At 68.8% G+C, this 55,291-nt stretch carries 61 protein-coding genes, 2 pseudogenes and 1 CRISPR repeat array (1 of these 64 cut by a window edge); of the genes and pseudogenes, 37 read left to right on the plus strand and 26 right to left on the minus strand.

The genetic code is table 11. The annotated features are described in order from the left end of the window. Window positions 1–93: 93 nt before the first annotated feature. Window positions 94–1,828: direct repeats of the CRISPR family, unit length 29 nt; unit sequence GTGCTCCCCGCGCACGCGGGGATGGTCCC. Between the two features lie 197 nt (window positions 1,829–2,025). Together ACWENQ_RS43525 and ACWENQ_RS43530 are read right to left on the minus strand one after the other, a co-directional pair. Then, window positions 2,026–3,060, minus strand: a complete 1,035-nt coding sequence (locus ACWENQ_RS43525; RefSeq protein ID WP_452419468.1) for a hypothetical protein — start codon at window positions 3,058–3,060, stop codon at window positions 2,026–2,028. Between the two features lie 90 nt (window positions 3,061–3,150). After that, a complete protein-coding gene (locus ACWENQ_RS43530) occupies window positions 3,151–3,648 on the minus strand; it encodes a hypothetical protein (RefSeq protein WP_452419469.1) in 498 nt (165 codons plus the stop codon). Window positions 3,649–3,872: 224 nt separating this feature from the next. Here ACWENQ_RS43530 and ACWENQ_RS43535 point away from each other — a divergent pair, with 224 nt between their 5' ends. From ACWENQ_RS43535 to ACWENQ_RS43560, 6 genes are all read left to right on the plus strand, one after another. After that, a complete protein-coding gene (locus ACWENQ_RS43535) occupies window positions 3,873–4,058 on the plus strand; it encodes a hypothetical protein (protein ID WP_452419470.1) in 186 nt (61 codons plus the stop codon). Further along, window positions 4,059–4,274 (plus strand): hypothetical protein, encoded by a 216-nt coding sequence (locus ACWENQ_RS43540; protein WP_452419471.1) that lies wholly within the window; start codon window positions 4,059–4,061, stop codon window positions 4,272–4,274. A 188-nt stretch (window positions 4,275–4,462) separates the two neighbouring features. Beyond that, window positions 4,463–4,651 (plus strand): hypothetical protein, encoded by a 189-nt coding sequence (locus ACWENQ_RS43545; protein WP_452419472.1) that lies wholly within the window; start codon window positions 4,463–4,465, stop codon window positions 4,649–4,651. 31 nt (window positions 4,652–4,682) lie between these two features. After that, a complete protein-coding gene (locus tag ACWENQ_RS43550) occupies window positions 4,683–5,033 on the plus strand; it encodes a hypothetical protein (protein WP_452419473.1) in 351 nt (116 codons plus the stop codon). Window positions 5,034–5,059: 26 nt separating this feature from the next. Further along, complete coding sequence (locus tag ACWENQ_RS43555) at window positions 5,060–6,133, plus strand: hypothetical protein (RefSeq protein ID WP_452419474.1); 1,074 nt, start codon at window positions 5,060–5,062, stop codon at window positions 6,131–6,133. A 56-nt stretch (window positions 6,134–6,189) separates the two neighbouring features. Then, window positions 6,190–7,258, plus strand: a protein-coding gene (locus ACWENQ_RS43560) for an IS630 family transposase (RefSeq protein WP_452419475.1) whose coding sequence is annotated in 2 segments (ribosomal slippage) — window positions 6,190–6,405 and window positions 6,407–7,258 — 1,068 coding nt in all. Because the reading frame shifts where the segments join, the coding sequence is not laid out codon by codon here. Window positions 7,259–7,413: 155 nt separating this feature from the next. Here the strand turns inward: ACWENQ_RS43560 and ACWENQ_RS43565 are convergent. Together ACWENQ_RS43565 and ACWENQ_RS43570 are read right to left on the minus strand one after the other, a co-directional pair. Then, window positions 7,414–7,773 carry a hypothetical protein gene (locus tag ACWENQ_RS43565; RefSeq protein WP_452419476.1) on the minus strand — a complete coding sequence of 120 codons (360 nt, stop codon included), beginning with the start codon at window positions 7,771–7,773 and terminating at the stop codon, window positions 7,414–7,416. Between the two features lie 21 nt (window positions 7,774–7,794). Continuing rightward, complete coding sequence (locus ACWENQ_RS43570) at window positions 7,795–8,580, minus strand: SDR family oxidoreductase (protein ID WP_379575548.1); 786 nt, start codon at window positions 8,578–8,580, stop codon at window positions 7,795–7,797. A gap of 107 nt (window positions 8,581–8,687) precedes the next feature. On the opposite strand from ACWENQ_RS43570, the gene ACWENQ_RS43575 reads away from it, so the two are divergent. From ACWENQ_RS43575 to ACWENQ_RS43590, 4 genes are all read left to right on the plus strand, one after another. After that, window positions 8,688–9,197 carry a winged helix-turn-helix transcriptional regulator gene (locus ACWENQ_RS43575; RefSeq protein WP_452419477.1) on the plus strand — a complete coding sequence of 170 codons (510 nt, stop codon included), beginning with the start codon at window positions 8,688–8,690 and terminating at the stop codon, window positions 9,195–9,197. Window positions 9,198–10,082: 885 nt separating this feature from the next. Then, window positions 10,083–10,301 (plus strand): hypothetical protein, encoded by a 219-nt coding sequence (locus tag ACWENQ_RS43580; RefSeq protein ID WP_452419478.1) that lies wholly within the window; start codon window positions 10,083–10,085, stop codon window positions 10,299–10,301. Between the two features lie 739 nt (window positions 10,302–11,040). Further along, entirely contained in the window at window positions 11,041–11,697 is a 657-nt protein-coding gene (locus ACWENQ_RS43585; RefSeq protein ID WP_449929863.1) for a C39 family peptidase, read from the plus strand. Window positions 11,698–11,714: 17 nt separating this feature from the next. Continuing rightward, window positions 11,715–12,299, plus strand: coding sequence for a hypothetical protein (locus ACWENQ_RS43590; protein ID WP_449929865.1), 585 nt, complete (start codon window positions 11,715–11,717; stop codon window positions 12,297–12,299). Window positions 12,300–12,358: 59 nt separating this feature from the next. Here the strand turns inward: ACWENQ_RS43590 and ACWENQ_RS43595 are convergent, their stop codons facing one another. The 3 genes from ACWENQ_RS43595 to ACWENQ_RS43605 form a co-directional block, all read right to left on the minus strand. Beyond that, window positions 12,359–12,637, minus strand: coding sequence for a hemopexin repeat-containing protein (locus ACWENQ_RS43595; RefSeq protein WP_452419516.1), 279 nt, complete (start codon window positions 12,635–12,637; stop codon window positions 12,359–12,361). Next, window positions 12,535–13,161 (minus strand): SRPBCC domain-containing protein, encoded by a 627-nt coding sequence (locus ACWENQ_RS43600; protein WP_449929867.1) that lies wholly within the window; start codon window positions 13,159–13,161, stop codon window positions 12,535–12,537. Before ACWENQ_RS43600 ends, ACWENQ_RS43595 begins: the two co-directional genes overlap by 103 nt. Window positions 13,162–13,260: 99 nt before the next feature. After that, a complete protein-coding gene (locus ACWENQ_RS43605; RefSeq protein WP_449929960.1) occupies window positions 13,261–13,776 on the minus strand; it encodes a DUF3237 domain-containing protein in 516 nt (171 codons plus the stop codon). Window positions 13,777–14,022: 246 nt separating this feature from the next. Here ACWENQ_RS43605 and ACWENQ_RS43610 point away from each other — a divergent pair, with 246 nt between their 5' ends. Both ACWENQ_RS43610 and ACWENQ_RS43615 read left to right on the plus strand, forming a co-directional pair. Then, entirely contained in the window at window positions 14,023–14,391 is a 369-nt protein-coding gene (locus ACWENQ_RS43610; protein ID WP_449929962.1) for a TniB family NTP-binding protein, read from the plus strand. Then, window positions 14,388–14,558, plus strand: a complete 171-nt coding sequence (locus ACWENQ_RS43615) for a hypothetical protein (protein ID WP_449929869.1) — start codon at window positions 14,388–14,390, stop codon at window positions 14,556–14,558. The genes ACWENQ_RS43610 and ACWENQ_RS43615 overlap by 4 nt, the downstream gene beginning before the upstream one ends. Window positions 14,559–14,757: 199 nt before the next feature. Here ACWENQ_RS43615 and ACWENQ_RS43620 read toward each other — a convergent pair whose 3' ends face one another. Beyond that, complete coding sequence (locus ACWENQ_RS43620) at window positions 14,758–15,030, minus strand: hypothetical protein (protein ID WP_449929871.1); 273 nt, start codon at window positions 15,028–15,030, stop codon at window positions 14,758–14,760. A gap of 108 nt (window positions 15,031–15,138) precedes the next feature. Between ACWENQ_RS43620 and ACWENQ_RS43625 the strand changes: the two genes are divergently transcribed. The 4 genes from ACWENQ_RS43625 (at window position 15,139) to ACWENQ_RS43640 (ending at window position 18,864) form a co-directional block, all read left to right on the plus strand. Continuing rightward, window positions 15,139–16,371, plus strand: a complete 1,233-nt coding sequence (locus ACWENQ_RS43625) for a sensor histidine kinase (RefSeq protein ID WP_449929873.1) — start codon at window positions 15,139–15,141, stop codon at window positions 16,369–16,371. Beyond that, window positions 16,359–16,997, plus strand: a complete 639-nt coding sequence (locus tag ACWENQ_RS43630) for a response regulator transcription factor (RefSeq protein ID WP_449929875.1) — start codon at window positions 16,359–16,361, stop codon at window positions 16,995–16,997. The genes ACWENQ_RS43625 and ACWENQ_RS43630 overlap by 13 nt, the downstream gene beginning before the upstream one ends. Window positions 16,998–17,165: 168 nt before the next feature. Then, on the plus strand, window positions 17,166–18,518 hold the full coding sequence (locus ACWENQ_RS43635) for an erythromycin esterase family protein (RefSeq protein WP_452419479.1): 1,353 nt from the start codon (window positions 17,166–17,168) through the stop codon (window positions 18,516–18,518). A 148-nt stretch (window positions 18,519–18,666) separates the two neighbouring features. Continuing rightward, window positions 18,667–18,864 carry a hypothetical protein gene (locus ACWENQ_RS43640; RefSeq protein WP_452419480.1) on the plus strand — a complete coding sequence of 66 codons (198 nt, stop codon included), beginning with the start codon at window positions 18,667–18,669 and terminating at the stop codon, window positions 18,862–18,864. 587 nt (window positions 18,865–19,451) lie between these two features. On the opposite strand, the gene ACWENQ_RS43645 is transcribed toward ACWENQ_RS43640, so the two are convergent. Together ACWENQ_RS43645 and ACWENQ_RS43650 are read right to left on the minus strand one after the other, a co-directional pair. After that, window positions 19,452–19,748: a putative quinol monooxygenase gene (locus ACWENQ_RS43645; protein ID WP_452419481.1), complete on the minus strand. Its 297-nt coding sequence runs from the start codon at window positions 19,746–19,748 to the stop codon at window positions 19,452–19,454. 14 nt (window positions 19,749–19,762) lie between these two features. Next, window positions 19,763–20,803 (minus strand): aldo/keto reductase, encoded by a 1,041-nt coding sequence (locus tag ACWENQ_RS43650; RefSeq protein WP_452419482.1) that lies wholly within the window; start codon window positions 20,801–20,803, stop codon window positions 19,763–19,765. 149 nt (window positions 20,804–20,952) lie between these two features. Here ACWENQ_RS43650 and ACWENQ_RS43655 point away from each other — a divergent pair, with 149 nt between their 5' ends. Then, window positions 20,953–21,837 (plus strand): helix-turn-helix transcriptional regulator, encoded by an 885-nt coding sequence (locus tag ACWENQ_RS43655; protein ID WP_452419483.1) that lies wholly within the window; start codon window positions 20,953–20,955, stop codon window positions 21,835–21,837. On the opposite strand, the gene ACWENQ_RS43660 is transcribed toward ACWENQ_RS43655, so the two are convergent. From ACWENQ_RS43660 to ACWENQ_RS43675, 4 genes are all read right to left on the minus strand, one after another. Beyond that, window positions 21,810–22,415, minus strand: a complete 606-nt coding sequence (locus ACWENQ_RS43660) for a hypothetical protein (protein ID WP_452419484.1) — start codon at window positions 22,413–22,415, stop codon at window positions 21,810–21,812. The two genes, ACWENQ_RS43655 and ACWENQ_RS43660, sit on opposite strands and share 28 nt — an antisense overlap. Then, window positions 22,412–22,705: a hypothetical protein gene (locus ACWENQ_RS43665; protein ID WP_452419485.1), complete on the minus strand. Its 294-nt coding sequence runs from the start codon at window positions 22,703–22,705 to the stop codon at window positions 22,412–22,414. Before ACWENQ_RS43665 ends, ACWENQ_RS43660 begins: the two co-directional genes overlap by 4 nt. A gap of 4 nt (window positions 22,706–22,709) precedes the next feature. Continuing rightward, window positions 22,710–23,081: a DUF2267 domain-containing protein gene (locus ACWENQ_RS43670; protein ID WP_449929887.1), complete on the minus strand. Its 372-nt coding sequence runs from the start codon at window positions 23,079–23,081 to the stop codon at window positions 22,710–22,712. Between the two features lie 182 nt (window positions 23,082–23,263). Next, window positions 23,264–23,683 (minus strand): hypothetical protein, encoded by a 420-nt coding sequence (locus tag ACWENQ_RS43675; protein ID WP_452419486.1) that lies wholly within the window; start codon window positions 23,681–23,683, stop codon window positions 23,264–23,266. 26 nt (window positions 23,684–23,709) lie between these two features. Between ACWENQ_RS43675 and ACWENQ_RS43680 the strand changes: the two genes are divergently transcribed. The 5 genes and pseudogenes from ACWENQ_RS43680 to ACWENQ_RS43700 all read left to right on the plus strand — a co-directional run bounded on the left by ACWENQ_RS43680 (window position 23,710) and on the right by ACWENQ_RS43700 (window position 27,027). Beyond that, window positions 23,710–24,399 carry a hypothetical protein gene (locus tag ACWENQ_RS43680; protein WP_452419487.1) on the plus strand — a complete coding sequence of 230 codons (690 nt, stop codon included), beginning with the start codon at window positions 23,710–23,712 and terminating at the stop codon, window positions 24,397–24,399. A 64-nt stretch (window positions 24,400–24,463) separates the two neighbouring features. Further along, window positions 24,464–25,576, plus strand: coding sequence for a sensor histidine kinase (locus tag ACWENQ_RS43685; protein ID WP_452419488.1), 1,113 nt, complete (start codon window positions 24,464–24,466; stop codon window positions 25,574–25,576). A gap of 19 nt (window positions 25,577–25,595) precedes the next feature. Next, window positions 25,596–26,207, plus strand: coding sequence for a response regulator transcription factor (locus tag ACWENQ_RS43690; protein ID WP_449929895.1), 612 nt, complete (start codon window positions 25,596–25,598; stop codon window positions 26,205–26,207). A gap of 70 nt (window positions 26,208–26,277) precedes the next feature. After that, window positions 26,278–26,601 (plus strand): hypothetical protein, encoded by a 324-nt coding sequence (locus ACWENQ_RS43695; protein WP_449929966.1) that lies wholly within the window; start codon window positions 26,278–26,280, stop codon window positions 26,599–26,601. Continuing rightward, window positions 26,601–27,027 (plus strand): annotated as a pseudogene (locus tag ACWENQ_RS43700) (Tn3 family transposase). Before ACWENQ_RS43695 ends, ACWENQ_RS43700 begins: the two are co-directional and overlap by 1 nt. A gap of 486 nt (window positions 27,028–27,513) precedes the next feature. Here the strand turns inward: ACWENQ_RS43700 and ACWENQ_RS43705 are convergent. Beyond that, the gene (locus ACWENQ_RS43705; RefSeq protein ID WP_449929897.1) at window positions 27,514–27,858 is read right to left on the minus strand and encodes a hypothetical protein; all 345 of its coding nucleotides are present in this window, start codon (window positions 27,856–27,858) and stop codon (window positions 27,514–27,516) included. A gap of 258 nt (window positions 27,859–28,116) precedes the next feature. On the opposite strand from ACWENQ_RS43705, the gene ACWENQ_RS43710 reads away from it, so the two are divergent. Together ACWENQ_RS43710 and ACWENQ_RS43715 are read left to right on the plus strand one after the other, a co-directional pair. Then, window positions 28,117–29,220 (plus strand): hypothetical protein, encoded by a 1,104-nt coding sequence (locus tag ACWENQ_RS43710; RefSeq protein WP_452419489.1) that lies wholly within the window; start codon window positions 28,117–28,119, stop codon window positions 29,218–29,220. 307 nt (window positions 29,221–29,527) lie between these two features. Further along, entirely contained in the window at window positions 29,528–29,839 is a 312-nt protein-coding gene (locus ACWENQ_RS43715) for a hypothetical protein (RefSeq protein WP_452419490.1), read from the plus strand. Between the two features lie 107 nt (window positions 29,840–29,946). On the opposite strand, the gene ACWENQ_RS43720 is transcribed toward ACWENQ_RS43715, so the two are convergent. Then, entirely contained in the window at window positions 29,947–30,231 is a 285-nt protein-coding gene (locus tag ACWENQ_RS43720) for a hypothetical protein (protein ID WP_452419491.1), read from the minus strand. A gap of 404 nt (window positions 30,232–30,635) precedes the next feature. After that, entirely contained in the window at window positions 30,636–30,875 is a 240-nt protein-coding gene (locus ACWENQ_RS43725; protein WP_452419492.1) for a hypothetical protein, read from the minus strand. A 14-nt stretch (window positions 30,876–30,889) separates the two neighbouring features. On the opposite strand from ACWENQ_RS43725, the gene ACWENQ_RS43730 reads away from it, so the two are divergent. From ACWENQ_RS43730 to ACWENQ_RS43750, 5 genes are all read left to right on the plus strand, one after another. After that, window positions 30,890–31,192, plus strand: coding sequence for a hypothetical protein (locus ACWENQ_RS43730; RefSeq protein ID WP_452419493.1), 303 nt, complete (start codon window positions 30,890–30,892; stop codon window positions 31,190–31,192). 157 nt (window positions 31,193–31,349) lie between these two features. Continuing rightward, entirely contained in the window at window positions 31,350–31,958 is a 609-nt protein-coding gene (locus ACWENQ_RS43735) for a TetR family transcriptional regulator (RefSeq protein ID WP_449929909.1), read from the plus strand. Between the two features lie 50 nt (window positions 31,959–32,008). Next, complete coding sequence (locus ACWENQ_RS43740) at window positions 32,009–32,896, plus strand: NmrA family NAD(P)-binding protein (protein WP_452419494.1); 888 nt, start codon at window positions 32,009–32,011, stop codon at window positions 32,894–32,896. Window positions 32,897–33,462: 566 nt separating this feature from the next. Next, window positions 33,463–34,314 carry a hypothetical protein gene (locus ACWENQ_RS43745; RefSeq protein ID WP_452419495.1) on the plus strand — a complete coding sequence of 284 codons (852 nt, stop codon included), beginning with the start codon at window positions 33,463–33,465 and terminating at the stop codon, window positions 34,312–34,314. Between the two features lie 250 nt (window positions 34,315–34,564). After that, entirely contained in the window at window positions 34,565–35,158 is a 594-nt protein-coding gene (locus tag ACWENQ_RS43750) for an MFS transporter (RefSeq protein ID WP_452419496.1), read from the plus strand. Window positions 35,159–35,229: 71 nt separating this feature from the next. Here ACWENQ_RS43750 and ACWENQ_RS43755 read toward each other — a convergent pair whose 3' ends face one another. Continuing rightward, the gene (locus ACWENQ_RS43755; RefSeq protein WP_452419497.1) at window positions 35,230–35,505 is read right to left on the minus strand and encodes a hypothetical protein; all 276 of its coding nucleotides are present in this window, start codon (window positions 35,503–35,505) and stop codon (window positions 35,230–35,232) included. A gap of 51 nt (window positions 35,506–35,556) precedes the next feature. After that, the gene (locus ACWENQ_RS43760; protein ID WP_449929915.1) at window positions 35,557–36,126 is read right to left on the minus strand and encodes a TetR/AcrR family transcriptional regulator; all 570 of its coding nucleotides are present in this window, start codon (window positions 36,124–36,126) and stop codon (window positions 35,557–35,559) included. Between the two features lie 90 nt (window positions 36,127–36,216). Between ACWENQ_RS43760 and ACWENQ_RS43765 the strand changes: the two genes are divergently transcribed. Next, window positions 36,217–37,650 carry an MFS transporter gene (locus ACWENQ_RS43765; RefSeq protein WP_452419498.1) on the plus strand — a complete coding sequence of 478 codons (1,434 nt, stop codon included), beginning with the start codon at window positions 36,217–36,219 and terminating at the stop codon, window positions 37,648–37,650. A 206-nt stretch (window positions 37,651–37,856) separates the two neighbouring features. On the opposite strand, the gene ACWENQ_RS43770 is transcribed toward ACWENQ_RS43765, so the two are convergent. The 5 genes and pseudogenes from ACWENQ_RS43770 to ACWENQ_RS43790 form a co-directional block, all read right to left on the minus strand. After that, entirely contained in the window at window positions 37,857–38,039 is a 183-nt protein-coding gene (locus ACWENQ_RS43770) for a ferredoxin (RefSeq protein WP_449929919.1), read from the minus strand. Beyond that, window positions 38,033–39,184, minus strand: a complete 1,152-nt coding sequence (locus tag ACWENQ_RS43775) for a cytochrome P450 (protein WP_452419499.1) — start codon at window positions 39,182–39,184, stop codon at window positions 38,033–38,035. The genes ACWENQ_RS43770 and ACWENQ_RS43775 overlap by 7 nt, the downstream gene beginning before the upstream one ends. A gap of 72 nt (window positions 39,185–39,256) precedes the next feature. Further along, window positions 39,257–40,339, minus strand: coding sequence for a DUF2867 domain-containing protein (locus tag ACWENQ_RS43780; RefSeq protein WP_452419500.1), 1,083 nt, complete (start codon window positions 40,337–40,339; stop codon window positions 39,257–39,259). A gap of 888 nt (window positions 40,340–41,227) precedes the next feature. Continuing rightward, a pseudogene (locus ACWENQ_RS43785) lies at window positions 41,228–41,458 on the minus strand (transferase); the annotation flags it as partial. 318 nt (window positions 41,459–41,776) lie between these two features. Next, window positions 41,777–43,057, minus strand: coding sequence for a hypothetical protein (locus tag ACWENQ_RS43790; protein WP_452419501.1), 1,281 nt, complete (start codon window positions 43,055–43,057; stop codon window positions 41,777–41,779). 117 nt (window positions 43,058–43,174) lie between these two features. On the opposite strand from ACWENQ_RS43790, the gene ACWENQ_RS43795 reads away from it, so the two are divergent. From ACWENQ_RS43795 to ACWENQ_RS43810, 4 genes are all read left to right on the plus strand, one after another. Further along, window positions 43,175–43,897, plus strand: coding sequence for a TetR/AcrR family transcriptional regulator (locus ACWENQ_RS43795; RefSeq protein ID WP_452419502.1), 723 nt, complete (start codon window positions 43,175–43,177; stop codon window positions 43,895–43,897). 441 nt (window positions 43,898–44,338) lie between these two features. Further along, on the plus strand, window positions 44,339–45,196 hold the full coding sequence (locus tag ACWENQ_RS43800) for an NAD(P)H-binding protein (protein ID WP_452419503.1): 858 nt from the start codon (window positions 44,339–44,341) through the stop codon (window positions 45,194–45,196). Between the two features lie 808 nt (window positions 45,197–46,004). Beyond that, on the plus strand, window positions 46,005–47,321 hold the full coding sequence (locus ACWENQ_RS43805; RefSeq protein WP_452419504.1) for a hypothetical protein: 1,317 nt from the start codon (window positions 46,005–46,007) through the stop codon (window positions 47,319–47,321). A 435-nt stretch (window positions 47,322–47,756) separates the two neighbouring features. Next, window positions 47,757–48,992 (plus strand): cytochrome P450 family protein, encoded by a 1,236-nt coding sequence (locus ACWENQ_RS43810; RefSeq protein WP_452419505.1) that lies wholly within the window; start codon window positions 47,757–47,759, stop codon window positions 48,990–48,992. Window positions 48,993–49,274: 282 nt separating this feature from the next. Here the strand turns inward: ACWENQ_RS43810 and ACWENQ_RS43815 are convergent, their stop codons facing one another. Next, on the minus strand, window positions 49,275–50,309 hold the full coding sequence (locus ACWENQ_RS43815) for an Lrp/AsnC family transcriptional regulator (protein ID WP_452419506.1): 1,035 nt from the start codon (window positions 50,307–50,309) through the stop codon (window positions 49,275–49,277). A gap of 138 nt (window positions 50,310–50,447) precedes the next feature. Between ACWENQ_RS43815 and ACWENQ_RS43820 the strand changes: the two genes are divergently transcribed. Further along, window positions 50,448–51,860 (plus strand): diaminopimelate decarboxylase family protein, encoded by a 1,413-nt coding sequence (locus ACWENQ_RS43820; RefSeq protein ID WP_452419507.1) that lies wholly within the window; start codon window positions 50,448–50,450, stop codon window positions 51,858–51,860. Next, window positions 51,857–52,309 (plus strand): VOC family protein, encoded by a 453-nt coding sequence (locus ACWENQ_RS43825; protein ID WP_449929941.1) that lies wholly within the window; start codon window positions 51,857–51,859, stop codon window positions 52,307–52,309. The genes ACWENQ_RS43820 and ACWENQ_RS43825 overlap by 4 nt, the downstream gene beginning before the upstream one ends. A 184-nt stretch (window positions 52,310–52,493) precedes the next feature. On the opposite strand, the gene ACWENQ_RS43830 is transcribed toward ACWENQ_RS43825, so the two are convergent. Continuing rightward, window positions 52,494–54,959 (minus strand): cellulase family glycosylhydrolase, encoded by a 2,466-nt coding sequence (locus ACWENQ_RS43830; protein WP_452419508.1) that lies wholly within the window; start codon window positions 54,957–54,959, stop codon window positions 52,494–52,496. 221 nt (window positions 54,960–55,180) lie between these two features. Between ACWENQ_RS43830 and ACWENQ_RS43835 the strand changes: the two genes are divergently transcribed. Next, on the plus strand, window positions 55,181–55,291 hold the beginning of the coding sequence (locus tag ACWENQ_RS43835) for an NUDIX domain-containing protein (RefSeq protein ID WP_452419517.1). It continues 327 nt past the right edge of the window; only the first 111 of its 438 coding nucleotides appear in the window; it begins with the start codon at window positions 55,181–55,183; its stop codon lies off the right edge, out of view.

The raw sequence follows: 55,291 nt of genomic DNA on the forward strand, positions 1-55,291 counted from the left end.
CGCTACGACAAACGCGCCTACATGTTCCTGGGAACCGTCACGGTCGCAGCCTTGGTCATCTGGCTCCGCACGTGATCCAGGAAACAGCTCCTAGTGCTCCCCGCGCACGCGGGGATGGTCCCGTGATGACCTGGCGGGTGTAGGACCGGACCCGGTGCTCCCCGCGCACGCGGGGATGGTCCCGTCTGCGCGGTGATAGTGACCGCGGACTCCAAGTGCTCCCCGCGCACGCGGGGATGGTCCCCCAGTCGAGTACGAGTAGACGCGGCCCGCCAGGTGCTCCCCGCGCACGCGGGGATGGTCCCGCAGGATGACGGCTCGGATCTCGAGCTCAGCGGTGCTCCCCGCGCACGCGGGGATGGTCCCAGATCACTGACCGACTCCGGGCCGGCATCGTCGTGCTCCCCGCGCACGCGGGGATGGTCCCACGGTGCCGTGGTCGGCGCGGACTGAGTTCTTGTGCTCCCCGCGCACGCGGGGATGGTCCCGCGCGGGACAAACGGTTGTCCGTGGTCAGGCAGTGCTCCCCGCGCACGCGGGGATGGTCCCGAGCCGGACACCGCCACCCAAGGCGGCAACATGTGCTCCCCGCGCACGCGGGGATGGTCCCCGTCAGCAAGCAGAGCAAAGCCCTCTCCCTCCGTGCTCCCCGCGCACGCGGGGATGGTCCCGACTCACCCTCGGGCAGGCTCCAGGGCAGGTAGTGCTCCCCGCGCACGCGGGGATGGTCCCCTTTCGGGTTGCGGCCTTCACCGGCTTCTTGTGTGCTCCCCGCGCACGCGGGGATGGTCCCTTCGCCGTAGCATCCTCGAGACCGCCCACGACGTGCTCCCCGCGCACGCGGGGATGGTCCCGGCCACACCATCGCCACCCGGCAGGCCAAGAAGTGCTCCCCGCGCACGCGGGGATGGTCCCCAGCCATCGACCTGGGGGCAGGCTTGGTGTCGTGCTCCCCGCGCACGCGGGGATGGTCCCCCGGGCACGACGCTGCGGCGCATCGAGACCCTGTGCTCCCCGCGCACGCGGGGATGGTCCCTGCACCGACCCGGGGTGGAGCAGGATGGCGTCGTGCTCCCCGCGCACGCGGGGATGGTCCCAGCGGGATCAGCGGCAGCCACGCCTGCGTCAGGTGCTCCCCGCGCACGCGGGGATGGTCCCCACTCCCATGTGCCCCTTGGGCCCGCCTCGCTGTGCTCCCCGCGCACGCGGGGATGGTCCCGCGAAAGCGGCCCTCCTTCGTCACCCGGAGAGGTGCTCCCCGCGCACGCGGGGATGGTCCCGTCTACGACCGCGACCCTCACGGAGACGGCAAGTGCTCCCCGCGCACGCGGGGATGGTCCCGGGACGAAGAAGGCCGAGCAGGCAGACCGGACGTGCTCCCCGCGCACGCGGGGATGGTCCCGACCTCCGCACCGGCACCTACGTCCGCACCGGGTGCTCCCCGCGCACGCGGGGATGGTCCCGCCCGGCACCTCAGAAAGATGCGCGGCTGGTCGTGCTCCCCGCGCACGCGGGGATGGTCCCAACCAGAAGGCGCTCCGCCCCGAGGACCGCGCGTGCTCCCCGCGCACGCGGGGATGGTCCCGCTTGGGGAGCGAGACGGGTAGCAGCCGAGCCGTGGTCCCCGCGCACGAGGGGATGGTCCCTACTACAAATCGGCCCCATGGGTGGCCAACGAGTGCTCCCCGCGCACGCGGGGATGGCCCCTTCGCGCCCACGCCTATGGGTTCGTGCCGATGTGCTTCCCGCGCACGCGGGGATGGTCCCGGAACACGGTGGTGTGCTCGCGCATCCGCTCCGTGCTCCCCGCGCACGCGGGGATGGGTCCACGACTAAGAGGTCACGATGACCGCGAAGCGCTGTGCTCCTCGCGCAGCGGGGGGATCGAGCCTGCGCCCTTAGCGGGGTCAGGGCTTTTCGTCTCGGTAAGGCCGGCTTCGCTGTACATGGAACAGGACGGACGCCTTATCTGTGGCGGCGCGTGGCATCGCATTCCTCCGGGCGTGGGCGAATATTCGAGTGGAATCAGCGAGGAGCCGAGGAGAACTGACGCTTGGTTGTGATCAGCTCTTCGAGGAACGCGCGTACAGGCGGCTGTGTCTTCCATCTCCTCAGCGACTCCGCGAGGACTTCGAAGCGTGGCAACCAGATGGCTGATTCGGTCTCCCGGATGATCGCTAGACCATCCTTGGCTGCCTTTGCGGCTTCAGCGATGGAACCGTGGACGATGTGCGCTGTAGCGATGTCGCCAAGGATGATCCCGGCCCTCTTGCGATCAACTTCGGGCAGACGTGCGATGATCGCATGCGCCAGTTCCTCCGCCTCCTCCAACCTGCCGATCCTGGAATAGGTGGCGATGCGGAAGGAGTCGAACCGATCCTGATCGAGGAATCTGGTCCATACTCGATCTTCTTCGGGGTCTGCGACGTTGAAGGCCTCCGTGGCGTGTGTCCATGATCGGAGGGCGTTCTCTTTGTCTCCTAGTGCGGCGCTTTCTTCTGCATGCCTTGCCGCGAGCCACGTCGTCGTGCCGGGAGAGATTGATTTGGGCAGGAGTTCGAGAGCGCTGCCCAAGAGCGCGCGCGCCCGTCCATGAGCGCCTTTGGCGCTTGGGATGTAGCTGCGGTAGCCGTAAGTGCAGGCAATGATGCTTGGATCGTTGACCTCTTTGGCAGCCTTTTCGGCGGTGTCATAGAAGTTGCGGGCGGTGGACGGACTACCGAGGTCGCTCGCCATCCAGCCAGCCAGAACACTGCTTTCGCCCACGATGGTGATGAGTCGGTTGCGCAGCTCGTCCTTCGGGTCGTGAACTGTTCCGTTCAGGATGATTCCGAGCTCGCGAAGATGGGCAGCGAGGCCTTTGAAAATCGCATTGGCAGGCAGCATTTCCTCTAGGCGAGGGAAGCCGGCTGATCGTGCTTCCATTTCGCGCACGATAGCTTCGTCGATTGCGTGCGGTCTGGTGAGCGCGAACGAAACGCGTTCCCAGACCTCGCTCTGCGCGATGGTCGTTGCCGCCCCAAGGCGCGCGACCATACCCAGGAGTTCGCGGCGCTTCAAAGCCTCGAGCCGTCAGCGCTCATCGAGAGCGTTCGTTCCCACGGCTCTGCCGGGGCTTTTACATTCTGCGGTATCCGCTGAACCCGAGCGTCAGTCAAAAGGCGTTAGTGTCACGATCGCAAAGGTATCTGACTTGGCTTCATTTGCCCTAAGTGTGCTGGCTATCTGTGGTTCCGAATCCACATTGTAGTCCTTAAGTGCCTGGAGCGGCTCTATAGATAGATCCGTCTGCTTCCATTTGGCAGACTCCATAGAAACCAGATCGTCGGAGTCGTACTTAATCTTCCATCCACGCTGTCGCAGCCGTTCCTTTGCCGCGCCAATTGCCTCGCGAAAAGACGAGGCTCCGATATCGATTATCAAAACCTCAATAGCCTGATCGGCGTTTTCATACCTGAGTACTTGCGTGGTCTCTGCGACCACCGCGCCGATGCTGCGCGCTTCGCCGACGGCGGCCGGGTCGGCCTTTAGCTCGCGAACAGCCCACGCGACGTTGCAGCCCGAAAGCAGGGGGAGGGCAAGTAGGGCAACGAGCACGCGCTTGACCTGCGGAGCTATCCGATTCTGGTCGGCGACTGGGGGGAGCACCGCAGAGACACCTCATTCACTACCGGATACATCTCGGACGCCTGGCCCTACGTAGTAGAGATGCTCGCGTCGCCGACGCGCCTTGCGATCGACAGGCATTTATATCACCACACGATAGTTCTGATCTCGTCGCATGATCTCACCTCGTGATGGGGCTACCCCTTTCGCCGAACCTACCTTCGCATTCCCAAGGTTCCCCAACGGCGGAAGGGAGTGATCTCCAGATGGTCAAGCTGACGCGACCGCGCCTGATCGCCACCACGCGAACGCTCGTGGAGCTCCTGGACAACTGCGCCGACGCCCTCACCAGCGAATTGGCCGCAACCGTTGTCTTGGTCGCGATCATCGGTCTACAGGTCGTGGCCGACCTCCTGGAGAACCTCCCAGACGCACATGTGGAGGTGATCTAGATGGATGTGACCCTCTTCGTAGTGATCGTGGCGGTGCTGCTGACCGCTTGCCTGCTCGCGGTATTCATCACGCTGATCATCAGCATTCGCGCCGAGGACCGCCGCATGAGCCTCGCCGATCCACCTCGTACTTCCGCGGAGGCGATCTCCCGCCGTCTGCTCGGTGCGCACACGCATCACTGCCCTGAGGCCGACGCCTACGACGAGAGGAGGTGAATGGCATGCGCGCTCTGACCCCCTACCACCAGCGTTGCTCCTGCGGTGCCATCCGTGACCCCGGTACCGCTCGCTGTCGAAAGTGCCGCGCCCGCGCTCGCTGGCACCGCCGGAAGGCTCACCACGACGGCATCTGAGGCGACGCCCACTGTCCGCCATTCCCCGCGACGTCAGAGGAGGTGAGATTCATGACCGTATCGATCCCGCTCGTTCTGCTCCTGGGCGCTGTCGTCCTCGTCGCATGGCGCTATCTCGGTCTGCGTGTATGGCAGGCGATCGTCTGCGTGGTGTGCGGCTTCCTGTTGGCAGCCACATCCCTTGCTCCGGACATCCGTCGCGTGATCAGCGCCGTCGTGCGTTGGCTCTCCGGCGCCTGACTTTGTCCCCGATCTAAGGAGGAGATGCCTAGTGCCCCATCATCACCCCTATCTCGACCGTGATCTTCAGGAGGTCTCCGACCGCAACCGCAACGCCCGCGAACTCATTCGCGCCTTCGCCTCCACCACGCTGACTCTCGTCGACATCTGGACGCACATCACTGACGCGCTGGACGACACTCCCAGCCTGGTCAACGACGTGATGAGGCTCCGCTCCCAGATCGCCAGGCTCCGACTCCTCCAGGCCAATCTCATCGCCGCAGGAAACGCCACTCTGTCGGCGCACGCCGATGGCGAGGACGACCCGCTGTTTTATCTCCGCGACGAGCTTTCCCAGCATGCCCGCACCGTCCTTCCTGCTAAGGCGGGTGATGACGGGTGACGAGGCGTCGCGCATCCCGCCACCGCATGCGGCGCAACGCCCGCCGCATGCGCCGTGACGGCATCGAACCCATGATGCTGCTCACTGAGGATCTCGAATTCGCGCCGATGGTCATCACGACCATCTTTCGCGCGACCTGGCGTTTCCGCTCCGAGTTGGCTCCGCTCGTGGTCGTGCTGCTGGCGTTCGCCGGCGGTGCGGTCTTGCACGCCGAGTTCCCGGAGTGGTGGCCGACCGTGCTGATCCTTGCCGGAGGTATCGCGTGGGCGGTGGCCATGTTCGGCAGATGGATCAACCTCAGTCGGGGCATCGAACGCGGGTACGCCGCCGCTGTGGTGCTGCTGGCCGGCGGATGGATGGTCGCCGCCACGGTGCTGGGACCGCTCACGCCGCCTCTCCCTGCGGTGCTGGGTGTTGGCGGTATGCTGGCTGCCTTGCCCTGGTGGGCACACCGCCGGCGACGGGCCAAGGTGCGGGTCGAGCGCACCTTGGCGGCCTGGCCGGACATCTCCCAAGCGGTCGGGCTGCACGGTTCACGTGTTCAGTCAGCCGTCGTCGATCTCTGGGGCTATCGCGCCCGCATCGCTCTGGCGCGTGGGCAGACGGTGGAGGATGCCGTTGGCAAGCTTCCGGCGCTGGAGTCGGCTCTTGGCACCCGGCGCGGCGCGGGACGTATCCAGCCCGTTGCCGAGCGCGCCAACCGGTGTGAGCTACGGGTGATCGAGACCGACCCGCATGCCGACGCGATCACCTGGCCGGGGCCATCGGTGTCCTCGATCACTCAACCGGTGAGGCTTGGTCTCTTCGAGGACGGCAGTCCGGTACGCGTGTTCTTGCTGCGCCGTCACGCGCTGGTCGGCGGTGTGGCGGGGGCAGGCAAGAGCGGCGGTGTGAACGTCCTCTTGGGCGAGCTGTCCGCCTGCTCGGACGTGATCATCTGGGGAATCGATCTCAAGCGCGGGATGGAACTCCTCCCTTGGGCGTCTTGTCTCGATCGCCTGGCCACCACGCCGCAGGAGGCCGAACAGCTCCTTCATGACGCGGTGCTGGTTCTTGACGGCCGCGCCGAAGATCTGGGAGCGGCTGCTAGAGATCTTTAACGGTGCGGGTTACGTCCGGTCGTGACGGGTGTCGTGGGCCGCGCTATGCCGGAAGAATGAGGTATCCCGATGGCGGTGGATTGACGGCCGTGGAACGGGCTCGGCGTGAGCAAGTCCGGCTCGCAGCCGCTGACCTGATCGAAGCCGGGGCCAGTGACCGGGAGGTCGCCCGGCGGTTCAGAGTGACCCGGAGGTCGGCGAATCGCTGGCGACGGGCATTGGCTTTAGGCGGTCGGCAGGCCTTGGCCTCCAGGGGCCCCGGCGGCGCCCAGTTGCAAGCTCGATCCGGGACAACTCCGCGTTCTGGAGACCGTGCTGGATGCCGGACCGGTCGCGTCCGGCTGGAGTGACCAGTGCTGGACGCTGGTCCGGATCGCCGAGATCGTGCTCCGCCGGTTCGGCGTCGAGTACACCCTGGCCGGGCTCTACCTGCTGCTGCACCGCATCGGCTGGAGTGTGCGGGTGCCCTCCCGCAAGGCCACCGAGCGGGACGAGGCGAAGATCGCCGCCTGGAAGGACGAGCAGTGGCCCCTCATAAAAAAGAAAGCGGCGGACTTGGGCGCCTGGCTCTGCTTCGAGGACGAGGCCGGCCAGGGCCTGAGGCCGCCCAAGGGTCGCACCTGGGGCCGACGGGGCCACACCCCGGTGGTGCGGGTTACGGCCGCAGGCACCAAACGCGTCTCCATGGCAGCGCTGATCTGCACCAAGGCCGGCCGCAGATCACGGCTGATCTACCGCATCCACCTCGACCGCGGTCCCGCTAAAGGCCGTCGCAAGGGCTTCACCGAGACCGACTACGCCCACCTGCTGGATGCCGCGCACCAGCAGCTCGGCGGCGCCATCGTCCTGGTCTGGGACAACTTGAACACGCACGTCAGCCGCGCCATGCACGAGCTGATCGCCGCCCGATTATGGCTGACCGTCTATCAGCTGCCGCCGTACGCTCCCGAGCTCAACCCCGTCGAGGGCGTGTGGTCGCACCTGAAGAGGTCGCTGGCCAACCTCACGAAACACAGCCTCGAGCAGCTCACCGCGCTGGTGAAGACACGGCTCAAACGCATGCAGTACCGCTCCCGCCTCCTCCAGGGTCTCATCGCCAAGACCGGGCTCGACCTCCAACTGTGACTGAGCACCGTACTTGGATCTGACCGCGCTTCGGTGCCTCCTACGCCGGGGCACGTACCTGGGGGCACCTGCACCAGGCGGAGGCTTCATGAAAGCGCGGCCAAGCCGCCGGACGGAAGGGCTCATCCGAGTGCGGGATCGAGACGCCCAGGCGATCAGGTCTCGATGACCAGACGCTCGATCAGGTCGTCGCGGAGGGCGAACTGATAGCGCAGGTCGACACTGCCTCCAGGGAAGTTGCCTTCGAGGTGGTGTGTGGCGACGTAGTGGGTCGGATCAGTCTGCTGCGCATCGGTGAGCTCGATGGTGTAGGTGAATTCGGTGGCGGAGCGGTTCAGCCACTGTTCGATTGCCGTGGCGCCCTGGTACGTCCTGCCATCGTCGGTCACGGTGGCGTCGCTGGTGAAGGCGGTGACTGCGGTGGCGGTGTCGTGGTCTTTGTGGGCCCTCAGGTAGCGTGTGATCGTCTCGGGCAAGTCGCTCGGGGCGATGGTGTGGGGCTGATGGCTCGGCACGACGGTCCTCTTAACTGGGGCTCAGACGGTGGGGGTGGTGCCGCCATCGATGACGTGTTCGGCGCCGACGATGGCCGAGGCGCGGTCGGAGACGAGGAAAGCGACGAGTTCAGCAACTTCCTCCGGTCGGTTGGGGCGGCCGAGGGGAATGCCGCCGAGCGAGTCCATGAGCCGCCCCAGGGCGGCTTCCTGCGTGACGCCGGCCTCCTGGGCGATCCGGGCGACCAGGTTGTCGGCGGCGGTGGTCTGGATGAAGCCCGGAGAAACGGTGTTGACACGGATACCATGTGGGGCGACCTCGTTGGCCAGGCCCTTGCTGTAGGTGGTCAGCGCCGCTTTGGCTGCTGCGTAGGCCAGGGTGCCGTTCCACAGTGGCATGCGGCGCTGGATCGAGGTGACGTGCAGGATCACGCCCTTGCCGCTCGCGATCATGCCAGGCAAAAGGCCGCGGTCCAGGCGGACGGCGGCCAGCAGGTTCACGTTGAGCTCCTTTGCCCAGTCCTCCTCGCCGAGCGCCGCGAATCCGCCGGCCGGCGCCTCGGAGCCGCCGAGTGTGTGGACCAGGACGTCGACACCTTCCAGGCGTGCTCCCACTTCGGCGATCACCCGGTCGGCCCCTTCGGCGGTCGACAGGTCGGCGGCGATGAAGGTCTTATCCTCGACCTTGTCGGGGCGGCTGCGGGCGGTGACAAGCACGTCGGCGCCTGCCTCGGCGAGCCGCCGGGCGATGGCGGCTCCAGTGCCCTTGGTGCCGCCGGTGACCAGGGCGCGGCGGCCTTCGAGTGATTCGTTGATGGGGCTGGTCATGGTGTCTTCCGATCCCTGGTGCGCACATACGGTGCGACGCTCGGTTACTGCTAAAGTAGAAGCTACTGACTTCGACTTTAGCAGTAACCGAAGGGATGGTAACCGTGGTGAGCCGCATCAGGCTGGAGGACCGGGAGTGCCCGCTGTCCACGACGGTGGAGCATGTCGGCGAGTGGTGGACGCTGCTGATCCTCCACGACGCCTTCGATGGCTACACCCGCTTCGATCAGTTCCATGAGAACTTGGGCATCTCCTCGAGCATGCTCTCGGCCCGCCTGAAGTCCCTCGTGACGGACGGATTGCTGGAGCGTCGGCCTTACCAGACCAACCCGGTCCGCCGCGAGTACGTGCTGACCGACCTCGGGCGCTCCCTGCGCCCGGTAATCGTCGCCCTGGCCGCGTGGGGCAATTCCCGGCTGGAGCCGCACGAACGCAGCATGATTCTCGTCGACGCGGAAAGCGGCGAGGAGGTCGAGCCCGTGGTCGTTGACGCCAGGACCGGCCGCCGACTCGACGACAGCCATGCCTACGTCTTCGCAGCGGGTCCTGCGGCCAGCGACGCCATGCGCAACCGCTACGCCCACGGGCGACCAGCGGTCCCAACGGCGGGTACGTAGGCGGGCCACGGACCGCTCGCCCGCATCCCGAGCCATCGCACAGCCTGTATCCGCCCGGGCCGAGATCCGGGTATGCCGCGCGCCGTGCTCGTCACGCAACCGCGGTCAGGACCAGGTAGAACGCTCAGTCACGCCAACCGCTTTAACGTCAGCCGTTAAAGATCTCTAGACAAGGTGCACCAGACCTCTGCTGAGCTCGAGCCCTGATACGGCCGCCCGCGTGGACGGCCGATGAGGAGCTCGAGTTCACGCTCGAATGCCACTGGCCCACCACGTACAACACCGCGTCCAGCGAGGAGGACATGCTGCGGCTGCGCCGCGCGCAGCGGGGCGTGATGCGCCGCGACGACACCACGGCCGCCGACGTGGCACGGCTGACCTCGGCGCCGCGCATGGCCTGCCACAAGGACCAGCCGGACACCGCCCACCCCTTCCGCCTGTGCGCCGGCTGGCTGGCCGTGGTCGGACCGGAGCACATCGGTGTCCGGATGAGCCTGCTGCACGGACGGCTGCCCGGCGGCGCCGTCGATCCGGACCGGCGCGACTGGCCGCCGCTGCACGCCTCGTGCACGAGCTGCTCGCCCGCCGCGATGCCCAGCTGGCCGCCAGTCCGGCCCGGCGTGACACAGGGGGCGGCACTCGAGCAGCCGAGCGGCCCCACACCGCCCAGGACAACAGATGATCAGCCGATCCGGGCCACCGCCGACCTCGGCGTCATGTCCGCCGCGGCGCCGACGGGTCCGGCGAGCGGCGATGTGATCGAGCCGACCGCGGTACATGCCCCCGGCAGCGCTCCGGAAGCTGGGGACGGCCCCTGCGGATCCGACCACCCGCCGGACCGTCAACCTCCAGCCAGCATCGGGACTGGCACCGCCGGCGCCGCTGGTGGCCAGCGTCGGCGACATCGCCGGACTGCGGCCGTGCCGGGCCCGGCACGACGGCGGCGAGGTACCCGGCGCCGACGTCGACCTCGTCGACGCCATGGACCGGCTCACCTGGAACGTGGTGGCCGCCTGGCTGGCCGACTCCCCGCCGGCCAGCACCCGGCAGACCCGGCTGCAGGTGCTGACCGCGTTCCTGCGCTGGCTGCTGGGGTGCCGGTAAGAAACGTGTCATGAGCCCCAAATGAGCGTGATCCGGACCTCGCCGCCGCCTGAGAACGACCTCGTTCAGGGAGAACCGGGTCGTGGACCCAGGTCGTATCCGGTGGGCCGGGGTCGTCGAGCAGGCTCGTCTGGTCATCACCACCTACGAGGGCGGGGCGAGGCTGCGCCAGAGCCTCGCCGTCGCCGGCGGCCCCTGCCGAGCCACCGGGCGCGCAGGTCGCGACCGGCTGGCCCGAGCACCGCGGCGACCTCGAGGACGCGTCTCGACGTTATCGCCTGGCCGACGCTGTCACACATGCTGCGCCGGTGGCCGGATGAGGCCACGGGACGGCGATGTTCACGGCAGTCCTCTTTCGAGGCTGATGGGGCGGGAGGGGCAGAGCCGATGCGATCTCCCCGTGCGACCAGGCCGAGGCTTGGGCGCTTTCGACCCGGACCTCGCGGTTCGCGCCAAGGAGACAAGTCCGTGCGGGGGCGCTGCTGGTCGCGGCCGAGCGGAAGCCGAGACGTAATGAGCGGCCCGCAATTGAAATGTGAGTCCCACTCTGTTTGTTTCGGTCCAGCCTGACGGATTGTGACTCTTGTGAGCGCAGTTGTGGCTCTCTAACGTCAGCGGCGTGGGCCCTCCCGGGCCCCGGTCAGGAGGCGCAACGGTGGGGCTTCTACGAGAAGACGGCGGCGACGTAACCGGCCTAGTGAAGGGATGACGTCGCGTGTCACAACCAGACGAGAGCGTAATGGTCAAGAGTCTCGGCTCGACATACTGGCGCTGGCGTCAATACCAGGAAAAAACACTCTGGTGTTGGAACGCGACGACGATCAGCATCGCGAACTTCTACGCCAATGCGCAGGTTTGGACCCAGTGCGGATTCGCCGCCGCAGTCCTCAACCGGGACGACTCCAGGCTCGCCGACCAGCGACCGTTCCGCTGCTGCCCGGATGGCGAGTTACGCGGGGACTGCAACCAGGGCTGGTGGCCGGATTTCGGGCCGCTACAGCAAGCCGGGGTCCAGGTCCCCGTTGCCGACGGTGACAGATATTCCGTCGACGCGACGTGGGTGGGCAACAGGTGGGTGGAGGTCAGAAGGCTCAGGGAGCTGACGAAGAACGAGGTCAAAGCGGAGATAGACGCCGGACGCCCAGTCATGATGAACATCGGCTGGGGTGGCGGCCTCTCCGGCCACATCGTCAACATCTGGGGGTACAGCTACCGCCCGCAGACCGGTGAGCTGGTGCACGTATGGGTGCATGACCCGTGGGAGGACACGGGCGGGGTATACGCGGGCATGGAGGACTCTCCCATCATGTGGATCGCATGGGAGACGCTCTTCGGCGGTTACCCGGGCGGCGCGAACGGCACCTGGAACCGGACCTTCAAGACTCGCCGAAACTAGCCTCAGGGAGCTTTGCAATGCCGTTGAACATGCCTGAACCGCCGGGACGGATCCGGGACGAAACACGCTCCCAGCTCGGCCTAATCGCCAGAGCCGGCGGAGAGGGCCCGAAACTGCTGGGCGAGATCGCCCCGGATGACGTGGAGGTGTCCACCCCACACCGGGTGTTCGCCCTGCTCGTCCGAGACATCGAGGCCGGCGGCGGCCTGGAAACGGCGCAGCCGGTGGGCTGGCGATTCCTGCTGGAGTCCGGCGGCAATGTGCTCGCCGGCGCAGAAGTCTCCGAGACGCCGGAACGCACCTTCCCGCCAACGTTCTACAGAAGCTCATCCGTTGGAGCCACCGCGACCGCGGTCAGAGCCGCACGAGCCCTGCCGCAGCTCCAACTGGCCGGGTTCGATCTCCGACTCCTGCGGATCCCCGAGCTCTACCAGGTTGCCCTGTGGTTGCACTCACCCAACACCGATCTGCTCATACCGCTGGCACCCTCCCCGATCGGGCGCGAGGGCCAGGTCACACCACCACCGGTGTTCTTCCGGGAACTCGCCGCCCGTGCCCAGGAGTACAGAGCCCGCCAGCCCCGCGACCGGGAGCCGACCTAACGCCATACGCTCGACTTTCGGGCCTACGCTGTCGTGCCAGCGTGCCGGGCGCCTCTCGCTCAGACCGTGAGGTCCTGTGCGAGAGGCGGGTGAGCGGTGGCCGGGCCGGGCCAGAAGCTCTGCTTGCGGACGCGCATGTAGCGGTCGCGCTTGAAGACGCAGAACACGGTGAAGGCGCCGACAAGGCCGGGAACCAGGCAGGCGGCCGACAGGCCGGAGTCGAAGGTGGTGTCCTTCAGGTCGGGGAAGGCGACGGAAATGTCCCAGGGGCCGCCGTGGAGCACCGTTTCGTTGCGGACGTCGTAGCGGATGACCTGGTCGCCCTTGAACAGGTAGATGTCGCTGAAGCTGCCGGCGACCGGACAGACCGCTTCGATGTCGCTGGTGAAGATGGTGCCGCGCAGACCGGGCCACTCCGTGGCGATATCGTTGACGCCGCCGTGTTCCTCCTCGTCGGTGTCGTAGCGGACGTACCGGCTGCGCCGGTTCGCGGGCTGGTGGCCTGGTCGATGCCAGGGTCACCCGTGATCCGCTGGCGTGCGACGAAGACATCCGGCTCGAAGTACTCGATGAATACCGCATTGGTCGTCACCCGGGTAGTGGGATCGTTGTCACGGACCTTGACGTGGTGGTGACGTCCGCCGAGCCGCAGATCGGACGTGACCGTATCCGGCTCCACGTGCGAACCGGGACTGCCGCGCCACTGCGCCATCTCCTCTGGAGCCGTCCAGGCGCGGAACACCTCCGGCCGCGGGTAGTCGTACTGCCTCTCCGTCACACCTTGGTGTCGCCTCCGGACATGCCCCTTCCTGGCGGCGACACGGGCAGTATGAGCCGGATCCGGCCGTCCAGGCGCATGCATTCCGAGCGTCGCCGCAGCTTCTGCCCCCTGAGCTCCGGAGCGAGCCGGCGGTCACGGACGGACACCGACAGGGCGGCCGTTCCGCTGCCGCAGGGCGGGCTAGAGCACCTCGTACATGCGGATCGCGACGACGTCCTCGCTCTCGCCTTCGGGGCGGGCGAGTCCGACGAACACGGTCTCGGCGAGCCATCGGTGGGCGGCGGCGTCGGTACGGAAGACGGGCGAGGTCCGGTAGTAGAGGCCGGCGTGCGTCACCTGGAGGCCCTCGTCGTGCTGGTCCGGGCTTTCCGGACCAGGCCGGTAGTAGCCGCGGTTGACGATGTCGATGACCGCGCCGTCGTCGGCCTGGATCAGGTAGCGCGCGTCCAGCTCGCACACCTCGCCGCGGGTGCTGTGCCAGTCACCGCCTCCGGGGAGCACCGTGCCGCGCAGCCGCGGGCCGGTGACGGTTCCGCCGACGATCGGGGTGAACTCGGTGCGTTCCCCGTCGCCGTGGCCAATGTGCAGCGTCGGCGCGATCTGGGCCCGAATCTCGAAGGCGAAGGCAAGCGACGGCGCGAGACACGGTGGAGACTCCCCGGCGTGTTGGACGTGCGAATGAGCACCCCAGGGTATTCACAGCCGCCGGACGCCCCCTCGCCGCACCCCCGGGGCGATGTGCGGTGCGCCCCGCGGTCACTGGCCAGCTGGAACCTCGCAGGCAGGCCGATCCTCCGCGCGAGATCGACGAGGTGCTGCGCATCTTGCCGACCTCGTGACAGCTGGCCGACACACCAGGGGTGATACGCGGTGCGGTCCGGCCAGCGAACGTGTGTGAGCCGTACTGGCATCCACTCCGCGGGGCACTGACATCAGCTGAAGATCCCGCTGGTGGGAGTCGGCGCCCGGGACGCCTACCTGGCGATCCGATCGGACGATCAGCTGGAGAACCGGCTTGAGCCGTTCGTCCTGCCGCGATGGCAGACCGATGAGGAGGCACGGTCACTGCTGGCCAGCTTCGCCGCGGCGTTCCCGCTGCGCTCGCCGTCGCCGATCGCCACACCGGAGATGGCCGAACACCTCATCACCCGCAGTGAAGGCACGATCGGTGAGCTGACCGCGCTGCTGACCAGCGCGGCCGCCGCGGCGATCACCTGCGGCGAGGAAGCCGTCAACGACCGGACCCTGCTGCTGGTCGGCTCCAGCGGACCGAGCGAGCGGCGGAGGCTGTTCGAGCGCGAGCTGGCGTGATCGACCTGACGCTGCGGCGGTGGCCGATGCATCCGGCACCCGCCCCGGGAGAGGCACTGACCTCCTGGCTGGAGCGCCTGGCGGGGTGCTACGAGATACAGGTCTCCTGTCTGCTCCGGCACGGTCTCGGCGTGGGCCCGCGGGTGCTCCAGGACTCGGCGTTGTGAGCTGGGGAGACGTCGCTCATCGCGTTATCGCGCAGCCCTGGGCCGGACTCATCCCCGAACACCTGGACCGAAACCCGGCCCCCAGTGAGGATCGGCTACACACTGCGACCTGCGGGAACGCCCCTGCCCTTCCTTCGGTGATAGCTATCCGAGCAGTGGGCCTACTTCTTGGTGACGCCGGTGAGGGTGACGACGTGGTTCATGCCTTGCGCCTGCTCACGTGGTGCACGATGAGGGCGGCGATGCACGCGACGGCGACGCCGCCCGAGGCCAGGCCGAGCGGCCAGGCGCGGCCGATGCTGTTGGCGATCAGGTTGACGACCGCGCTGGCCATCAGGACGAGCCAGAGCAGGGCGCGCAGCGCGAGAGCGCCTTTGCTCAGCGCGTGCTTGCGCGCTGCGTGCCGGGAGGTGGTGGGCCGCGGCGTGGCGCGGTCGGAGTCAGGGCTGGAGATGCGATAGGGGTCGGTCATGGCCAGAACCCTAGAAACGGGCCCGATCTGCGGAAATCCCGCACGCTGCCGAGCCGTGGTACAGCGGGCTGGAGCAAGATGTGTCCCCTTTCACCTACCATGGCGCCCGTGTTGCGGGGAATCCTTGAAAGTCTGGAACGGCTGGCCGGAGGGCTGGGCACCGCGTTCATGGCCGTCGTCGTCGCGCTGTGCTGGCTGGTGGTGGCCGCGTTGAGCCTGGTCGGGGTCGGGCTGGCGCTGGTGCCGGCGATGATCGCGATGACCAGGGGCGCGGCCGAGTGGGAACGCAGGCGCCTGGCCGGCGCGGGTGTCGAGATCGTCAGCCCGTACCAGATGTCTGCCGAGCAGTTGCCCCGAGGCTGGGCTGCCAGGATGCGGGCGGCCCGTGCCGACCCGGCGACCTGGCGCGATCTGGGCTGGCTGGTCCTCTACGCCGTGGTGGGCCCGGCCTGCGGCCTGATCGGGCTGCTCATGCCGGTGGCGGCGCTGCGGGAAGTCACCTACCCGGTCTACTGGCAGTTTCTGGCGCGCGAGGATCAGCTCACCAACTTCGCCGTCCCGGTCACCACCTGGCCGGGCGCGATCGCCACCTCGGTGATCGGCCTGGCCGTCGTGGTCGCCCTGATCCGCCTCTTCCCTGCGCTGGCGCGCCTGCAGGCGCTGCCCGCCAGGAAACTGCTGGTCCCGCACGCCTCGATCGACTTGTCGCAACGCATCGCGCAGCTGACCGTGACCCGCGCGGGGGCGCTGCGCGCGCACGCCGTCGAACTGCGCCGGATCGAGCGGGCCCTGCACGACGGCGCGCAGAACCGGCTGAACGCGGTCGTGGTCACGGTGGCCGCGGCCGAGCGTGCTCTGCAGCGCGATCCCGCCCGGGCCGCGCACGCCCTGGAGCGTGCCAGGAGCGCGGCCGAGCAGGCGTTGGCGGAGCTGCGCGGCGTGGTGCGCGCGATCTTGCCGCCGATCCTGGAGGACAAGGGGCTGGCCGGCGCGCTGGACGCGCTGGCCGCCGGATGCTCGGTGCCCTGCCGGGTGCGGGTGGGTGAGCTCGCCGTGGTGCCGTTGTCGGTGGAGAGCGCCGCCTACTTCACCGTGGCCGAGGCGCTGACCAACGTGGGCAAACACAGCGGCGCCCAGCACGCGGAGGTCCTCGTCGAACGTGTCGGCCCGGTGCTGCGCGTCCAGGTGCGTGACGACGGCAAGGGCGGTGCCCGCGATGACGCGGGCACCGGGCTGGCCGGCGTCCGCCGCCGCGTCGAGGCCCATGACGGAACAATGACGCTGACCAGCCCCGATGGGGGGCCGACTGTGATCGAGGTGGAACTGCCGTGCGAGTCGTGATCGCTGAGGATGACGCGCTGCTGCGCGAGGGCCTGGTGCTGTTGCTGAGCGGGGAGGGCATCGAGGTGGCCGCGGCCGCGAGCGACCCCGAGGGGTTTCTGGCCGCGGTCGAAGAGCACCGGCCCGATGTGGCGGTGGTGGATGTGCGCATGCCGCCCACCCACACGGACGAGGGCATCCGGGCGGCCGTGGCGGCCAAGCGCCTGCAGCCGGGCCTGGGGGTCCTGGTGCTGTCGGCGCACGTCGAGCAGGCGTTCGCGACCGACCTGCTGGCCGACGGCACGCACGGGGTCGGCTATCTGCTCAAGGAGCGGGTCGGCAAGGTCGAGCAGTTCCTGGAGGCGCTGAACCGGGTCGCCGGTGGCGGCACCGCCATCGACCCGGACGTGGTGGCCCAGCTGTTCACCCGCCGCCGCGACCCCCTGGAGGAGTTCACCCCGCGTGAACGTGAGGTGCTCGCGCTGATGGCCGAAGGACTGGGCAACCTGGCCATCGCCGACAAGATGGTGATCACCGAGGGGGCGGTGCACAAGCACATCCGCAACATCTTCGCCAAGCTCGGCCTGGCTCCCAGCGACCGTATGGACCGCAGGGTCGCCGCCGTGCTGCGCTACCTCGGCGCCTGAAGCGGCCTCTGCCACCCGGCCTCAGGGAAACGGCCTTGTGAGCTGGACCGCGGGCGGCGTGCGGTAGCCAGCACCACCATCGACCGGCCAGCGGGCGGGATCGAAACCGCCCGCGCCGCTCCCTACGTTGGTGATTGCTTCATCCGACACCCAACGTAAGGATCTGTCTTGTCGAGCAACACTCTGCGTCGTACCGTGCCGGTCACCCTGGCGCTGGCGGCCTGTCTGACGAGCCTGAGCGCTCCGGCGTTCGCCACCCCCGCCCCCGCCGGCGTCTCCACGGCGGCCGTCGGCGCCGGCCAGGAGCGGGTGGTGGCGGACCTTGAGCGCAACGCCCAGGAACTGCGCGGCACCGTCCCGAGCGGTCAGTCCCGCGACCTGCGGGCGTTGTCGGCGATGACCAAGGGCGCCACCATCGTGGGGATCGGCGAGGTCACGCACGGCTCGAAGGAGCTGTTCACGCTGCGGCACCGGATGTTCCGGCACCTGGCGCAAACCCAGGGCTTCACCACGCTGGCGCTGGAGGCGACATGGTCGGCCGGCGTCCGCCTGGACGCGTACGTGCGCACCGGCAAGGGCGACCTGCGCACGATCATGGCCGAGGAGTTCCAGCAGTCCTACGGCGCGTGGAAGACCCAGGAATGGATGGACCTGTATGAGTGGATGCGCGACTACAACCGCACCGCCTCACGCAAGCTGCGCGTGATGGGATTCGACATCGGCGACGTCCACCCCGAGCAGTACCGGCGCATCCTCGCCTGGGCCGAGAAGCACGAGCCTTCGCTGGAGCCCGAACTGCGTCGCCGCTACGCGGGCCTGCTCGCCCTGCCCGCCGGGGTGGCCGAACGGATGAACGCCCTGGCCACACTGCCGGCCGAGCAGCGCGCCGCCCTGGCCGGCGACGCTCAGGCCGCCTACCGCCTGCTGGACGACAGCGGAAAGGTGAGCCCGACGGTCCTGCAGGAGGCCCGCGTCATCGTCCAGATGACCACCATGTACGCACTGGACGGGTCGGCCCTGCACCGTCACCGTGACCGGGCCATGGCCGAGAACACCGTGTGGTGGCAGCGCCACACCGGCACCAAGACCGTGGCGGCCGCGCACAACGGGCACATCGGCTACGTCTCGGCCTGGCCCCACCAGTACCCGGTCACCCAGGGCGCCGTCCTGCGCTCCCTGGCCGGCACCTCCTATGTGGCGATCGGCACCACCATCCACAGCGGCCGCTTCCGCGCCATCGACCCCAAGACCGGCCAGGTCGCCGTCTTCGACACCGGCGCCCCCGTCCCGGACAGCAGCGAGGCCGTCCTGGACCGGGTACGCTACCGCGACTACTACGTGGACCTGCGCCGCGCCGGCCGTACCCCGTCCACCCGAGCGTGGCTGGACACCGCCCGTCCGACCTTCACCATCCCGGCCACCTACGTGCCCGAGCAGTTCAACCGGCCGCTGGCCCTGGGAGCGGCCTTCGACGTGATCGTGCACCTCAACCGGGTCGAGGCAGCCACCCCGCTGCCCTAACCCTCCTTCCTGCGGGCTGGCCGGCCGATGGTGGTGCGGTAGCCAGCACCATCGGCCGGCGAGCCCGCGGGATCGAACCGCGCCCCCGCCCATCCCTACGTTGGTGATCACTTCACCCAACACCAACACAAGGAAATACGCGTGAACGATGAGGGCGCTGCTGACGGTCGCGACCGCGACGGCAGGCCTGGCCCTGCCCGCCACCGGCCCCGCGCAGGCGGCCAATGGCGCGCTCGGCCGCTTCCACCAGCAGACAGTCGCTTGGCAGCCGTGCGCCGACCAGAGCCTGGCCGAGGCCGTCGCCGAGATCACCGGCATCCTCGCCCCGCCGCGCCGTACCCACTGAGATCCGGCCGCCCCGAAAACCAATTAGCGCCCCTCCACCGCGAAGCGCGGAGATCGAGGCGCGTCAGATCAGTGAACTGGACTTCGGGAATCAGTGCAGAGGACTACGGGAATCGAGACAGGGGAGTGCTCGTCACACCCCGGATCCTCTCAGAAAACGGTCTCCGGAGTTATTGAAGACCGGAGGTTGTTGAAGCGAGTTTTTGAAGATCTCCGCCCCAGGTCGTCACCTCACCAATGTGTCGATTTCCGAAGTCGGCTGGACAGATGTCCAAAGTCCTGTGCACACACCGGTCCGTCGTCAGCGATGCACAGGGCGGGCTGTCTCTTTTGATCGGTTGCGATAGGCGCGTTGCTGGCAGGCTCGGGAGCAGTAGCCGGGGGGCCGTCTGGTGGCAGATGCTGCACCGCGGGGTTTCGTCACACCGCTGGGGGTGTTCTCGAGTTTCCCTGACCTGGGACGACGAAGTGAGTTACAGATCGCTTCCCACAGACGGGTGATCGTTTCCCGCTGCCGATCAGCTGTGCAGACGGCTTGCCGGAACAGGCCGTCGCCGGGCACGGGATGCGTGCCCGGCGGTGGCTCGTTCATACGGTCGGGGCTTCGACCAACGTCCGAATGGTCAGGGGTTCGGCGAGGATCTGGTCGAGTACCTGCTGAGCGTGGTGGAGGTGGGGGGTGGTGAAGTGTTCGTCGAGGGCTTGCCGGTTGGCCCATTGCTCGACGACCACCATGCGGGCGGGGTTGTTGGGATCGGTGTAGGGCTGGTAGGCCATGCAGCCGGGTTCGTCCAGGGATGGTTCGATCATGGCCTCCAGCGCTGTGCGGAGCCGGTCGTGTTGCCCGGGTGCGGCGAGGAACTCAGCGATGACGACGAGAGACATGGCCCCGGTCTCCTTCATGCGTGGCGGGCGGGGCCGCTGCCCGCGCCGGAGACCGTGATCGCGGTGGCGATCTCCTCGATGTCGGCAGAGGTCAGCTCGAACGATCCCGCGCCGATCCAGCCGTCCACCTGGGCGGTCTTGCGTGCGCCGACGATGGCTCCGGTGATGCCGGGCCAGGCGAGCACCCAGGCGATGGCCACTTCGGCCACGGTACGGCCATGGCGTTCGGCGATCGGCCACAGCGCCTCGGCGAGCTGGAGGTTGGCGGTCAGGCCGGTCGTGAAGTCGGCGTGCGCGGTCCGCCAGTCCTCGGCGGGCAGGCCGGCCACGCGCTCGGCGGAGAAGGCCCCGGTGAGGAGGCCGGACTGAAGCGGCGAATAGGTGATCACGCCGGTCTCATGCGCGCGTGCCCAGGCGATCTCGGCCGCGGACGATCGGTTGATCGCCGAGAACGGGGGCTGGATGACGTCGACATGGGCGATCTGCTCGGCGGCTTCGAGCAGGTCGGGCGCGTGATTGGACAGCCCGATCGCCCGGACCTTGCCCTCGGCCTTCAAATCGGCCATGACCTGCCAGTACTCCTCCAGCGGCGTGGCGTTGGGCGACACCGCCCCGAAACCGCCACCGGCGTACTCCAGCGACTCGCCGGTGTCGGGGTAGTGCACCTGGTACAGGTCGATGTGGTCGACGCCCAGCCGCCGCAGCGAGTCCTCGAGTTCGCGACGGACGCTGGCGGGCTTCATGATCCGCCGAGGTGCGGCCGACGGGTTGTCGGGGTCCCAGACCAGGCCGACCTTGGTGAAGATGTACGGGCGGTCGGCTTGGGGCAGGTCGGCGATAGCTTTGCCGACCAGTTCCTCCGAGTGGCCCAGGCCGTACACCGCGGCGGTGTCGATCCAGTTGACGCCCGCGTCCAGCGCGTGGCGGATCGCGGCGACCGACTCGGCGTCGTCGGTGGCGCCCCAGCTGAAGGTCCAGCCCGAGCCCGACACGGCCCACGAACCAAAGCCCAATCGGGTGATCTCCATGCCGGTACGGCCAAGTAGGACAGTCATGAGTGATGCGCTCCTGTGAATCGGAAAGCCGGAACCGTTCCGGTGGGTTCCCACCCTCGGCGTTTCACGGCGGCTCAGACAGTGCCCAGCACTGCATAGGCACACCCTGACCAGGATCACTTGGGTCTCGGCCGGTGATACTAGGAGGCATGGTCTTGGATCGACGCGCCGAGCTGGGGGAGTTCCTCCGATCCCGTCGGGCCCGGCTCCGGCCCGAGGAGCTCGGCCTGTCCTCCTACGGGGCGCGGCGCCGGGTCCCTGGACTGCGCCGCGAGGAACTGGCCCAACTGGCCGGAGTCAGCGTCGACCACTACATCCGGCTGGAGCAGGGACGCACCCTGCATTTCTCAGTGGAGGTCCTCGACGCGGTAGCCCGTGCGTTGCGACTCGATCCGGCCGAACGCGCGCACCTGCACCGGCTGGCCCGCCCTGCGCCCGCCGCGCCCCCCGAGACCGCGGACGACCGCCCGCCCCTGCGGCCGAGCATTCGCCGGTTGCTGGCCTCGATCGACAACGCCCCTGCCTACCTGGTCGACCGCAACACCAACGTGCTGGCCTGGAACCGACTGGCGGCAGCATTGATCACCGACTTCGGCGCCATCCCCGCCGCAGAGCGCAACATGGCCCGGCTGGTGTTCCTGGACGAGGGCGTGCGCAACCTGTTCGCCGACTGGCGGGCGCGGGCCCGCGACGTCGCGGGCTTCCTCCGGATGGACGCCGCCCACCGACCGGTCCCCCCGTCCACCCAGACCCTGATCGACGAGCTTTCCAGCGTCAGCGCCGAGTTCCGTGAAATCTGGGCTGAGCATGAGGTGAGGGACAAAAGACACGGGCACTACCGGTATCGGCATCCGCTGGTCGGCGAGATCGAGCTCACCTACGAGACCCTGCGGTTGCCGGACGACCCCGGATTGGCCCTGATCGTGCACACCGCCGAGGAAGGATCACCCGCCCAAACAGCGCTCCAGCTTCTTGCCGTCTGGGCCGGGCAGGGCGAAGAAGAAGGTCACAGATCGGGGTCCGGTGGCTCGTGATCGGTCGGGGTGGGCGTGAGGAGGTCCGCGCACGGCTCGCACACCGAGACGCGGACCGGGTAGACGAGCCCGGCACGGGCGGGCTGGAGGGTGACCAGGGTCTGCTCGGTGTGCAGGCACACCTCGGCAGTGTCGGGGTGCAGGGTGACGGAGACGAACGTCTCCTGCGGTGCGGTCGTTGCCGTGCGAGGCGCCTGGAGGTCCGGGAGCTCTTCGACCTGGACGTCCGGGTTGGCCTCGTGCGCGGTGGCCTCGGCGGCCAGGGCGCGCCGGTCATCGGGCAGCCAAGCGCAGTCATCGCCGCAATCGCACGCTTCGACCACGGCGGCGGCGAGCGCGAACCGCACGCAGGCCGCCTGGTACAGGCCCGTGAGCTCCAGCGTCTGAGCGTCCAGGACCGTCCGGTAGCGTGCGAGCGCAGCGTCGTAGGCGTCGGCGGCCTTGTTCGGCCGTACCGCGATCCGGGCCGATTCCCGCTCGGCAGGCACGGGAACCTGGTTGGCGGCGAACGTCAGCCGGTCGTGCTCGGCCAGTGTCTCGGCGAGCTGCCCACGCAGCGCTGTGCACGCATTTCTCATCGCGGCCAGGCCGGCGTCGACCTCGGCTGGCCAGGCGGCCGCTCCATCGGGGTGGGGGCGTTCACCGCGGGGTAGAGGCGGGCGTACGCCTGCCACTGCTCGGCGTGGTGGCAGGTGCCGGCGTCGGTCAGCCGCAGCAGGTACGGGCCCTTTGAGTAGTCCTCGGTGCGCTCGGCGGCGACGTACGGGGGTTCCCGCTCGGTGAGCCGCTCCCACGCGGGCTGCCTCGTGCACGTCCACGGCGCAACCTCCGCCCGGCGCCGTGCGCTGAACCCCTCTGCGGAGGGCATGTCGTCAGATTGGCTGTGGGCGGCCGAACAGCAGGTCGTAGCCGGGCGGGAGCTGCAGCAGGATCCGCTTCATCAGGTCCTCGCCCGCGGTGTCGGCCACGACGCTGAGGACGGCGCTGACGTCCCACGTCGCGGTCTTCTCCGTGGCGCCCTCGATCCAGGCCGCGGTCGCCCGGACGAACCGCTCGGGCGTCAGCGGCTCGTAGGCCGGCAGGGGGTTGAGCAGGACCAGCGCCAGCGTCTCGGGGAGCCAGGCGGCCAGCTCATTGCGCACCTCGCCCACCAGGTGCGCGCCCAGCAGGGCCAGGACGACGCGGGAGGCCTGCTCCGCCTCCTCCCGCGAGGGATATTCGCCGCGCTCCTGGATCGCGGACAAGAACGCCTCCCACCGCATCCGCATGATGCCCCTTCCGATCCGACGGCCGCCGCAGCGGCGGGCCTGGCACGCGGGACGGGAGCCCCCATCCTCGGTTCCGGCCCGTCACGGCTGACCGGCACAAGCCCGCACAGTAACGCCGAGCCATCCCCAGGTCCGATACGTCCCCTCACCGGTGACCGCTAACCGCTACCGACCGCATCACCCTGTCCACCGCGGCCGGCGACGTCATCCGCCGGGCCTGCGCCGACCTGGAATTTGGTGCCGCGGTCGTCCTGGACACCGAGACCACCGGCCTGGACGGCGTCGGCATCGAGCGCGCGGTCATCGACGCTGCTACCGGTCACGTCCTGCTCCACCCCGACGGGGTCGGCGTCGAGAACGGCGCACGAGCCGTGCACGGCATCGGTGATCTGCTGGCCGCGCCGCGCTGGGAACAGGTGCTGCCGGACTTCCTCGACGCCGTCGTCGGCCGCCGGAGGATCAGCCGGGTTCGGAATCAGTCGCGGTCCGGAAATCACAGTGGCAAGGTCTCGGGCACCGGTCTGGAAGAGGCCCTGCTCCAGCTCACCTTGGCCAAGCGCTGACCTACTGACATCCACCAGAGGAGTGCGTAATGTTCAGCTTCGTGAGGTTTGAGATCTTCCGGGCTCTCCGGAATATCCGATACCTGCTCCTGCTCGTGGTCATGCCCGTCGGGCTCTACCTGATCTACGGCAGGACCTCCGACTCGGCGTTCGCCATGGTCGCCATGGCCGTCTACGCCGCCGCGGGCGGAGGGCTGATCGGTTCCGGAGGCGGGGTCGCGGAGGATCGGATGCGCGGCTGGCTGCGGCAGCTCAAGGTCACGCCGCTGGCCGATCGGCACTGGCTGGCGCGAAAGATCGTGCAGGGCATGCTGATGATCGTCCCGGGAGTGGCGGGGGTCGAGGTCGCCGCTGTGACCGTCGGCGGGGTTCACCTGGCCGCCGGGCAATGGGCGGCGTTGCTCGGCCAGCTCGTGCTCGGCTCGCTGCCCTTCGCGCTCCTCGGTCTCAGCCTCGCCCTCACGCTCAAGGGCAAGACGGCGCAGATCGGGCTGGCGGTGATCTTCTTCGCCCTGGCCGCGCTGGGCGGCGTCATCGGCTCGGGTACGCTGCCCGCCGCGCTGGCCGCGATCCAGCACTACCTGCCCACCTACAGCCTGGTCCAGGCCGGATACGCGATCATCGGCGGGCACGGTCCGCAGGCCGGCGGCCTGGCCGTCCTGGCTGGCTGGGCCATCGCCGCCGCGGCGGCCACGCTGGTCCAGTGGCGGCGGGAGTCCCATGCCCGGTGAACGTCGCCGACGCGGAGGTCCCTGACGCGATGAGCCGTACGCGATGGCCGGGGCAGGCGGCCCGATGAGCCTGCGCAGGTGGTGGCGTCCCCGGCGAGCCCTGCTCGCCGGGGCTTTCGACGTGCGGTCGCTGCTGATGATCGGCGCCACCGCGTGGGCGCTGTTCTACCACTTCGCCCAGCACACCGCGCTCTGGAGCCGCGTCCTGGCCGCCGGGTGGGCACTCGGCGTCGTCGTGCTGGGCGGGCTGGTCGCGGTACGCCCCACACGCGAGCGCTATCTCGTGCTCGTCGCGGCGTGCCTGACGCTGGAGGCGTGGGCGGGCTGGCACTGGATCGTGGTGGCCACCTGGGCGACCAGGCAGGCCGGCCGGGATCTGCGGATCAAGGAGGCGGCCGGGATCAGCCTGGCGGGCATGGCACTGGCCCTGGTCCACGGCGACGATCCGGTCGCGGCCAGCGCGCTGGGCGCGTTCGTCCTGCTGCCAGGCATCTTCGCCGCGCAGAGCAGGCGGACCGCCGACCTCATCGAGGAACTGCGGGAGACGCGGCGCGAGCTGGCCAGGATGGCCGTGGTGGAGGAGCGCAACCGCATCGCAAGAGACCTGCACGACCTGGTGGGCCACAGCCTGTCGGTGGTGGCGGTGAAGACCGAACTGGCCAGAAGGCTGGTCCCGCTCGACGCCGGGCGCGCCGACGCCGAACTGGCCGACGTCGACTCCGTGGTACGCCGCGCGCTGGCCGAGGTGCGCCAGGCCGTGACGAACTACAAGCAGCCGACGCTGGCCGCCGAGATCTCGGGAGCGGTCTCGGCCGCCCGCTCGGCCGGGATCGAGTGCACGGTGTCCGTACCGGACAGCTGGGACCTGCCGGTGCCCGTCGAAGGGCTGCTGGCCTGGGCCGTACGCGAGGCCGTCACCAACGTCCTGCGGCACAGCCGGGCCCGGACCTGCGCGATCACGCTGACGCTGGAGCCGCGCCGGGCCGCCGTCGAGGTCCGCGACGACGGCGCGGGACCCACTCGGACGGCCCCCGGCGACGGCGGCCGTCCGGCGGCCGGCAACGGCCTGGCCGGGCTGTCGGAGCGGGCCGCCGCCCTCGACGGCGAGCTCAGCGTCGGCCGGCGGCCGGAAGGCGGCTTCCGGCTCCGTGTCGCCGTCCCCCTGGAGGCATCATGACGATCCCCTGGAGGGCATCATGACGATCAGAGTGCTGCTCGCCGAGGACCAGACGATGTTCCGCGGCGCCATGGCGACCCTGCTGGGGCTGGAGCCGGACATCGAGGTCGTCGCCGACGTCGGCCGCGGTGACGAGGTGGTGGGCGCCTGCGAGGCGTTTCGGCCCGATCTCGCGCTGCTGGACATCGAGATGCCCGGCATCGACGGCCTGGAGGCGGCCCGGCGGCTGGCGCAGGCCGTGCCCGAGACCAAGGTCGTCATCGTGACCACGTTCGGCCGTACCGGCTACCTGCACGCCGCGCTGGCCGCAGGCGCCGCCGGCTTCCTGCTGAAGGACGCGCCCATCACCGAGCTCGCCGATGCCATCCGCAAGGTCGCGGCCGGGCAGCGGGTGATCGACCCGTCCCTGGCGATCGCCGCGTTGAGCGAGGGCGCCTCGCCGCTGACTCCCCGGGAGACCGAGATCCTGGCCGCCGCCCGCGGGCACGGCACGATCGCCGACATCGCCCGCGACCTGTACCTGTCGCCCGGCACCGTACGAAACCACCTGTCCGCCGCGATCCAGAAGCTCGGCGCCAGGACCAGGACGGAGGCGGTGGAGATCGCCGAGCGGAAGGGCTGGCTGGTATGACGATCGTCACGGTTGAGGTCACGACGGCCGGCACTTATGCCGCGACCGGCGATTTTCTACCGTTCAATACATGACGAACTACCGCATCTCCCTCCTGGGCGGCCACAAGGGTCAGATCTCTTCCGACACCGTCGTCGTCACCCCGATCGGCGGCGCCGACGTGCGCGCCACCTCCGGTCTGACCCTCACCAAAGTCGCCCTCTTCGGCGGTGTGCGGCTCCGAGTGCCGGCCGACGCGCGCGTCGAGATCGAGGGCTTCAGCCTGTTCGGCGATCGGCACATCGCCCCGGGCGTCCCCTCGGCCGGCGGTCCCCTGATCCGGGTCCGCTCGTACGGCGTCATCGGCGGTGTACGCGTCACCCGCGACGATTCGCCTCCTGGGAGTCCGACCTGATGACCGAGTTCCACGCCCGGTACGGCGGCTCCGGCGTCATGATCTACTGGCACGTCGACAAGGGCCGGCTGTGCATCTACTCCCAGCTCAAGTCGTGCTCCTCTTCGGAGGTCGCGCGATGATCGAGGGGTTGTTGCGGCACGGCACCGACGCCGACATCGAGGCCGACTACACCGACACGCACGGCGCGTCCCTGGTCGGGTTGGCCTTCACCGAGCTGCTGGGTTCAAGCTGCTGCCCAGGTTGAAGAACATCGGCGCCATCCAGCTCTACGCGCAGACCGCGAACCAGGTGCCGTGGCCGAAACTGGAGAAGGTGCTCAAGCAGCGGCCGATCGACTGGGACCTGATCGCCAACAAGGGGGGCCATGCCCGAGGACCTCCTGACGGCCTTGGTCCAGCATCACCCGAGGTCATCCACGTATAGGCGTGCCCGAACCGTCACAGGGGCCAGCGGGTGTGACGGCTCGGAGCGGCTGTGTGGCCGAGGAAAGGCGTCGGCGGGCCCGCCAGGCCGCCGAACGGCAGGGCGGCGAGCAGTAGATCGCGTCCCGGCGAATGCCGACGCCGGGCGCGAACCAGACACCGCAGACCGGCAAGCGCCGCCCGACCCGCTCCTGCAGGTGCGTCCTGATGGTGGCGATCATCTCGGCGGCGAACACCTTCTGCCAGTACCGGCGGTGCCGGCGGGCACTGGCACGGCAGGCCGGGCCGCACTAGCGTGCATCGGCCCTGGCCGTGGCGCTGTCCGGTGGTTCCAGCTGCCCCGTACCCCCATGGCCTATGGCTCACAGCGACAGCGACCAGGCCCCGCGTGCGGCGCTCGCCCCGCACGCGGGGCCCGGGTCGTCCTCGCCAGGCGACGGGCCCGCTGCTTGTCAGCACTCGATGAACATCCTCGTCCACCCAGTGGTCAGTAGCAGTACCAGGAGAACGCGTCGTTCACGTTGTGGAAGGCGGCTCGCGTGAGCCTTCCGTCGTAGTGCCACCGACAGGCGTCGTGCATGTTGATTCCGTGATGTTCGCCCCTGTGCCCGACGCACCTCCAGCTCCATACCGAGCCGGGGTCGGTGGCCACCGAGTTGAGGTGCCCCAAGTGCTGGCAGTAGGCGTGCATCCGGGGCAGGCCAGGAGGAGGGCCGGCCTGAGCCCCGGCCGCACCGGCCGTCATGAGACCGGCTCCCGACCAGAGGGCCGTGGCAGCAAGGGCGATCATGGTCTTCGCGGCGAGGCGCCGCAGTGTGCGTGATGTGTTCACGGTCTTCTCCTTGTACGGGGAGTTGTGGGCCGCCAGGCTGACCGAGGGCCCCCTGGCTCCTGACTGGTATCGGGGCCGGTTGGCCGCCATACGAGTCAGCAAAGCCATGCAGCCGAGGTGTCCAACAGTGACTCGGACAGACTCGGACGGACTCGACCACCGGTCGGCCGGCCGGGACCGGACGGCAGGCAGCCGCCGACACCACCCCTCGAACACTCTCGGTAATCACTCATACACTTTGCGACAGGAAGAGGTTGGTTGAGTGAGGCCGAACGGCCCGAGGCGGAAGGGCAACGGTTGAGGGCGAAGCGCGAGTATCCGGAACGCGGCGAGGATCCCCGGGCCGTCAAACCGGTGGCCCGACCCGGGGTGGAGACGGTGATCTGTCACGAGGGTCTGGTGAGGGCCCTGGCCGAGCAGTTCGCGCGGGCCGATACCTCCCTGCGTGAACTGGAGACGCGGGCGGACAAGGCGGGCAGGACCCGGCTGCCACGGACGACCTGTGCGGACATGCTGGCCGGCCGACGCTTCCCGAAGAAGGCCGTGATGGTGGCCTTCCTGCGGGCGTGCCAGGTGCCCGAAGACCAGCTTCCGGCATGGGAACAGGCATGGGAGCGGGTACGGGTCGCCCGCATACCCGCCAGGCCGGAGGAGAACCCCGGGATCGAATCTTCCAGCGGAGCGCCGTCCGCCGCCGCCCAGACGGCCGAGCCGAGCCAGGCCGGGCCGGCCCGCATCCCCAGCAGAGGTTGGCGCCAAGCCTTCATGCCGACCGTTTTGGTGACGCTGGCAGTCGCGGCGGCTCTGAGCGTCATCATCCATCAGCAGAAGACGCCTGAACGGATCACGCCGGACGGTTTCGGCAGCCCTGTGGATCCCGGCCACATCATCAGCGATGACGGTCGTGCGTTCGGCCCTGGCGGGTCAAGCCGGTTCACCGCGACCATCGACCCGGCCAACACCGGAGTACGGCTGGTCCGCCGCCTGGACGTAGGGGTCGCCTGGCAACACGCCAGCATCACCGTGAACGGGAACCTCGCCGGAGTGTGGCGACCGCTGCCCGGTGACAGCATCTACAAGTGGAGGGACCAAGTCGTCGAGATCCCGCGAACTCTCACCGCGGGTCGACGCTCTCTCACCATCGCCAACACGTTCGTGTCCTCCTCCGAGGGCTTCAACGAATTCCGCTACGTCATCGAGCAGAAGGTCAACGGAACCTGGACGACCGCCGACAGGCTCGACGTCGGCCATCTGCACGCCGCCAGCGAGGCCGCACACGACTACCACATCGTTGCGCAGGGCTGGGCCGACACCCAGACATTCGCCTATCCACCGCGCAAGCAAGACTGGAGAGTCGACTGAAGTCGAAAGCCCGCGGCACAGATCAACCGCGCCGCCCGTGAGCTGGGGTGGCGGTAGGTGCCAGGTCAAGTGCGGCGCAAAGCGGGATCAGCAGCGCCGTACCCACACCCTGCAGAATCGAGTTCCCGAGGCAGCTTCGCCGGCTCCAACATGAACGTGATGATCAACGACATCAGCGAGGACCTGGACACCGCCGTGCAGGGTGCCCAGGTCGCGATCACGATCTTCCTGCTGGTGATGGCCGCGCTGATGTTCCTCACTGGCCGCCGAGAGGCTGGCCCGCCGCCGTGCCCAGCGCGCCCTTATCGTGGCGGGCTTCGTCGTTACGATCGCCGGCATCGCCGTGCTGTTGGGCCTGGTCGCCTGGAAGCCCGGTGCCCGGGCCTTCGCCCCCGGCCTGCTGCTGATCGGGCTGGGTCTGGGGGTGATGCTCACCCCGTCGGTGACCGTGGTCCAGTCGTGCTCCGGGAGACGCAGCCCAGCTGTCGTGCTCCGGGAGACGCAGCCCAGCTGTCGTCCCGCCCGGGTCCGATGGTTCACCCTGATCGCGAACCGGGTGGCCGCGGCCGACGTGGAGCGCCCGCCGTGGCCCCAGCGCAGCGCCCACGTGGTCCACTGAAGCAGGATCTTGTCGCGGCGACCGGGCTCCCACGCCCGGCCACGACCCGGTCGCGCCTACCTACTCGAACGCGCGCTCGAACTGCCTCTCGGCCGATCCGTGCTGCTCTACCCGAGCGGCGCACCGACACCTTGCGGAACCCGCTCGGCCTTCGCCTGCACTTGACCGTCGCCCACGGCGTGAATTTCTTCCGTCCGTAGCGCCAGCCCGAGAGCGAAGAACGTGGGCGCCCATTCGCCGACGAAGATGCCCCACCTGTCGGCCCGCTCGATACCCGCCGGCTCTGCGCTCGCCGACAGCCACCACGACGCGAGTGACGCGGCAATGGAAGCGAAGCCCGCGGCGTACATGTGCGAGGACTTGATGCCGATCTTGTGCAGGGTGCTGATCACGTTTCCCCCTGTGATGGTGATGGTGATGGTCCCGCCTGCTACCCCCAGCGCGAGAAGCGATACGACGCCGCGACCGGTTTTGCCACCTCTTGCCCGGGCCACTGGCAGCCTGACGGTATGACCCGCGACAGGGCCACCATCCACGACCTACTGGCGAAAATCCGAGCCAACGCCGCCGTACTCGCATGGCCGGACGCTCCCGTGGAGCCAGGCGACGAGACCTCGGTCATGGTGGGCGAGTTCGGCGACGAACGGCCGTGCCAGCGACTCTCAGCGGCCTTCTACCTTCATCCTGGACGCTGTCTTGAACCTGGACGGAGGGTGATCGCCGCAGCCGTCACTGCCATGCTCGGAAGGCTCGGCGCGGCCCTCAGGGGACGGGCAGGCGATCACGATGGCGGCGGCTACGGGCAGTTCCCGGGGGCGGACGGCTGGTGCCGGGAGAGTGGTGGATCGATGATGCCGCTCCGGTTGGGGCAGGCCCGATGCGGGTTGAGCGCACGCAGCGCCGCTAGAAACCGCAGGGATGGAATCGCCCGGGTGCGCACGCCGGTGTCCGGGTCGAGGTAGCTCTCCTGGCCGAGCAACTGAGCGCCGCGGGCATCGGCCTGGAGTTCCTCACCGGTGAGCTGCAGGGCTCGCACGACGCGTCCGGGGCGTGTTCACCGTGCTGGCCGCGCTGTCGGGGATGGAACGCGAATACATCCGCGACCGCACCCTGGAAGGCCGCGAATCCGCCCGCAGCCGCGGCAAGGCCATCGGCGGCGCCACTGTCACCGACCCACGGCCATGCCGTCCATGGCCCTGCGCCTGCGCGAGCAAGGCCTCAGCCGCCGCGAGATCGCCCGCCCGCCTCGTCATCACCCAGGGCAAGAAGAAGGGCTGGCGCCCCTCACCCGCCACCGTCTTTTGCGCGACCATGACGAGCAGGACCCGGCGAAGACACGGACGTGAGCGGTGAGCCCGTGGCCCACCACCGTCATTGACCTGAGACCTCATCTGCAGGACACTCTGTTGCCGCAGGTCAGGGTGCTGCTTCGTTGGAGATTTCTTCATTTCTACCGGGACCCCACCCTCTGATCGGTTGTAATCACGCGATTGATTGATAATCTGTGTCCATGCCAGAAGATCAGCCTCAGGCGACGAGCAAAGCGGCACGTACGAGGGAGCGCATCCTTGATGCGGCCCTCGACGAGTTCGCCGCCAAGGGATACAGCGGTGCTCGCACGGCGGCGATCGCCAAGCGTGCGGGCATCAACGTGCAGCTGATCTCTTACTATTTCGGCGGCAAGGAAGGCCTGCTGGAGGAGCTGCTGTCGGGCTGGCAGGAGCGGCGCTCGAAGCTGGTGCCGGCAAGTAAGGCCGAGCCGTTCCTGGAGAGCTTCCGCATGGTGTTGAACGCCACCTTGCGTGATCCCCGGCGAGCCCGTCTCGTGGTGTGGCAGGCGTTGGGGGACTACCCCGGTGACGCCGAAGCGCTGGCGCGGGAATGGCGCACAGTGGCCGCCGCCGCCGTCGAGCAGACGCGCGCGCGGCAGGCGGCGGGAGAAATCGGCGATGGTCACCCGGCCGAGTTCGTGACGCTGCTCTCCTTCCTGCTCGCCTTCGCCCCGGTTGCGCTTCCGCAGGTGATCGAGGGGATCTATGGCGTGGATCCGCTGTCGGAGGAGTACCGGCAACAGGTGAGTGAGGCTCTCTCTGCCTTTCTGGGCGTACGGCACGCATGAGGCTCGTCCTCATGCGTGAAATCATTCAATTGATTGATTAAGGAGTATCCATGATCCGTGTCCTCGTCGCAGGAGCCACCGGCCGCCAGGGCGGAGCCGTCGTCGCACGCCTGCTCAAGCACGGCCATGAGCCCGTCGCCTACGTCCGCGACCCTGCGACACCGGCGGCGGACGCGCTCGCCGCACAGGGCGTCCGCCTCATGACCGGCGATCTCGCCGACCGCGAAGCCCTCACCAAGGCGGCGAAGGGTCTGGATGCGATCTTCGGGCTGACCGTCCCCTTCGGCCAGAACGGCGCCGCCGAGGAAATCGCCCAGGGCCGTGCCCTCGCCGACGCGGCGAGGGCGGTGGACGCGCACCTGGTGTACTCCTCGGTCAAGGGGGCGGCGAGCGAGGTCGACTTCACTGTCGAGCACGCCTCCGCCAAGCAGGTCGTGCACCGATACCTCATCAAGCAGGGCACCACTTTCACCAGCGTTCAGCCGGCCTACTTCATGGAAAACGCCCTCAATGTGGGCCTGACCCGGCTGAACCAGGGCGTCTACGCCTTCCCGCTCTCTCCCGATCGCAAGCTCGACCAGGTCACCGTGCTGGACATCGCCGGCATGGCCGTCCACGCGATCGAGAACCCCGCCAAGCTGTCCGGCAGAGCGATCGACGTCGTCTCCGACAGCGTGACCACCCTCGAGGCAGCGGGCTTCCTGTCCGAAGCCGTCGGTTCGGACGTGCCGTACGAGAACATTCCCATCCCGATGATCCGTCAGTGGGCCGGGGATGAGATCGCTGACATGTTCCAGAGTTTTGAGGACAACCGGGTACACGCCGACATCGCCGCGCTGCACGCGGAGTTCCCGGAGGTGGGCTGGCACTCCTACCTGGAGTGGGCGCAGACGGTCGACTGGGACCGGGAGCTCTCTCAGCAGCCTGGCCGGGGCTGAACCCCTCGGAGGCGGAGACCCGGCCGTGCCGGCGATCGTACGCACAACGAACGCGCAAGGGCGTACCGTCGGACGCTGCCGTCCACGCTATGTGCCGGGGGTTGAGCAGCATACGAACGAAAACTCGCGTTAAGCGGGCCGGGCGGAAGCGGCTTGGCGTGACATCCCGTTCCTGATTGGGCGTCCGAAGGATCGGACCGAATGTGGCGTAGCGAGGCAGTGCACCTGACATGCCTGAAGACCGCTGTACCTGTCTGGCAAGTACGCGCCACTCTTACTTGTCGCATATGTCCGACTACTAAAAGCCGCCCGGTGTGGAGAATCGATGACACCTACATCGAAATCGGGCCGCGCTTTGGGTGCGGTCCACCACCCGAGGCCTCGCCTTCCCCTACCAGGCCTACAGCCGCGCCGCAGCTTCCGGCCACACCACCCAAACCGGGGCAGGTATCCGGCGGGACACACCCGTTACGATCTCCGGTGAGCTTCACCTTTCCGCCGAATGTCTTAAAGCCCAAGAACAGGACAAATGACCCATGAGACGGTGGGTTACCCTAGCGGTCGCCGTGCTGATCGCGTCCGTACCGGTTGCCACGAGTCCCGCCGCCGCGCAGGCAAGCGCTCCCGATCCGGCGCGCGCGCTCAAGCGGCAGCTCCGGAACGAGCATGGCGTTCGGATCGCCGAGACCAACCGCTACTTCTATGGCGGGAAGTCGAAGATCTCCGGGAGCGGGATCCGGATCAGCGGTGGTCTCCAGCTCGCCCCCACGGGTCCGGCGGCTGCGGATTTCACCTGGTGGGACCTTCCCCTGCCGAAGGTCGAGGGAGTCCCGCCCAAGAAGCCGGATCCCTACCGTGTGATCCGCGTCGGTGAAGACGTGTACGACGACGCCGACCAGTACCCCGGGCCGGTCCCCGACGGCAAGAAGTGGATCCGGTTCCCGAACAACCACAGGGGACGCATGGCCCGGGACATGGCCCAGGACGCCAGCCTGCAGCCGATCAACGTGTACGACCCGTCCATGATGAAGGCCGTGCTGAAGCGCTCGACGAGCAAGCCCGTCTCCGGCGGTTTCGTTTACCGGGGCACCATGAGCTACCAGGAGCTGAACAAGGCCTCCAAGGGCCACTTCAGCAACTGGAGCTCGGGTAAGCGCATCGACGAGAAGAGCAAAGGGAAGATCTCTTGGCAACTCTGGGCCGACCGTGACGGTGTCCTCAAGCGCCTGATCACCGCTGATACCGTGGGAGAGGGGAAAGATCCGCTGGTCAAGCGGAGCGACACGCGCTACACCGACTGGGGATTCGACCTCGTCATCGCCGCTCCGCCCGCGGGCGAGGTGATCGACGAAGAAGATCTGCTGGAGTACAGCCGTATGCAGAACACGCCCGTTCCGGCAGACGAGAAGAACACCTGAGGCGTCCCGGTAGCAGGGCCTGAGCACCCCCCCGGAGGCGACCGCTGACCGCTGGCGCGCACGACCGCCTGTCCCTCCCGGCCAACCTGAACGACGGTTCCAGCGCGCGACCAGCCAGGCGCGGTCACCAACGCCGGAGCCCCGTTCGGCATGCTGCTGTCGACCGCAGCGCTCAACGGCAGCGCCGCGCTCATGGACGAGCAGGCGTTCCTCGGCTGGGGCTGGCGCATCCTGTTCCTGATCAGCGTCGTTGCTGGCCATCGGCCTGTTCGTCCGCGCGCGGGTCGAGGAGACCCTCGTCTTCGCCACCGCCCGCCAAGCCCCCGAGCCCCGGTCCGCGCCGCTGCTGGACGTGCTGCGCCACCACCCCAGGACACTTTTGCTGTCTATCGGCGTGGGCCTGTCACCGTTCGTCCTGCAGGGCACGCTCACGACCTTCCTCGTCTCGTACGGCGTGCAGGCCGGCTTCGCCCGCCAACAGGTGCTCAACGGCCTGACGCTCTCCTCCGCGATCGCGGTCGCCGGCATCCTCGGCTGGTTGGGCCTGTCGGACCGAGTAGGCCGCCGGCCGATCGTCCTGGCGGGCGCGCTGGCCGCCGGCTCCGCCCTCGTCATCTTCCCGCTCACCGATAGCGGCAGCGTGGGCCTGCTCACCCTCGCCCTCGTGCTCGGCACGCCGAGCCATTGGCTCCAGATCCGTCCGAGATCGCTTGGCATGCCTGGCTCACGGAACTCGAACTGCGGAAGGTGGTCAATCGAGGGCGCTTCGTTCCGGGTGGGCGAGAAGCCCTGCGCCGATATCTTGGCCGCTCAGCTCAGTGACGAACAGCCGCTCCCTGGCTGATGCTTCCTCAGTGACAGGACGGGGTAGCGGCTTCAGCACATTCGTGACCAGCTCCGCCACGGGTCGCTGCCTCAACCCGCTCGCCAGTCGGAAGCGTGCCGGAGGTGTCCTTGCCCTCCACGTAGGCCGGCACGTGCAGGCGCTTGGCCCTCCACGTAGGCCAGCACGTGCAGGCGCTTGCGGGCGAACCGCTCGGCCATCAGCAGCAGGAAGCTGGCCACGGCGCCACGGCTGGGAATCTCGGTAAGGATCGCCCGTTTGTGGCTGGTGATATGGGCGTTACCGGCACCCCAGGTGGTGCCGCGCGAGAGGCTGGCGGCCGCGGTGGAGACGGTGGTGGAGTTCATGCGCGCGCAGGGGGGTTCCCTGTCACCGAAGAGATGGCGCGACGGACTGGATCAGGCGAGCAGCCGGTCGACCAACCCGTCGAGGTAGTCAGGGGTGAGCGGGCCCGCGCCGAACAGGACGCGCATGTAGATCGGCGCCAGGAGATGGTCCAGCACCTCCAGTACGTCGGGCGGGTCCTCGCCGCGGTCGCGGGCGCGGTCGAGCACGGCCTGCAACTGCCTGGTGCGGTCGGCCAGGAGCTCGTCGCGCGCCTGAAGGCCCTGCTGACCCTCGCCTGACAGCGCGAGGGTCAGCCGCACCAGCGCCAGGCCGTCGGGGCCGGTGACCTCGCGGGCCACGTTGGCGGCGTGGGTCCGCAGGTCGCCGGCCAGGCTGCCGGTGTCAGGCATCGGCGACTGCGCGTTGAGCCGGGTCAGCAGCACATCGCTGAGCAGGGCCTGGAGGTTGCCCCACCGGCGGTAGAGGCTGGTGTCGGCCACGCCCGCGCGGGCCGCGATGTCGCCGATGGTGAAGTTTCCGTAGCCGCGCTCCCTGACCAGCTCGGTAACGGCCTGGTGCACTGACGCGCGGACCCGGGCGCTGCGCCCGCCTGGCCGCCTGGCCCGCCCCTGCTCATCCATGCCCACCACCTTAACGCAGTCGAGACTTGCGTTAGAGCCTTCGAGGGTCTACGTTAACGCAGTCACGAACTGCTTTTAGAGGGGATGTACGTGAAAGCGTTGCTCGCCCTGACCTGCGCAGGTCAGTTCATGGTGCTGCTCGACAACACGATCGTCGGCGCCGCCCTGCCCGACATGCAGCAGCGGCTCCACACCGGGCTGACCGGCCTGCAGTGGATCGTCGACGCCTACGTGCTGCTGGTGGCCATGCTGCTGCTGTCGGGCGGCGTCTTCGCCGACCGGTTCGGCCGCAGGCGGGTGTTCCTGGCCGGGGTGGCGGTGTTCACGGCCGCGTCGGTGGTGTGTGCGCTCGCGCCCTCGATCGGCTGGCTGATCGCCGGGCGGGTGCTGCAGGGCGTCGGGGCCGCGGCGCTGAGCCCCGCCTCACTGGCGCTGCTCACCGCCGCGTATCCCGCCCCGGGAGAGCGCGTCAGGGCGATCGGGTTGTGGGCCGGATTCAGCGGCCTCGGCCTGGCCGCCGGACCGCTGGCGGGCGGAATACTGGTGGAGTCCTTCGGCTGGCCCGCCATCTTCCTGGTCAACGTGCCCATCGGGGCGGTCCTGCTGCTGGCCGGGCTGCGCGTGTTGAAGGAGTCCCGCAACCCGAGCGCGCCGCCGATCGACGTCCCCGGCACGGTCCTGTCCGCCGCGGGCGTGGGCGCTGTGACCTACGGCCTGATCGAGGGCGGTTCCCGAGGCTGGACCTCGCCGGTGATCCTGGGCAGCTTCGCCGCCGGACTGGTGCTCCTGGCCGCGTTCGTCGTGGTCGAGGGTCGTGTGTCGACGCCGATGCTGCCGCTCCGGCTGTTCCGCCAGCGGCTGTTCACGGTGTCCAACACGGCGATGGTCGTGGTCGGGTTCGCGCTGATGGGATCGTCGTTCTTCTTCTCCCAGTTCTTCGTCTACGTCCAGGGCACTTCGATCCTGGCCGCCGGGCTGCGGACCCTGCCCACCTCGCTGGCCATGGTGATCGTCAGCCCGTACGCGGGCCGGTTCGCGGCCAGGTACGGCTTCCGTGTCGTCGTCGGCATCGGCCTGGCCCTGGCCGGGCTGGGGCTGCTGGCGCTGGGCTTCGTCCACGCCGATACCGGCTACGGGAACGTGTGGTGGCGGCTGGCGGTCGTCGGCATCGGGTTCGCTCTCACCATGTCGCCGCTGACCGGGGCCGCCATCCAGGCGGTCAGCCCGCAGGAGGGCGGCCTCGCCTCGGGCGTCAGCAGCACCACCCGGCAGATCGGCGCGGTGCTCGGAGTGGCGGTGCTCGGGGCGATCGTCCACACGCGGGAGTCCGGCGGCGCCTCCTTCGAGTCCGGCCTCAACAGCGCCTTCCTCGCGGCGGGTGCCGTGACGCTGGCCTGCGCCGTCTTCACCGGCCTGTGGCTGACCGCGGCCCGGACGCCGAGGGGCGTCCGGGCCGAACAGCCAGGAGGCCAAGCAGTCAGTGAGCCGCCGCTGACAGCTCGTCCCAGTCGGCCCACCTCTTGAGCCGCTCGACGTAGGCCTGCTTGGTCATCCGCAGCCCCTCGGTGCCGAAGAACACCCGCAGCGGCGAGCGAGCGGCCGGTTCTGGGGCGAAGAGGACTTGGGACTCGAGGTCGAGTCAGGTGGTGGGGCTGGCGTGCCGGCGCTGGTGGGCTGCGTTGGAGCAGGCGCTGCCCTCGGGCCGATGCCGACCGGCGCGGGGGCGCCGCCTACGCCAGTCTGATCGCCTGCGTGGGGCAGCCCGTCGCGGCCCGCCGTACCTGCTGGCCCGTGGCCTGCTCGTCGAGCAGCACCACGCGCCCGTCCTCCTCGTCCTGCGCGAACACCTGCGGCGCGGACAGCACGCACTGCCCGGACGAAGCGCACCGCCCCTGGTCCACCGTGATCACCATTCCACCTCCAGTCGGTGCACTCCGTAGACCGCCACGTCCTTCTTGAACGGCACCTCCGACAGCGGTACGGCCAGCCGCAGCTTCGGAAGCCGCCGGAACAGCGCCGGGTAGGCGATCTCCATCTCCAGCCGGGCGAGGTTCTGGCCCAGGCACTGGTGGGGCCCGAACCCGAACGCCACGTGCGGCGTCTTCGGCCTGGTCACGTCCAGCTCGCCGGGCCGCTCGAGCAGGGCCGGGTCGCGGTTGGCGGAGGCCAGGGAGGAGCTCACGAAGTCGCCCTCGGGAATCACCTGTCCGTCGAGCTCCAGGTCGATGGACGCTCTCCTGAGCATGACGGTGTCGATGATCGACAGGTAGCGCAGCAGCTCGTCCACCGCGGTCCTGGCCGTCTCGGGGCTCCGCCGTACCAGGGCGAGTTGTTCGGGGTGCTGCAGGAGCGCCAGCGTGCCGAGACCCAGCATGTTGGCCGTGGTCTCGTGACCGGCGATCAGCGACACGACCGCGATCCCGACCAGTTCCTCGTCACGCAACCCGCTGTCGAGCAGCTCATCGATCAGCCCTTCGCCTGGTTCGACCCGTTTGCGGGCAATCAGTTCCAGGAGGTACTCACCGAGCCGCAGCATCCCAGCCTCGAGCTCCTCCGGGCTGCCGGTGAGGTCCACCAGCAGGGCGGCGGCGTGCTGGAACTCCTGGCGATCCTCGTACGGCACGCCCAGCAGCTCACAGATCACCAGCGACGGGATCGGCAGCGCGAAGTTCGCCACCAGGTCCGCGGGCCTGGGCTGCTGCTCCAGCACGTCGAGCTGGTCGGCGACGATCTGCTCGATCTGCGGGCGCAGCCTGTTCATCCGCTGGACGGTGAACCGCCCGGTCAGCATCCGTCGCAGCCGTGTGTGCTCGGGCGGGTCCATCTGGATGAACATCCCAGGCTCCGGCCGTACGGCATGCAGCGGCACACCGCGCAGACCTCCGTCGAGCTCCGAACTGAAGCGGGTGTCGGCCAGCACCTGCCTGACCAGGTGATGGCGGGCCACCAGCCACACGTCGTCGCCGGTGGCCAGGCGTACCTTGCCGAGTGCCTCGTCGGCCATGCCGATGGGCGGGTCGAACGGGCAGTCGCCCCTGTCGGTGGGAATCGGTCTCATCGGTCATCTCCTTGTCTTGTCGCGATCACTTCTGGCCGGTGCGGTTCCGCAGGCCGGCCGGAGGGGCGGACGTCACGGTGGCAATTGGTGGCCGCGCATCTTGGCCGCGGCGCCCCGGAGCAGCCCGGGCGCCAGTCGGCGATGGACGGCGGCCAGCGGAGGCCACACACCATGGCCCAGAAGGCGGTCGTAGCGCAGGAACGTTCCCAGCGAAACCCGCCCATCGCTCGCCTGAACGACAAGGTTGCCGGTCACGAACGAGGAAGCGGCCTCAAGACGGATCCAGTCTTCGCCGCGTTCGGCGATCCGCCATCCGGCCACGGTGTCCGGCGATCGCCCCCGGCTGATGCGGAGACCGAGGAAACCGCGCCAGATCACCTGCTCCGCGGCATCGGGGACATCGCCGAACATCGCCCGGGCCCACTGCTCCGGTGTCGCGTCCACGTCCGTGAAGAGGGTGAAGTGGTCGACGTAGTCGATGCGGGACAACGAGCTGAGAGCGCGGACGGACTCGGGGACGTTCTGCGTTCCCACGGCGCCTTCCACGGCTTCCGTACCCGGGCGGCCACGGTCCCGCCACGCGCGTTCCAGCTGCCGTACGAATGCTGGCAGGACGATGAGGTGCCGGAACGGCGCGATGGCGGCCATGTAGAGCCGTCCGGGCAGGCCGTTGGGGTTCACGAGGACGGCCATGCGGAGCTCGTGCCCGCCGCTCGCGGACGGCGCCCACCCCAGGTGCATGACCGTGTGGACCGTCTTGTTCGCCAGTTCGAGGGCGCACTCGTCGTCGAGCTCGTACAGCGGGGTTAACGGCGCGAACCCCACGTCCGAGCCGCGTGGAGCCTCGCGGAGGTCGCTCGGCAGGCGGTCGACCAGGGACGCGACCCGCGCCCCGACGCCCGCCTCGGATGTGTCCCATCCCAGGAGAGCGCCGAGCTTCCAGCGCACCGCGAACAGCAACCGGAAAAGCAGGGGGTCTCGCGCGGAGTCGTTGAAGGCCTGCATCGTGGCGAGCATCCTGGGGAAGTCGTCCGGCCCGGCGCCGGGCGTGCGAATCACCCAGACATCCTCGAGCCGGAAATCGCCCGCGATCTCGTGGATCCGCCAGGGGCGACGGGTGTGTGCAGTATTCGGAATCCTCATGACCGCGACCACCTCTCTTACCGCGCGAGGAGGGTAGGAACCCGGCGTGCCTTGCGGCGGCGCTCGGCAAGGCCACGCTCGGACCGCGGGTAGGGGAAGGCGACAAAACCACCGGTCATCTCACTGTCTCCGTTCGCGTATACGCAACCGTATAACTGGAGGATAGCCCGAATATACGGTGGCGTATATGCGGTGGAGAGGTGAGGCGGGACACATCGTGGGCGCAAGATCCGCGCCGGACCCCTCGGCATCAGAGAAGGTCAGGCCAGGGCTCGACCGCTTCAGTCCTGATCGGAGTCCTGCTCCAGCAGTTCGACCGGGGCAATTGCGGCGGCAATGACCGGTCGCAGGGCCCTCAGGCGGTCGCCGAGACGGTGTGGGTGGTTTCGCATGGTGAGGGCCAGCCTCGGATGAGGCGCCTTGGGTCAGGTTCCGGCCGCGGGGTCCGATGGCGGTTCAGTGTTCCTGGTGTCAAGCGCGAGACCACCACCGTTCGCGGGCCGGAACCCCAGGCGATGGATCTCGGGATCGTCGATCACGGTGACCACACGCAGGGGTGGCACCGCGGCGGGCCCTGCCCAGGGGCGGCCGCTCACCGCGCGCGAGCCACGCCCCGGTGGTCAGCGAGATCCGGCAGATCCGCTGGGAGGAGGCGGCGATCCCGGCCGAGCGCAGATAGATCCCGACCGCGTCGGCGTAGGTGCCGGGCCGATCATGTCCGAGCGGGATCACGTCGGCGGCGATCAGGCTCACGCGTGTGCCTGTCTCTGCCGCAGTGCGTGCACCTCGACCATGATCACCGGTGTGGGCGATCCAGCTCAAAATGACACGGCGCGCCAGCTGCCGCAGTAAATCCGGAATCTACTGCGCAGCGTCACGCCGCCGGGTGAACAGCCTGGGTCAGACTCCAAACGCCGCCGGGTAGCGGATGGTGCCGGACGGCACGGACCTGGCGGGATCGAAGACGAGCGCCATCATGTACTTGTCCTCGACGTCGAAGGGTGGCCGGATGGAGTGGCCGGAGGCCGGGACGAAGCCGAAACGCGGGTAGTAGTCGGCGTGGCCGAGCACGAGCACGACGTTTTCGCCCTGCTGCCGGGCGGCGTCGAGGGCGGCGTGGATGGCGGCGGAACTCTACGCCTGGTTCAGGTCTGACCTACCTCGTGGACAGGATGGCGCCCGCCCATCGCCTCCATGACATAGGACACATCGCCGGCCGGCGTCGAGGACTATCAGGATGTCAGATCTGCCCGCCGGTGTTGCCCGGCGACGATCAGGTGCTTGCGAACGCCGAGGAACCAGCCGGGGCACGCTGGGCCGAGCTCAAGGAGCATCTCAACGAGCCAGCCGCTGAGCTGGTGGCCGACACTGAGTACCAGCAGATCGTCTACACGGTCGGCACCTACCGGCCGGAGATGCTGTCCCCGCAGTACACCTCCCAGCTCACGGTCAGTGCGAGCTGCTGGCGGCTCGTACGGGCTGCTGGTAGTTGCCCAAGAGGGTGAAGTGTTCCCGCGACTCTGCCGGGATCGGGCCGATCTCCACGGGCTTCGAGGGGGAGACCAGGCTGGCGCGGTACAGCTTGGCCGTGGCGGTGCTGTTGTTCTCGTCGGCCGCGATGATCAGAGAGCGGCGGTCCCGGGAGACGGCCACCGAGATGATCGCTGTCTCGGTGGCGGGGGCGATCTCAGCCTTCACCTTCACCTCGGTGGACTGCACGTACTCCAGGTCGTTCCGGGCGGTCTTGGGGTCGATCTCCACGGTGTAGAAGTCGTTGCTCGCTCCCGTGCAGAGCAGGTCGGTGGTGTTGATCCAGGCGACGGGGTTGCAGTCTCGCAGGTCACCGCCGTCGCGCACGGCGACCTTCATGCCGAACGGCAGGTGGATGGGAGCGTCGGCGTACCGGTCGACCGTGTTCGCCAGGATGTCCAGCTCGACTCCTTGGACCAAGGCCATCCCTACGGCCACGCCACCAGGATCGGCCGCGAACCTCCCGGAAGGGTGGACGATGCCTGGGCATAGCACGGCGACCGACCGCACGACGCGGTAGAAGGTGTCCTCGTCCCTGTTGCTGAAACAGGCCAGGCTGAGCCGGCGCGGGGTCAGCCGGCCGTTCGGGTCCGCCGAGAAGTACTGCTGGGAGTCGCGCCGGAACCAGAACGACCCGTCAGGCGCGAATCCGGGGTCCTTGTCGGAGAACGTCTCCTTGACGTACCCCTTCTTGCTCGACCTGTCGGTGAGGTCCGTGAATGTCCCCGTGCTGAGGTCCAGCCAGCCGACGTGCGTCGGGTCGCCGCTGGACGGGAAGTCCACCTGGACGGCGACCCGGCGGCCGTCCGGCGAGACCGGGCTGATGCCGGGATCTCCCTCGGCACCACACAGGCTGCGGACGAACGCCTCCTCTCCGCCCACCTTCGTGGCGATCTCGGTCAGGAGAGGCGCGAGCGTGGTGCTGGAGATGGTCGCGGTACGGGTGCGGAAGGCCTCGTCGTAGGCCGTGGCCTGCCACTGATCGTCATTCCTCGAGCAGGCGACCGGCCCTGGGGCGGAGAGCACGGCGGGGAGGCTCTTCGCCGCCTCGGCCAGTGCCATCTTCCTGACGTCCGGAGTGGCGGTGACGCTCGGGCTCGGCTGTGATTGAGCGGCGGGGCCGGCGTGCGTCGCACAGCCGGTGGTCGCCAGGAGAATCGCGACGACCGTCGCCGGCCAGCCGCCTCTGCGGGTACCCATCGAAGGACTCCTTCGCGCCGTTTCAATGATGATCCATTAAAGAGTGAATACCATTAACCATGTGTTGCCTCTTCACCGCAAGTGGCCACAGCCGGCGAGACCGGAGAAGATAGGCGAGTGACAGCGTTGACGCGACGGGAACGAATGCGGGCCGAGCTCGAACGCGACGCCAAGGTCGTGGCCCGGAGGATCGCCGCGGAGGAGGGCATCGAGGGCCTCACCGTCGCCGCCGTGGCCCGCGGTGTCGGAGTGACGCCCCCCGCCCTCTACCGCTACTTCAACGGCAGGGCAGGCCTCGTCCGTGCCGTCTACGACGACGTCACCGCGGAGTTCATGGACACTGTCGCCCGGGCCGTGCAGCGCCAGGACCCCGACGACATCAGCGCCCAGTTGCACGCCGGCACCCGGGCCGTGCTCGACTGGTCGCTGGCCAACAAGGTCGAGTTCGACCTGCTCATGGGCGCCGGCTTCCCCAAGGTCGCCGCGTCAGAGGAGGGCATCCCGATAGTCATCGCGCGCGAGCTGGGCGGCCTGTTCGGGCGGCTGTTCGCACAGCTGTGGCACGAAGGGCAGCTGACCTGCCTCGCCGACGAGGACATCGACCCCGTCCTGGCGTCGCAGTTGCGCACCTACCGCACAACCGTCGGCCTGGAGTTCCCGATCGGGGTCGTGCTGCTCATGGTCATCTGCTGGCGGCAGATCTACGGGCTGCTCTGCATGGCCGTCTACGGACACCACAAATTCGCCTTCGAGGACCCTCTGCCGCTGTTCGAGCACATGATGGACGACCTGCTCGGCCTCCTCGGCCTCACGCGGAGTCCAAACCTGCACGTGGCCTGACTCGCTCCTCCGGCAACGCCCCGCGCGCCGGGCACGAAGGCGCCTGCCGTAGCGGTCAGCCCTCTAGAGATGCTGTTGCGGCAGCAGCAGACCGTGAACGGCTGCGAGATAGGCGCCGGCGGTGCCGACATTGCCGAGCCAGCGATACGTCACGCGGGTCATGTGGACCGCGGCCTGGGGGGTTCGCCGCGCGGGATCTCAAGTCGCCCCCACACGTCCGTGCCACCTTCAGGGCAAAGCGGAAAGGCCCTGATCGGCTGGCGCTGCTCGGCCATGACCCGATCGATCGCTCATGCGGTCTTTCTCCGGTGTAACGACATCGAACGGCCACTAACGCCCAGGTGGGAACGTTCCATGTGCGAGGTCGGCCGGACCTGTCCTACCGTCTTCGGCAGCGGGCCCGCACCCATCGTTCGTTTCCCACACAGAGAGAGGTTCTCCATGACCATCCTCGTGACCGGAGCGACCGGCACCGTGGGCAGGCACGTGGTCGATCGGCTCGTCGCGGCCGGACGGCCCGTGCGGGCGCTCACCCGCAACCCGGAGACGGCCGGGCTGCCCGACGGCGTCGACGTCGTGCAGGGTGACCTGAACCGTCCGGGCGAGCTGTCGTTCGACGGGGTGCAGGGTGTGTTCCTCATCCCCGGCATCTTCGATCCGGAGCACGCGACCGACCTCGCGGAAGCCTTCGTCAGCCGCGCCGTGGTGGCCGGGGTCGCCCGGATCGTGTCTTTGACCAGCTCTGGCGTCACGGGCCGGCGGGCCGGCTTCTACGAGATACTGCACGCGGTGGAACAGGTCGTCGAGAAGTCCGGAGCGGCCTGGACCCACGTGCGGCCCGGCGAGTTCGCCGTCAACAAGCTCGATTTCTGGGGTGAGTCCATCCGGAGGGAGGGCGTGGTCCGCAACGCCTACCCCGATGGCGTCGGCGTGCCGATCCACGAGGCCGACATCGCCGAGGTCGCGACGATCGCCCTGCTGGAGGATGGTCACGCGGGCCAGGCGTACGACCTGACCGGCCCGGAGGCGCTCACCCACCGGCAGCAGGCGCAGGCGATCGGCACCGGGCTCGGCCGTGCGATCGCCTTCGAGGGACTGACCTACGGGCAGGCCCGTCAGGCCTACATCGAGGCCGGGCTCCCGATGGAGATCGCCGAGTTCATCCTGGGCTACCAGGCAGAGTACGCGGAGGAGCCCCTCTCGGTCTCGCCCACCTTCGAGCAGGTGGCCGGAAGGAAGGGCCGCACGCTCGCGCAGTGGGCGGCCGACCACGCCGCTGAGCTGGCCCCGGCCGACTGACGGCCGCCGGCACGAGGCGCGGGGCGGTGTAGCGGGGGTCTCGGCCCGCCGCATCGCCCCTTCTGTCGACGACGCCCGCCGGCGCCGCCCGTGATCCGGCACCTTCTCAATCCCCAGTGAGCAGTGAGTGCGCCAGAACCCACGGAGCTCTGCGCCACACCGGCTGAGAGTGCCCAGGCCGCCCACGGTCTCACGGTGCCAAGGCAGGAACTGGCCGGCCACCGGGTGGCGTCGCCGCTGTGGAGTCCCGCATCTCTGGTGCGCGCGTAGCGGCTGACCTGCGTTTGGCCCCGTCTCATGGCCAGGAGTTCGCGTCCGCGCTCCGGCGTGATCAGACGGGCGGCCCGGGGGTGGCCAGCAGGGCGATCGGTGTGAGATGGTCCTCATGGAGCGGCCGCCCGTGGACGAGGGCGTCGCGCAGGCGCGGCCAGGCATCCTCACCGTCGTCGAGAGCGGCGTGGCGTGGCCACGTCGAACTCCGGGTGGCCGAAGCAGAGCCGGAACCCCGGCTCCTTCCGCCGCGCCTGATGACTGCCGATCAGGTGCTTGATCCGCTGTGGGCCACGGTCTGCGCAGGAAGATCTTGACAGATCGAGGTTTAGTGGCCATTTGTTTAGCTGTATATTCAGCCGTCTTTCGGAGATTGAGGAATCCGCTTTCTTGTTTTCTGTCGACCCTGGCGCGCTAGGATTGGTGTGCGCTGTTTTCGCCTGAATGGCGTAGCCTTCCGGTTTGGAAATGAACGGCGTCAGACGGTAAGTCCAGAATGGGCGTGCTTTCCCGTGGGTCCTGCAAAGGATTATCGATCATGTCTCTGACTGCACCCAACCCCGTCGCATTCAACGGTCCCGTGGACAGGTTCGTGGTCGTGCATGACATCGGACTCGGCGGACAGATCATCGTCATCACGGAAAGCGGCGACGTCTGGGGTCATGATCTCCAAGGCAACGCCATCGGGCCGGGCTTCAAGTTCGACGGAGCCAAGGTCGCCTTCAACGGCCCCATAGACCGGTTCGTGGTCACGAAGGACGACCGCATCTTCGTCATTACGGAAAGCGGCGACGTCTGGGGCCATGAGATCGCCGGCAGGACCATCGGGCCGGGCTTCAAGTTCGACGGAGCGAGAGTCGCCTTCAACGGCCCCGTCGACAGGTTCGTGGTCACAAGTGGCCTCAAGAATGACAACCGTATGTTCGTCATCACAGAAAGCGGCGACGTCTGGAGTCATGAGATCACCGGCAGAACCATCAAACCGGGCACCAAGTGCGGGGGAGCGAGGGTCGCCTTCAACGGCCCCGTCGACAGGTTCGTGGCCACGCTGGGCTCCCGCATGTTCGTCATCACGGAAAGTGGCGACGTCTGGTGCCATGAGGTCGATCCGGGTGGCGTCATCAACAACACCATCGGGCCAGGCTTCAAGCTCGACGGAGCGAAGGTCGCGATCAACGGTGCCATGGACAGGTTCGTGGCGCCGAGTGTCAACCGTCTCATCGTCTTCAGGGGTGACGGTGACGTATGGGGCCATAACGTCATCGGCAACACCGTTGGACCGGCTTTCCCGATGAACTTCCGCCTCCTGCACTTTACTTTCGCGAACGACATCTCCGAGGCGAACCGGAACAGGTTGATCGACCGACACAGGTTCGCGCTGAGACGTATCGCAGGATGTGACAACCTGTCGGCGGAGGAGAAGAAGAATCTCCTCCGGGCCTACGATTTCTCCATTCATCACACGACGCTCGACAAGCCCGGGACGCTCGGCGCCCATCCCCCGGGCAGCACAGAGGTGAAAGTCAACTTTCAACTTCTTTTCCCGAAGGGTGATGCGGAGATCTCCCAGACTCTCATTCACGAGATGATGCATGTCGCGGGTTTCGGGCACCCCGAAGACAAGCGCAAGCCTCCACCGGGAAGCAGCTGCGAAAATCCCAACCCCGCTGTATTCGACTGCCCCGGCGACAACGGCCCGTACTACGGCGCGCCTCCGCTACGAGCCGAGTTGTGCATCGCGGGCGACCAGAGCGACCTACGCGGCCGACTCGAGCGCAAGGCTCTCGACGAACATTGCGTCATCGATGAGCAGGGCATGGCCACGATCTACACCGAAGGCGCACCCGGTCGGTGAACCCCGTGCCGACGTGGCCGGCCGGTACGGTGAGTCGGCGCGCTTGCCCACGATGCCCTCCAGGACCGACTGCCGGCTGGACTTCAGCGCCGCGTCGGCCGGGCCGGTGAAGTGCACGGCCACCTGCCGGCGGGGCCCGGCCGTACGATCACGGCGGCGCGGAGATCCCGCAGTCGATCGTCGTCATGGTCTCGGACGGGTATGAAACCACCCTGATCTGGATCCCCCAGACGCTCCGGCTGATGCTGACCGACCCGCGCCTGGCCGGCCGCGTCAACGGCGGCGGGCTGGGCACCGTACGAGGCGATGCTTTCCCTCTCATCACACCCGGAGGACCACATGACCCCACACGATCGGCCCGCCACCGCATCCGGCTCCGCCGTTTCAAGCGGCTGCCCCCACTTAGCCGGCTCCGCCCCTGCCGACGGCCGGCAGGTGCCCGTCATCACGCTGGATCCCACCGGCGCCGACCACCACGGCGAGGCCGCCCGCCTGCGCGCCGCCGGAAGCGTGGTGCGCGTCATCCTGCCCGGCGGCATTCCCGCCTGGACCGTCACCAGCCACAAGCTGATGCTCGAACTGCTCAACGACGTGCGCATCAGCAAGGACTGGCACAGGTGGACCTGCGTGCGGCGTGGCGACATCGGCGATGACTGGCCCCTGGTCGGCATGCTGAAGGTGACCAACATGGTCACCGCCGACGGCGCCGAACACCAGCGGCTCCGCCGCCTGGTCACCCGCACCCTCACCCCGCGACGCATCCAACAGCTGCGCCCCCGCATCGCCGCCCTCATCACCGACGTCGTCGACGAGCTACCCGCCCACGCCGACGCTGACGGCGTCGTCGATCTGCGCCGGCACTTCGCCTACCCCATCCCCATGCGGGTGGTGTGCGAACTGGTCGGCGTCCCCGACGCCGACCGGCCCCGGCTGCGGCATCTCGTGGAGAGCATCTTCCGCTCCACCACCCCGCCCGAGGAGGTGGTGCAGACCCAGTGCGACATCTACCAGGTTCTCGGCCAGGTCGTCCGGCTCCGCCACGAGCAACCCGGCCCCGACCTGACCAGCGCCCTAATAGCCGCCCGGCGCGACGACCCCGACGCGCTCACCGAAGAGGAACTGGTCGGCACGTTGTGGCTGATGATCGCCGCCGGCCATGAAACCACCCTCAGCCTGCTCCTCAACGCCGTCCGGGCACTGCTCACCCATCCCGCCCAGCTGGCCGCGGCACGCCGGCGGGCCGTCGCCGATCCGGCGGGCACCTGGGCCGCCATCGTCGAGGAAGTCCTGCGCTGGGACGCGCCCATCGGCAACTTCATGGCCCGCTACCCCCTCAGCGATCTCGAGGTCGCCGGCGTCACCATCCCGGAAGGGGACGCCATCCTGGCCCCCTACAGCCTCCTCGGCCGCGACCCCGACCAGCACGGCCCCGACGCCGACCGGTTCGACATCACCCGCGCCCCGCAGCGGCATCTGGCCTTCGGCGGCGGCGCCCACGTGTGCCCCGGCGCGGGCCTGGCACGGCTCGAGGGCGCCTTGGCGTTGCCTGCCCTGTTCGACCGCTATCCCCGCATGGCGCTCGCCGTCCCCGCCGCCGACCTGATGCCCGTCCCGTCGCTGTTCTCCAACTCAGTCCAGGCACTGCCCGTCGTCCTGACACCAACCACCTGAGCACAGCACATCGGCACGCTGACGGTCTACCTGTCGGCCCAGTACGGCGTGAGCGGCAGGGCCGCGGTCGGTGCCTTCGGCATGCCTTCGCACCACAGAAACGGCCCTACGACCTTCGATTCGTGTTGCTGCTGGAACGGCAACCCGACGCCACCACGACGCACCCCACCAACGCGCGCCCACACACCAGCGCCTGCCACTCCAGCACGGGAACCGGTGCTGTCGTTCGGTGTTCCCTGCTGGTGCGCCGAGGGGCGCTGACGGCCCCTACGGCCCCGCCGGCTACGGGTAGACCCGTGTCATCCCCGGCGGCCACGGATACCTGACCTTGAAGATGGACAGGAAGACCATGATCTCCACCGCGCGCACGCCGGGCACCGTACGGATGCGGTCGGACACCAACCGATGCAGATGCTCCGCGTCCAGGTGGCTGACCTCCGCCATCAGGTCGAAGCCTCCCGCGGTGGCCATCAGCCACTCGACCTCGTCGACCTGCGTGATCGCCGCGGCGATCACGTCCAGGTCGCCCTCGCAACGCAGGCCGATGGCGGCGCGGTGCAGGAAGCCCACCTTCCTCGGGTTGATAATGGCCGCGATCTTGATGACGCCCGTGTCGATCAGGCGCGCCACCCGCTGCCTGGTCGGCGCGAGGCTGAGCCCGACCGCCTCGGCGATCCGCCCGTAGGTCCGCCGCCCGTCCTCCTGCAATTCGGCGACGATCCGCCGGTCGGCCGCGTCCAGCGTCACCTCCTCGCCGCTGTCGGTCAGCGCAGGCAGGACCGGGGGGCATCGCCGGGCGCCGACAGGCGCGTCCGGCACCCGTCTGCCAGAGCCGGGGGGCCAGGAGTAGGAGGCCTTGAACAGGTTGAGATACAGGAGGGTCTCGATGTCGCGCACACCGGGGACCGTGCGGATGCGCTCGGCGAGCAGGCCGTACAGGTGCTGCTCGTCCACGCAGCGGAGCTCGGCGATCAGGTCGTAGCGGCCCGCGGTGGCGACCAGCCAGTCGACCTCGTCCACCTCGCTGATCGTGGCCGCGATGGCGTCGAGGTCGCCCTCGCAGCGCAACCCGACCGCGACCCGCAGCCGGAAGCCGAAAGCACCGGGGTTGGTGATGGCCACGATCTCGATCAGCCGGGACCTGGTCAGGCGGGCCACCCGCTGCCGGGTCGGCGCCTCGGTGAGCCCGACCGCCTCGGCGATCCGCCCGTAGGTCCGCCTGCCGTCGTCCTGCAGCTCGGCGATGATCCGCCGGTCGATCTCGTCCAGCGCGGGCGAATCCTGGGGTTCGCGGCTGTCGTGGAGGGCATCGGTCACCCCGCAATCGAAGCATGACCGTCGCCTGTCCGTCACGCGGCCCCCCGACACGCCGGATCAGCGGAAATATTATCTCTTGGTGCTTCAAGCTATGAAAAGCAGTTGTTTATAAGCATCCCATCAACTATTTTGCCCGTCATGAGCGCATCCTATGACGCCGCTGCGGTAGCGCTGTCGGACGGCATGCTTCGCCGCGAGTCCGGCCGCCTGCTGATCGAGGACGTGCCAGTGGACGCCCTGGTCGAGCGGTTCTCCGCACCGCTGTTCGTGCTGTCCGAGTCCACCCTGCGACGGCAGGCGCGCCGCATCCGCGCCGCGTTCGAGCGGGCCTGGCCCCGGGGAAAGGTCGTGGTGCTGCCCGCGGTCAAGGCCAACCCTGTCCTCGCGCTCCAGCGAGTGCTCGCGCAGGAGGGCATGGGCGCCGACCTGGTCGGCGCGGGCGAACTGGAGGTCGCGGTCCGTGCCGGGACCGACCCCGCCCTGATCTCGCTCAACGGCACCGGCAAGGACCGGGCCACGATCGAGCGCGCCGTGGCACTCGGCGCCCGCGTCACCATCGACGACGTGCGGGAGATCGAACTCTCGGTGGCGGCGGCCCGCGCCGTCGGCAAGCAGGCCAACCTGCGGATACGGCTGCGGCCCTACTACGAGACCGACGCTCGCATGGACGCCTTCGGCGTGTCGATCGCCGACATCTACGGCACCTACAAGTCGGGCGTCCCTCACGACGACCTGGCTGAGGCCGGTCGCGCGCTGTCCGCGCCGGAACTGCGGGTCACCGGCGTGATGATGCACATGGGCCGCTACACCACCGACCTGTCGGTCATCGGCGGGTTCAGCAGGCGGTTCGGCGAGCTGACCGCCGAGGTGTCGGAGCTGTGGGGCGGCTGGACGCCGGACACCATCGACGTCGGCGGCGGATTCGCGCCGCAGGTCGACGGGTTCGGCCGGGCGAACCCGAGCTTCGTCCCCCCTGTCCCGCCGTCGATCGAGCGCTACGCCGAGGTCGTCTGCGAAAACCTGGCCAAGGGCCTGGCGTCGGGCGGCATCGGCGTCGAGGGCCGTACCTTGGAGGTCGAGCCGGGACGCGCGCTGTTCGGGCCGTGTGGCATCCACGTGGCTACCGTGCTCAACGTGAAGCGCCAGACCCAACCCTTCCCCTTCACCTGGTATGAGACGGACACCACGCAGATGTTCCTCTCCGAGATTCCCGACCAGGCCGGCCGCCCGCCGGTGACCCCCGTACGGCTACCGGAGACCGGGACCGCGGTCGAAGTCCGGGTCGTCGGCCGCTCCTGCATGTCCGACGTGCTCGCGCGCACCGCCACGCTGCCCCCCATGAGCGCGGGTGACCTGCTGGCCTTCTGCTTCACCGGCGCCTACAACGACGCGAACGCGAGCAACCTCAACCTGCTGCCCCGCCCCGCGACCGTGCTGGTGAACGGCACGCAGGCCCACCTGGTACGGCGGGCCGAGAGCATCGAGGACCTGCTCGCGCGCGACACCCTCCCCGACCACCTCCACCACACCTTCACCGGAGCCGCCCGATGACCATCACCACGCCCGTACTCGACCACGCGGGGCTCACCTGCGCCGACCTGGCGGCCTCGCTCGCCTTCTACCACGACCTGCTCGGCATGCCGCTGCTCGACCAAGGCGAGGCGCAGGCCCGCGCCGCGGGCATCGAGGACGCCTGGCTCGCCTTCGCCATGCTCGACGCGGGCCGGGGGCAGATGATCGAGCTGCTGGAGTACCGCAGGCCCAGGAGCGCGCCGTCGGTCGCGCCGCCGGTCAGCAGCGTGGGCGGCGGGCACGTCGCCATGGGCGTCCAGGACCTCGACGGGCTGCTCGCGCGCCTGGCCGAGGCCGGGGTCCACCCGCTCACCGAGGAGCCGGTCACGGTGTCAGGACACGGGCACTGGGACGGCGCGCGGCTCGTGTACGTGCTCGACCCCGACCGCCACGTGGTCGAACTGATCCAGTTCGCCGCCGGGCGATAGGGCCGACGCGGACTGTCGATCATGGCGGAGGCCGTACGGTTCCCGGCGCCGCACGCCCCCGCGCAGGCCGTCTTCACCCTGGGACACGCCCTGGCCCAGGCCGGCACACCGCCCGGTCGCGCAACCTCCAGCCGGCCGACTCCGGCCACTACGACACACCTGGTCCGAGGTACTCAAGACCGGCTCACTGGCGGTGTGCGGCCAGGGCGTAGGCACCCCGGGTGCAGCCGGTGATGCGCCAGCCGCCCGGTGCCTGCCGGGCGGCGACACCCGTTACTCCGGCACTGCGGACGGCCGGCCGGACGCTGCCGGGGAACCAGACGTCGAGGCCGCACCCGCTGCCTTCGCCCTGGGCCGTGAGGCTCGCCTGGTCCGACGTGAGGCCGGTCAGGCGGCCGGGGGCGGAGCGGGGGTAGGGGCGCGAGAGCTCGGCGACGTATTCAGAAGGCGGGGGCAGGTCCTTCCCCGTGACACAGTCCTCGATCATGAGGTTGCCGCCGGTCTTGGACTCGGCTCCGGCGTGGGCGTCGCCGCAGGACTGCTTCCAGACCCAGAACGCACCGCCGATGCGGTGCCGATCCTCCTGGTCGGTGTATCTCGTGATCGGGGCGGAGGCGGGGTCGCCGAACCAACCCCACTCACCCGACCAGAGCCCGGCGCCGTAGTACGCCGCCGCCCGGCTCGCCAGGTCGAAGCCGCGCTCGATGCTCGTGATCGTGAGGCCGGTGCCCTGGTCGATGGTGATCGACTCGTTGTAGAGGTGGGGGGCGAAGACGAGCAGCCGGTCGTCGGTGAAGTCCTTGGGCACCGAGGCCTCGAAGCCGAGACCTGACCAGAGCACGGACGGCTCGAAGAAGACCAGGTGCGGGAAGCCGCGCTTCTCGCCCGCCCTGATGGCCTTGATCGCTCGGTCGTAGTAGCGGCCGAGCAGGACGCCGGAGGTGATCGGCGGGGCCTCGCCGAAGCCGGGCTCGTTCAGCAGGTCGTATCCGGCGACCATCAGCTCGTTCGCGAACCGCTCCGCCAGCATGCCCCAGGCGGCGACCAGGCGGGTCTGGATGCCGTCCCTGTCCTGGTAGAAGTTGGTGAAGGCACGGGCGACGGCCGGAGAGATATCGCGTCCGGTGAACTCGCACTTGGGGGCGCCGTCGAAGCGGTCGGCCCAGGTGGGGGCGCCGTCCCAGCCGTGCATCGGGGAACCGTTCTCACAGGTGGTGCCGGGGGCGGCGTTGACGCCCTTGCCCCAGGCGTCCTGGTGCATGTCGATGACCGTGCGCAGGCCATGCTTGGCCGCGGTCTCGACGGCCCAGGAGATCCTGGCCAGGTAGGCCGGGTCGTAGTGGCCGGGCCGGGGTTCCAGGGCTGACCAGGACACGGCGAGGCGGATGACGTTGAAGCCCATCTGCTCCATGCCGGCGAAGTCGGCCTCGGTGAGCGGTCGCGTCACCGCCCGGTCCGGAAATTTCTGGAAGTAGTCTTCGAGCTGGTTGACGTTCACGCCGCGCAGCAGCACCTCGTTGCCGTCGGCGTCGACGATCCTGCGGTCTGCTGAGAGCGTCAGGCCCTTGGTGCGTGGTGGCTGCGAGGTGGTGGTGCCGGGCTGCAGGAGCGGTACGGCGAGCGCCGCGGCGGCCACGACAGCCGCCATCCGTATCGGCGTAGAAGAGGCGACGCCCTTACGCGCCGGGAGAAGGGTGGTTCTCCGCGCCGGGAGGGTGGCGGGCAGGAGGGCGACGAGGGCTGCCGTCGCGAGGGCGAGGAGGGCGCCGAAGGAGAGCGCGGGGGCGAGGCGGAGCATGATCGCCGGTGCCCAGAACGTGTCGCCGCCCGCCAGGTCACTGGGGAGCCCGATGGCCACCTCGACCAGGCCCAGGGTCGCGGCCGCTCCCAGCGCGGAGATCCCGGCCACGACGGCCCGCGGCGAGGTGGTGGCACTGAGCCAGCGGTTCAGTGCCCAGGTCATCACGCCCAGCAGGGTGACGGCGGCGAGGCAGCCCAGTGGTCCGGCCTCGGGCGCGGGGGCCAGCGGGGAGTCGCCGATGGCGTACCCGACGGGTGAGCCGCCCCACCACGCCCCACCGACCGACGCGCCCAAGACCACGGCCACCCCCGCCGCCACCCACCCCGGCCCCCAAGCCGGTGGTAAGAACGACCCCGAGGCCGCAGCGGGTCCAGCGCCCGACCCTGGGGACGGCGGGGAGGTCGAGATCGAAGGGGGTGGGGTGGGGAGGCGGCGTAGGAGTTGGGTGAGCCAGGCGGCTGCCAGGACCGGCAGGCCGAAGACCGCCGCCTTGACGCCGGTGAAGCCGGTCGACCACGTCAGGTAGACCACATCACCGAAGGCCATGACCAGCGACATCAGCAGCTTGGCCGCCATAGCCGACCACACCACCGCGCCCCACACCAGCAGTGCCGTGCGCAGCGGGGCACGCCCGCGCGCGACCGCCCACGCCAGAACACCGACCCCCGCCAGCAGCAGCGGCACGTAGACGGCCGGCGCGGCCACCTGCCAGAGCCCGGCGACGGGTAGCAGGTCGGCTCCTGCCCACGTGTACGGCGCGGCCAGCCCCGACGGGTCGAACGCCGCTCCCAGGACGATGACGGCGGCCAGCACGGCGACGGCGATCGGCGACAACCAGCGGTTCCTCATAGTGTCGGCGACCATACATGAGCATTGTTCACAAATGAAGAGCCAGATTCACAACAGTGCGGAAGACCAGCCGAACCTCGCTCGTGGCCCTGGCTTTGGTCGCGGTGAACCGCCGCCGGCAGACGCCGGCGATGCCGCTCTCCGACAGCCAGATCCCAGCTCGACGCCGTTCACGGCCCGCCATATCCAGCGGGAACCCTGCGGGGTAGCGTGCCCGCGTGATGAACGTGAGAGTCACCGGCATTCTCGTCGAAGACGACCAGATTCTGCTGCTCGACCAGGACACCGACACTCGCCGCTCTTACTCACTGCCAGGCGGGAAGGTCGAGGAG

The organism is Nonomuraea sp. NPDC004354 (assembly GCF_053602555.1).

Excerpts from the sequence above, each read along its gene's own strand:
- ACWENQ_RS43665 (WP_452419485.1), bottom strand. The coding sequence starts at position 22,705 with ATGCCCTCCGCAGAGGGGTTCAGCGCACGGCGCCGGGCGGAGGTTGCG.
- ACWENQ_RS43800 (WP_452419503.1), top strand. The coding sequence starts at position 44,339 with ATGACCATCCTCGTGACCGGAGCGACCGGCACCGTGGGCAGGCACGTG.
- ACWENQ_RS43825 (WP_449929941.1), top strand. The coding sequence starts at position 51,857 with ATGACCATCACCACGCCCGTACTCGACCACGCGGGGCTCACCTGCGCC.
- ACWENQ_RS43690 (WP_449929895.1), top strand. The coding sequence starts at position 25,596 with ATGACGATCAGAGTGCTGCTCGCCGAGGACCAGACGATGTTCCGCGGC.
- ACWENQ_RS43805 (WP_452419504.1), top strand. The coding sequence starts at position 46,005 with ATGTCTCTGACTGCACCCAACCCCGTCGCATTCAACGGTCCCGTGGAC.
- ACWENQ_RS43570 (WP_379575548.1), bottom strand. The coding sequence starts at position 8,580 with ATGACCAGCCCCATCAACGAATCACTCGAAGGCCGCCGCGCCCTGGTC.
- ACWENQ_RS43540 (WP_452419471.1), top strand. The coding sequence starts at position 4,059 with ATGGATGTGACCCTCTTCGTAGTGATCGTGGCGGTGCTGCTGACCGCT.
- ACWENQ_RS43735 (WP_449929909.1), top strand. The coding sequence starts at position 31,350 with ATGCCAGAAGATCAGCCTCAGGCGACGAGCAAAGCGGCACGTACGAGG.
- ACWENQ_RS43620 (WP_449929871.1), bottom strand. The coding sequence starts at position 15,030 with ATGACCGACCCCTATCGCATCTCCAGCCCTGACTCCGACCGCGCCACG.
- ACWENQ_RS43640 (WP_452419480.1), top strand. The coding sequence starts at position 18,667 with ATGAGGGCGCTGCTGACGGTCGCGACCGCGACGGCAGGCCTGGCCCTG.
- ACWENQ_RS43645 (WP_452419481.1), bottom strand. The coding sequence starts at position 19,748 with ATGTCTCTCGTCGTCATCGCTGAGTTCCTCGCCGCACCCGGGCAACAC.
- ACWENQ_RS43650 (WP_452419482.1), bottom strand. The coding sequence starts at position 20,803 with ATGACTGTCCTACTTGGCCGTACCGGCATGGAGATCACCCGATTGGGC.
- ACWENQ_RS43590 (WP_449929865.1), top strand. The coding sequence starts at position 11,715 with ATGCCGTTGAACATGCCTGAACCGCCGGGACGGATCCGGGACGAAACA.
- ACWENQ_RS43585 (WP_449929863.1), top strand. The coding sequence starts at position 11,041 with ATGGTCAAGAGTCTCGGCTCGACATACTGGCGCTGGCGTCAATACCAG.
- ACWENQ_RS43685 (WP_452419488.1), top strand. The coding sequence starts at position 24,464 with ATGAGCCTGCGCAGGTGGTGGCGTCCCCGGCGAGCCCTGCTCGCCGGG.
- ACWENQ_RS43600 (WP_449929867.1), bottom strand. The coding sequence starts at position 13,161 with ATGCATGCGCCTGGACGGCCGGATCCGGCTCATACTGCCCGTGTCGCC.
- ACWENQ_RS43760 (WP_449929915.1), bottom strand. The coding sequence starts at position 36,126 with ATGGATGAGCAGGGGCGGGCCAGGCGGCCAGGCGGGCGCAGCGCCCGG.
- ACWENQ_RS43660 (WP_452419484.1), bottom strand. The coding sequence starts at position 22,415 with ATGAGAAATGCGTGCACAGCGCTGCGTGGGCAGCTCGCCGAGACACTG.
- ACWENQ_RS43555 (WP_452419474.1), top strand. The coding sequence starts at position 5,060 with ATGCGGCGCAACGCCCGCCGCATGCGCCGTGACGGCATCGAACCCATG.
- ACWENQ_RS43655 (WP_452419483.1), top strand. The coding sequence starts at position 20,953 with ATGGTCTTGGATCGACGCGCCGAGCTGGGGGAGTTCCTCCGATCCCGT.
- ACWENQ_RS43775 (WP_452419499.1), bottom strand. The coding sequence starts at position 39,184 with ATGAGACCGATTCCCACCGACAGGGGCGACTGCCCGTTCGACCCGCCC.
- ACWENQ_RS43830 (WP_452419508.1), bottom strand. The coding sequence starts at position 54,959 with ATGAGGAACCGCTGGTTGTCGCCGATCGCCGTCGCCGTGCTGGCCGCC.
- ACWENQ_RS43545 (WP_452419472.1), top strand. The coding sequence starts at position 4,463 with ATGACCGTATCGATCCCGCTCGTTCTGCTCCTGGGCGCTGTCGTCCTC.
- ACWENQ_RS43770 (WP_449929919.1), bottom strand. The coding sequence starts at position 38,039 with ATGGTGATCACGGTGGACCAGGGGCGGTGCGCTTCGTCCGGGCAGTGC.
- ACWENQ_RS43740 (WP_452419494.1), top strand. The coding sequence starts at position 32,009 with ATGATCCGTGTCCTCGTCGCAGGAGCCACCGGCCGCCAGGGCGGAGCC.
- ACWENQ_RS43755 (WP_452419497.1), bottom strand. The coding sequence starts at position 35,505 with ATGAACTCCACCACCGTCTCCACCGCGGCCGCCAGCCTCTCGCGCGGC.
- ACWENQ_RS43535 (WP_452419470.1), top strand. The coding sequence starts at position 3,873 with ATGGTCAAGCTGACGCGACCGCGCCTGATCGCCACCACGCGAACGCTC.
- ACWENQ_RS43790 (WP_452419501.1), bottom strand. The coding sequence starts at position 43,057 with ATGGGTACCCGCAGAGGCGGCTGGCCGGCGACGGTCGTCGCGATTCTC.
- ACWENQ_RS43820 (WP_452419507.1), top strand. The coding sequence starts at position 50,448 with ATGAGCGCATCCTATGACGCCGCTGCGGTAGCGCTGTCGGACGGCATG.
- ACWENQ_RS43695 (WP_449929966.1), top strand. The coding sequence starts at position 26,278 with ATGACGAACTACCGCATCTCCCTCCTGGGCGGCCACAAGGGTCAGATC.